The organism is Curtobacterium sp. NPDC086286 (assembly GCF_044746255.1).
GTDB lineage: Bacteria > Actinomycetota > Actinomycetes > Actinomycetales > Microbacteriaceae > Curtobacterium.
In genome coordinates this window covers 446,734-504,404 of sequence record NZ_JBIVBW010000001.1, presented here as the reverse complement: position 1 = coordinate 504,404, position 57,671 = coordinate 446,734, and the positions used below count along the sequence as shown (strand labels likewise).

Genomic DNA, 57,671 nt, shown 5'->3' with positions numbered 1-57,671 from the left:
CGAGGGGCCCCAGCTCGACGAGCGGGATCGCCCCGGCGTCGACCACCACGGGGACCCCGTCGTCCGAGGCGTGCCGGAACCCCTCCGCCGTCACGTCGTCCAGGTCGTCGAGCGAGCCCGCCGAGATCCCGGAGCCGACGAGCCACGCCTGCACCCGTCCGACCCCGGCGACGACCTCGGGACGCCGCGCGAGCACGTGGTCCGACGCGCGGGACGGTCCGGCGTACCGGACCATCCCGACGCCGGTGTGCACGGCGGCGTCGACGCCCAGCACGGCGGCACCCGGGTACTGGTCGGAGCCGGTCGCGACGCCGAGGACACCCCGCCGGTACTTGGTGGAGTCGCCGTGCGGGGCGGTGGTCCAGGCGGCGGCGTCGGTCGGGGCGAAGGGGACGAAGTCGTTCACGAGACGCCACGTTACGGTGGAGCGCATGAGCCTGTTCCTGCCCGGTCGTGTGGTGGTCTTCGACTACGGCGAGGTGATCAGCCGGACGCCGCACGCGTCGCGGGACGCCCTCGTCGCGGCGACCGGGGTGCCGGCGGACGAGCTCTTCCCCGTCTACCAGGAGCTCCGGCACGACCTGGACCGCGGCGACCTCTCCGTCGTGGACTACTGGCGGTCGATCGCCGAGCGCACCGGCCGGACGTGGCGCATCACCGACATCCACCGGTTCTGGGCGATCGACTTCACCGGCTGGTTCGAGGTCGAGCCGGAGACCCTCGCGATCGTCGAGGAGCTGCACGACGCCGGCACCCGGGTCGCCCTGCTGTCGAACGCCGGGTTCGACTTCGGTGACCCGTACCGCCGGTCCCCGATGGGCTCCCTGTTCGAGACCGTCGTGGTGAGCGCCGAGGAGCACGTCCTGAAGCCGGACGCCTCGATCTACCTGGACACGTGCGCGCGCCTGGGAATCGACACCGCGCAGATGGTGTTCGTCGACAACAGGGCCGAGAACGCCGCCGGCGCGGAAGCGATCGGGGCGGTCGGCCACCACTACACGTCGCCCGCCGGACTCCGCGCGTTCCTGCAGGAGCTCGCGACCGGGGCGACCGCCGAGAAGGAGCCCGCGTGACGCACGCCCTGTTCGAACCGATCACCATCCGCGACCTGACCGTCCGCAACCGCATCTGGGTCTCCCCGATGTGCCAGTACTCGGTCGAGGCGCAGGACGGCGTGCCGACGCCGTGGCACCTCGTGCACCTCGGCGGCTTCGCCAAGGGCGGTGCCGGCGCGGTCGTGGTCGAGGCCACGGGCGTCGTGCCGGAGGGGCGGATCAGCCCGCAGGACCTCGGGCTGTGGAACGACGAGCAGCGCGACGCGTTCCGCCCGATCGTCGACTTCATCCACTCGCAGGGCGCCGCCGCGGGCGTCCAGCTCGCGCACGCCGGCCGCAAGGCGTCGACGTTCCGCCCGTGGGAGTCGACGCACGGCTCCGTGCCGGCGGACCAGGGCGGCTGGAACACCGTGGCACCGTCCGCGGTCGCCTTCGACGGGTACGCCGAGCCGCGCGAGCTCGCCACCGAGGACATCCGCGTGGTGGCCCTGGCGTTCGCCGCTGCCGCTCGACGCTCGGTCGAGGCCGGCTTCGACCTCGTCGAGATCCACGCCGCGCACGGCTACCTGCTGCACCAGTTCCTGTCGCCGTTGAGCAACCACCGGACCGACTCGTACGGCGGCTCACTCGAGAACCGCGCCCGCGCCCTGCTCGAGGTACTGGACGCCGTCCGTGCAGAGGTCGGCGCGGGCTTCCCGGTCGTCGTCCGCTTCTCGGCGACCGACTGGGTCGAAGGCGGCCTGACGCTCGAGGAGACCACGCAGGTCGCGCGCTGGGCCGCCGAGCACGGTGCCGACCTCGCCGACGTCTCGACCGGTGGCAACGTCGCGAGCGCCCCGATCCCGGTCGGCCCGGGTTACCAGGTGCCCTTCGCCGACGCGATCAAGCGCGACGCCGGCATCGGCACGATCGCGGTCGGCATGATCTCGGAGGCGTTCCAGGCCGAGCAGATCGTGGCGACCGGCCAGGCGGACGTCGTCATGGTGGGCCGCGAGTTCCTGCGCGACCCGGGCTTCCCGCTCCGCGCCGCCGTCGAGCTCGGCGTCTCCGTGGACTACGAGCCGCAGCAGTACCACCGCGCGCGTGTGACGGCGTAGGCCGTTCTGTACGTTCTCTCGGCTTGGCAGCGTGCCAGGCAGTACGATTGCCTCACTGTGGACGATCCCCCGAACAGTTCTTCGCCTCACTCATCCGCCGCTCACTCGGTGAGCTGCACTGCCTCGCGCCCTGCGGGAGGTGAATCATGAGTCCGATCGACATCGTCATGCTGATCGGCGGCATCCTGCTGACACTCGGCACCGGTGTCTTCGTCGCGTCCGAGTTCGCGCTGGTCAACCTCGACCGCGCCGACGTCGAGGCCCGGCGAGACCGCGGTGAGACCGGCCTCGCACCCGTCATCGGTGCGTTGAAGGTCACCTCGACGCACCTCTCCAGCGCGCAGCTCGGCATCACGCTGACGACCCTGCTCACCGGCTACCTGCTCGAGCCGTCGATCGCGAAGCTGCTCGAAGCGCCGTTCCTCGCGATGCGGCTGCCCGAGGCGATCGTCGAGACCGTCGGCTCGATCGTGGCGCTCGTCATCGCGACCCTGCTGTCGATGATCCTCGGCGAGCTCGTGCCGAAGAACTTCGCGCTCGCGCTCCCCCTGCAGACCGCGAAGCTCGTCGTGCCGCTGCAGATCGCGTTCACCACGGTGTTCAAGCCGGCCGTCGCGGTGCTGAACGGCACCGCCAACGCCGTGCTCCGGGCGATGGGCATCGAGCCGCAAGAGGAACTGTCCGGTGCGCGCAGCGCCGAGGAGCTCACCTCGCTGCTGCGTCGGTCCGCGTCCGAGGGCTCCCTCGAACAGGACACCGCGACGCTGCTCGAACGGACGATCTCGTTCTCCGAACTGAGCGCCAGCGACGTGATGACCCCGCGCCCCCGGCTCTCCACGATCCGCGTGTCCGAGTCCGCCGACGACGTCATCGCGCTCGCCCGGAAGACCGGGTTCAGCCGCTTCCCCGTCATCGAGGAGGACGCGGACGACGTCGTCGGCATCGTGCACGTGAAGCAGGCCGTCGCCGTGCCCCGCGAGAAGCGCCCCGAGGTCCCCGTCGGCGCCCTCATGACCGACGCCGAGCGCGTCCCCGAGACCATGCCCGGCGACACGCTGCTCGCCGAGGTCCGCGGTCGCGGCTACCAGATGGTGATCGTCGTCGACGAGTACGGCGGCACCGCGGGGGTCGTGACGCTCGAGGACCTCATCGAGGAGATCGTCGGCGAGGTGTCCGACGAGCACGACCGTGCACGGATCGACGTCGTCCGGTCGCGCAACTGGCTGACGTTCCCGGGGCTCCTCCGCCCGGACGAGCTCGAGGACCGCGCTGGTGTGAAGGTCCCCGAGGACGGCCCGTACGAGACCGTCGGCGGGTTCATCATGTCTACCCTCGGGCGGCTCCCGGCCGTCGGTGACGAGGTGCCGCTCGAGGACGGCGTGTTCCGCGTCGAACGCCTCGACGGGCGCCGCATCGACCGGATCCGCTGGACGCCCACGCCGCCGGAGACCCCGGCGACCGGCATCATCATCCCGGCCACGAAGGCCACGGCCTCGAAGGCCACTGCGAAGGGCGGCACCCGATGAGCTCCGACTGGTGGGGCATCTTCTGGCTCGTCGTCCTCCTGATGGGCAACGCCTACTTCGTCGCGGCCGAGTTCGCCGTCATCTCCGCACGCCGCTCCCAGATCGAGCCGCGCGCGGAAGAGGGCTCGCGCGCCGCACAGATGACGCTCTGGGCGATGGAGCACGCCACCCGCATGCTCGCCACCACCCAGCTCGGCATCACGGTGTGCTCGCTGCTCATCCTCAACGTCTCCGAGCCGGCGATCCACCACCTGCTCGAGGTCCCGCTGCACCTCACGGGCTGGAGCGTCGAGGTCATCGGCGTCGTGGCGTTCGTGTTCACGCTGCTGCTCGTGTCGTTCCTGCACGTGGTGTTCGGCGAGATGGTCCCGAAGAACATCTCGTTCTCGATGCCCGACCGTGCGGCGCTCCTCCTCGTGCCGACGCTCTGGTACCTCGGCCACGGCCTGCACTGGGTGGTCGTCGGCCTGAACGAGGTCGCGAACGCCGTGCTCCGGCTCTTCCGGGTCGAGCCGAAGGACGAAGCCGTGAGCGCGTTCACCGTCGAGGAGGTCCAGACCATCGTCGAGCAGTCCCGCCGCGAGGGCACCCTCACCGACGACGGCAAGCTCGCCCTGGCGTTCGAGTTCACCGAGAAGAAGGTCAAGGACGTCGCCGTGCCGATGGCCGAGCTCGTCACCCTCCCCGAGGACGCCACCCCGGGTGACGTCGAGCGGGCCGTGGCCCAGCGCGGGTTCTCGCGGTACGTGCTCGTGGCCGAGGACGGCTCCCCCACGGGCTACGTGCACGTGAAGGACGTCATCGACCTCCGACCGGACGAGTACGACGACCCGGTGCCGCCGAAGCGGATCCGGCAGCTCATCTCGCTGTACACGGAGATGGACCTCGAGGACGCCCTGGCGACCATGCGCGCCGCCGGTCGTCACGTGGCGCGGGCGTTCGACGCCGAGGGCCGGACGCTCGGTGTGCTCTTCCTCGAGGACATCCTCGAGGAGCTCGTGGGCACCGTCGAGGACGCGACCCGCCGGCGGTAGACGCGCGCACCTGCAGACAGGAGGCGCGGTGCCAGCCGGCACCGCGCCTCCCGTCCGCCCGTGGTCGCCACCCGAGACTCGGCTGGGCGGACAGTTTCGCGGCCTGTGTGCCACGAAACTGTCCGCGGCGCCGAGTCTCGCCGCCCCCGCGCGCGGCGCGACGCCGCGGCGGGGCGGGCGCTGCGCTACCAGCTGACGGGGAGCGGCTTGCCCTCCTCGTAGCCGGCGGCCGACTGGATGCCGACGAGCGCCCGCTCGGAGAACTCCGCGAGGGACGACGCCCCCGCGTACGTCGCCGAGCTGCGGACACCGGTGGTGATCATGTCGAGCAGGTCCTCGACGCTCGGCCGCTCCGGGTCGAGGTAGATCGTCGACGACGAGATCCCCTCGGCGAAGAGCGCCTTGCGGGCCCGCTCGTAGGGGTCGAGGCGCTCGAAGCGCTCCCGGACGGCCTTGGCACTGGCCATGCCCCAGCTCTCCTTGTACGCCTTGCCCGCGGCGTCGCGCCGGAGGACTCCGGGCGCCTCGAGCGTGCCCGCGAACCACGAGCCGATCATCACGGCGGACGCACCGGCGGCGAGGGCGAGCGCCACGTCGCGCGGGTACCGGACGCCGCCGTCGGCCCACACGTGCGCGCCGAGCGACCGGGCCGCGGCGGCGGTCTCGAGCACGGCGGAGAACTGCGGGCGACCGACGGCGGTCATCATGCGCGTGGTGCACATGGCGCCGGGTCCGACGCCGACCTTGATGATGGTCGCACCGGCCTCGACGAGGTGGGCGACCGCGTCGGCGGTGACGACGTTGCCTGCGACCAGCGGGATGTCGAGGCCGAGGGCGGCGACGGTGCGGAGGGCGCGGAGCATGCCCTCCTGGTGGCCGTGCGCGGTGTCGAGGACGAGCACGTCGACGCCGGCGGCCGCGAGCGCCTGCGCCTTCGCGGCGACGTCGCCGTTGATGCCGATCGCGGCGGCGACCCGCAGGCGTCCGGACGCGTCGACGGCGGGCCGGTAGATGTCCGAGCGGATCGCACTGGTCTGGCTGACCGTGCCGACGACCTTGCCGTGCCGCATGACCGGCGCGAAGTCGACCTCGGCCGCGGTCAGCACGTCGTACACGTGCCGGGGCGTGCCGGCGTCCTCGGCGTCGATCGCGGTGGAGGCGCCGTGCAGCAGGTCGCCGAGCGTGGCGTCGGGACCCGCGTCGCCGAGGCGCCCGGCGGGGACGCAGCCGAGGTACTCGCCGGCGGCGTCGCGGACGACCACGCCCCGTCCGGCGACGGGCAGGAGCTGCTCGAGGGCCTCGGCGACCGTGGTGTGCGCGCCCATGTCGTAGGCGGTGTCGAAGTCGACCGGCTGGTCCTTGACCCAGCGGATCGCGGCGTCGAGGTCCTGCAGGTGCATGTCCTGCGGCAGCACGCCCAGGCCGCCGCGTCGGGCGAGCGTGGCGGCGAGGCGCGGCCCGGTGACCGAGTTCATGTTGGCGCTGACGATCGGGATGGTCGCACCGGACCCGTCGTTCGCCGAGAGGTCCACGTCGAACCGGCTCGTCACCGCCGACCGGCTGGGGACGAGGAAGACGTCGGAGTAGGTCAGGTCGTGTGTCGGCCGCGTCTCGTAGAACCTCATGGGCCCCACTGTACGGCTCCCCAGGGTGGCCGGTCTGGGCGGCTCGGCACGCCTCCGGTGCGACACGCGCGACACCCGGTCGGGAGGCGCGACCCGCCTCCGCCTGACACCGAACGGTCATCTGCGAGCGGCTAGGCTTGGGACCTGTGCGAGGCAGGGTTGCCACGCACGACACACACGAGCATCTATCGACGGAGAGTGGGCGATCGGCTGTGTCGAGCCATCTGACCGGAACGGACGAGACCGCGGGCGAATTCGGGGCGAACGAGTGGCTCGTCGACGAGCTCTACGAGCAGTTCGTCGCCGACAAGGAGTCCGTCGACAAGTCCTGGTGGCCGGTCCTCGAGAGCTACCACCGCACCCAGGGTGGCGACGCGTCCGCACCGGCTCCGTCCCCCTCCGCCCCCGCTGCTCCGGCCGCCTCCGAGCAGCAGCAGTCCACGACCCAGCAGCCCGCGACCGGTGACGCACCCGGCGAGGCGAAGTCCGGGCCGATCCAGGCGAAGACCACGTCGCGCCAGCCCACGCCGCAGCCGATCCCGGCCGAGGCCAACGACGAGGCCGACGACCACGAGGAGACCCACGAGGACGTGGCGACCCCGCTCCGGGGCATGGCGAAGACGCTCGCCTCGAACATGGACGCCTCGCTCACGGTCCCGACCGCGACGAGCGTGCGGACGATCCCGGCGAAGCTGATGATCGACAACCGCATCGTCGTGAACAACCACCTGCGTCGGGCCCGCGGCGGCAAGATCTCGTTCACGCACCTCATCGGGTGGGCGATGGTGCAGGCACTCAAGGACTTCCCGAGTCAGAACGTCTTCTACGAGGAGCGCGACGGCAAGCCCTTCGTGGTCGCTCCCGCGCACGTCAACCTCGGCATCGCGATCGACGTCCCGAAGAAGGACGGCTCCCGCTCCCTGCTCGTCCCGAGCATCAAGCGCGCCGAGACCCTCACGTTCGGGCAGTTCCTCTCCGCCTACGAGGACCTCGTCAAGCGTGCACGCGACAACAAGCTCACGCCGGCCGACTTCCAGGGCACGACGATCTCGCTGACGAACCCGGGCGGCATCGGCACGGTCCACTCGGTGCCGCGCCTGACGAAGGGGCAGGGTGCCATCATCGGCGCCGGTGCCCTCGAGTACCCGGCGCAGTTCCAGGGCTCGGCGGCGAAGACCCTCGTCGAACTCGGCATCGGCAAGACCATCACGCTGACGAGCACCTACGACCACCGTGTCATCCAGGGTGCGGGGTCGGGCGAGTACCTCAAGAAGGTGCACGAGCGGCTCATCGGCGAGCACGGCTTCTACGAGGGCATCTTCGCGGCGCTCCGGATCCCGTACAAGCCGATCCAGTGGGCGAACGACATCAACGTCGACCTCGCGCACCGGGTGAACAAGACGGCGCGTGTGCAGGAGCTCATCAACAGCTTCCGTGTCCGCGGGCACCTCATGGCGGACATCGACCCGCTCGAGTACCGGCAGCGCACCCACCCCGACCTCGAGATCGAGAGCCACGGGCTGACCTTCTGGGACCTCGACCGCGAGTTCGTCACCGGTGGGCTCGCCGGCACGACGAACGCCCCGCTGCGCGACGTGCTCGGGATCCTCCGCGACGCCTACTGCCGCACGGTCGGCATCGAGTACATGCACATCCAGGACCCGGAACAGCGTCGCTGGGTGCAGGCCCACATCGAGGTCCCGTACTCGAAGCCGTCGAAGGACGACCAGCTCCGGGTCCTCGGCAAGCTCAACGAGGCCGAGGCGTTCGAGACCTTCCTGCAGACGAAGTACGTCGGCCAGAAGCGCTTCTCGCTCGAGGGCGGCGAGTCCACGATCGCGTTCCTCGACTCGCTCATCCAGCGCGCGGCGACCGCCGGCCTCGAAGAAGTCGCGATCGGCATGGCCCACCGCGGCCGGCTCAACGTGCTGACGAACATCGCCGGCAAGACCTACGGCCAGATCTTCCGCGAGTTCGAGGGGTCGTCGCTCCCCGGCGCCGTCTCGGGCCAGGGTTCAGGTGACGTGAAGTACCACGTCGGCACCGAGGGTGTGTTCCGCGCCAGCGACGGCACCGCCATCCCGGTGACGATCGCCGCGAACCCGTCCCACCTCGAGGCCGTCGACGGCGTGCTCGAGGGCATCGTCCGCGCGAAGCAGGACCGGCAGGCCCCCGGCACGTTCGGCGTCCTGCCCGTGTTGGTCCACGGAGACGCCGCGATGGCCGGTCAGGGCGTCGTGGTCGAGACCCTGCAGATGTCGCAGCTGCGCGGCTACCGCACCGGCGGCACCGTGCACCTCGTGATCAACAACCAGGTCGGGTTCACCACCCCGCCGGAGTCGGCCCGCAGCTCGGTGTACTCCACCGACGTCGCGAAGACGATCCAGGCGCCGATCTTCCACGTGAACGGGGACGACCCCGAGGCCGTCGCCCGCGTCGCCGAGCTCGCCTTCGCCTACCGCGAGGAGTTCCACCGCGACGTCGTCATCGACCTCATCTGCTACCGCCGCCGCGGACACAACGAGGGCGACGACCCGTCGATGACGCAGCCGCTCATGTACAACCTCATCGAGGCGAAGCGCTCCGTCCGCACCCTCTACACCGAGGCCCTCGTCGGCCGCGGCGACATCACGCAAGAGGAGTACGACGAGGCGCACCGCGACTTCCAGGACCGCCTGGAACGCGCCTTCGCCGAGACGCACGAGGCGCAGACCGGCACGATCCCGGTCATCACGGTCGACGACGACGGCGCCGTGCAGGGTCTCGAGCGACCGGCAGCGCAGCGCGACGACTCCGAGGTCGAGGTGCACGAGACCGCTGTGTCCGAGGAACTCGTCCGGGCCATCGGCGACGCGCACAGCAACCCGCCCGCGGGCTTCCAGGTGCACCCGAAGCTCCAGCAGCTCCTGTCCAAGCGCACCGACATGACCCGCAACGGCGGCGTCGACTGGGCGATGGCGGAGCTCATGGCCATCGGGTCGATCCTCGTCGAGGGCAAGCCGGTCCGGCTCGCCGGGCAGGACGCCCGCCGTGGCACCTTCGTGCAGCGCCAGGCCGTCTTCCACGACCGTGTGAACGGCCAGGAGTGGCTGCCCCTCGCGAACCTCACCGAGGACCAGGCCCGCCTGTACATCTACGACTCGCTGCTCAGCGAGTACGCGGCGATGGCGTTCGAGTACGGGTACTCGGTCGAGCGACCCGAGGCCCTCGTCCTGTGGGAGGCGCAGTTCGGCGACTTCGCGAACGGCGCCCAGACCGTCATCGACGAGTTCATCTCCTCCGCCGAGCAGAAGTGGGGACAGCGCTCGGGCCTCGTGCTCCTGCTCCCCCACGGCTACGAGGGCCAGGGACCGGACCACTCGTCGGCGCGCATCGAGCGGTACCTGCAGCTCTGCGCCGAGGACAACATGGTGGTGGCCCGGCCGTCGACCCCGGCGTCCTACTTCCACCTGCTGCGACGCCAGGCGTGGGAGCGGCCGCAGAAGCCGCTCATCGTGTTCTCCCCGAAGGCGATGCTGCGCCTCCGCCAGGCGACGAGCCCGGTGGACGCGTTCACGAGCGGCACCTTCTCGGAGGTCCTCGACGACGACCGCGTGACCGACAAGTCGGCGGTGCGCCGGGTGGTCCTGCACTCCGGCAAGGTGCACCACGACCTGCGTGCCGAGCTCGACAAGCGCGGTGCCACCGACGTCGCCCTCGTCCGGCTCGAGCAGCTCGCCCCGCTCCCCCTCGAGCAGATCCTCCAGGTGCTCGCGGGTTACCCGGGCGCCGACGTCGTGTGGGCGCAGGAAGAGCCGGAGAACCAGGGCGCCTGGCCGTTCGTGTGCATGAACCTGTCGCCGCACCTCGACGGTCGGCCGCTGTCGGTCGCCGCCCGTCCGGCGAGTGCCGCACCGGCCACGGGGTCTTCGAAGCGCTCCGCACAGGAAGCGACCGACGTCATCACGCGAGCGCTGGGCTGACGCCCGACGCCGGGGTGCGCTACGCGATCTTCGTGTAGCGCACCCCGGCGTCGTGGTACCCGCGCTTCTGGTAGAACCGGTGCGCGCTGTCCGTGGCCGCCGCACTGACGGCGCTGAGGCGACGTGCGCCCTGCTCGACCGCCCATGCTTCGAACGTGCCGATGAGCGCCGAACCGGTGCCGAGCCTCCTGGCCGACTCGTCGACCACCATCAGCAGCAGCTGCGCCGTCGGCTCGTCGCTCGCGTACGCCCACGTGACCTGCGCGCCGGCGACCGCGATCGCACGACCGTCGTCGTCCCGCACCACCCAGGTGCGGTGTCCGGCCTCGGGCGTGAGCCGTTCGAGGCGGGCGCGCATGGCGGCGTCGTCGACCTCGTGGCCGAGCAGTCGGACGAGGGCGGCGACGTCGGCGACGTCCGTGTCGGACCAGGTGGTGATCGACTCGACGGAGAGGGTCATGCCCGCGACACTACCGACAGCGCCGTGCGTGTGACGACGGCTGCCAGGACGTTCCCGCCGGGACGTTCAGTGGGTGGCCTGCTCCAGGCGGATGCGGGCGAGGATCTCGGTACGGAGTTCCTCGGGTGCCGTCTCCTTGCACGCACGACGGACCGTCTCGATGAGGACGACGCCGACGCGGTGCTCGGTCGTGCAGTCCTCGCAGTCGTCCATGTGCTCACGGATGTCCGCCGCGTCCTCGCGGCAGAGCTCCCCGTGCAGGAACTCCTCGAGCTCGGCCTTCGCCTTCGAGCAGTCGCAGCCGCTCATCGCGCTTCCTTCCCTTCGACGCGGCTCGACGCCGCGGCAACCTTCCGGCCTCGTCCGCGCATCGTCGCCGTCGACGCTGCGTCCGGGACGATGCCGGTCTCACGTGCGTGGTCGGCCAGGAGCCCGCGGAGGAGCCGGCGGCCACGGTGGAGGCGGCTCATGACCGTCCCCACGGGGGTCTTCATGATGTCGGCGATCTCCTGGTAGGAGAACCCCTCGACATCGGCGAAGTAGACGGCCATCCGGAAGTCCTCCGGGATGGCCTGCAGCGCGTCCTTCACGGCGGAGGACGGCAGGTGGTCGATGGCGTCGGCCTCGGCGGAGCGCGCCGAGATCGACTGCGTCACGCTCTCCGCGCCGCCGAGCTGCCAGTCCTCGAGCTCGTCGATCGTGCCCTGGTACGGGTTGCGCTGGTTCTTGCGGTACGTGTTGATGAACGTGTTCGTGAGGATGCGGTACAGCCAGGCCTTGAGGTTCGTGCCCTGCTTGAACTGGCGGAACGCGGCGAAGGCCTTGACGAAGGTCTCCTGCACGAGGTCGGACGCGTCGGCCGGGTTGCGGGTCATCCGCATCGCGGCGCCGTAGAGCTGGTCCATGAAGGGCAGCGCCTGGTCCTCGAAGAGGGAGCGGAGCTCGGCCTCGGAGACGGTCTTCGCGTCGACGACGTCGACCGCGGTGGCCTGGTCGTCGCTGGCCTCGTCCTCGCGGTCGCTGGCCTCGTCCTCGCGGTCGCTGGCCTCGTCCTCGCGGTCGCCGGCCTCGTCCTCGCGCAGTGCTGCTTCTTCGGACACCGCGTCGAGCTGCGCCTCGGTCTCCTCGACCAGGTCGTGCGGTGCTGCGTGCGGTTCGTCGGTCGTCATCGCCGTCGAGTCTAGGCCGACGGTGCTCCCGAGCGTCGTCGGCACGGCGGGCAGAGTCGTCCGCGGTCGTGCGAGTGTCGCTGTCGCCACTGATCCTCCCGGTGCGTTCAGTACCCTTGTGAACCGATGGCAGTCACGACGCATTCCCAGTCCCGGACCGAGCCCTGGATCGCCCCGCTCGCGCGGGGTCCGCTGCACGGCGACGTGTCGCTGCCCGGGTCGAAGTCGCTCACCAACCGCGAACTCGTCCTCGCCGCCCTCGCCGACGGTCCGTCGACCATCCGGCTGCCGCTGCACTCGCGCGACTCGGCGCTCATGGTCGAGGCGCTCCGGCAGCTCGGCGTCGGGATCGACGAGGTCCCGCCGGCGCCCGGTGCGACCCCGAACCCCTACGGCCCCGACCTCCGGATCACACCGGCGCCGATGCACGGCGACGTCCGGGTGGACTGCGGACTCGCCGGCACCGTGATGCGCTTCCTGCCGCCCCTCGCCGCCCTCGCGGTCGGGCCGGTCACGGTCGACGGCGACCCGTACGCCCGCAAGCGGCCGATGCACGCCATCATCCAGGCGCTCGTCGACCTCGGCGTGGACGTCACCGACGACGGCGGCGGCGCGATGCCGTTCTCGTTCACCGGCACCGGCTCGGTCCGCGGCGGATCGCTCTCGATCGACGCCTCCGCCTCGTCGCAGTTCGTCTCCGGGCTCCTGCTCTCCGCCCCGCGCTTCGACGAGGGCCTGCACCTCACGCACGTCGGCGAGCGCCTGCCGAGCATGCCGCACATCGAGATGACCGTCGCCGCCCTCCGTGCCCGCGGTGTCCGGGTGGACGAGCCCGCGGTCGGCGAGTGGGTCGTGCACCCCGGACCCATCGCCGCCCGCGACGTCACCATCGAACCCGACCTGTCGAACGCCGCGCCGTTCGCCGTGGCGGCGCTCGTCGCCGGCGGCACCGTCCGCATCCGCACCTGGCCGACCGCGACGACCCAGGTGGGCGCCGACCTCGAGCGGCTCCTCCCCCTGTGGGGCGCGACCGTCACGCGGGACGGCGACGACCTCGTCTTCGACGGCGGCGTCGGGGTCCGGGGTGGCGCCTCCCTCCCGGGTCTCGAACTCGACCTCAGCCGCGGCGGCGAGCTCGCGCCTGCCCTGGTCGCGTTGGCGGCCCTGGCCGACGGCCCGTCCGAGATCACCGGGATCGGCCACCTGCGTGGGCACGAGACGGACCGTCTCGCCGCGCTCGCGTCGGACGTCAACCGTTCGGGAGGCGCGGTGCACGAACTCGACGACGGCCTGCGCATCGAGCCTGCCGCGCTCCACGGCGGCGACTGGGCCGCGTACGACGACCACCGGATGGCGACGGCCGGCGCGGTCGTGGGTCTCGTCGTCGACGGCGTCGCCGTCGACGACATCGGCTCGACCGCGAAGACGCTGCCACAGTTCCCCGAGCTGTGGGCGGCCCTGGTCGCGACCGGGGCCATGGGGGTCTGACGCGATGAGCTGGTGGGACGACGTCGACGGTGACGACTCCGACGCGGACGAGCCGTACGGGCAGTACGACGAGTCGAGCGTCCGGGTCCGACCCAACCCGAAGGGCAACCGCCCCCGCACGAAGGTCCGTCCGACGTACGAGGACGCCCCCACGGGGTGGGTGACGAACGTCGACCGCGGGCGCTTCGGCGTGCTCGTCGGGGACCGGGTCATCACGGCCACGAAGGCCCGCGAGCTGGGGAAGAAGTCCGTCGTCACCGGCGACACGGTCCACCTCGCCGGCGACGTCTCCGGCGAACCGGGCTCCCTCGCGCGCATCGTGAAGGTCGCCGAGCGCACCACGCTGCTGCGCCGGAGCGCCGACGACACCGACGAGGTCGAGCGCGTCATCGTGGCGAACGCCGACCAGATGCTCATCGTCGTGGCCGCCGCCGACCCCGAGCCGCGCACCCGACTGATCGACCGGTACCTCGTGGCGGCGTTCGACGCCGGCCTCGACCCGATCCTCTGCATCACGAAGACCGACCTCGCCGATCCCACCGAGTTCCTCGCGCACTTCGCCTGCCTCGACCTGCGCATCGTGACGAGCCGCTCCGACGACGTGCCGTTCGACGCCCTGCACGAGGTCCTCGACGACAAGGTGACCGTGACCGTCGGGCACTCGGGCGTCGGGAAGTCGACGCTCGTGAACGCGCTGACCGGGTCCTCCCGGGCCACCGGGGTCGTCAACTCGGTGACCGGTCGGGGACGGCACACCTCGTCGTCGTCGATCGCGCTGCAGGTGCGGGACGGCGGGTGGATCATCGACACCCCGGGTGTCCGGTCGTTCGGGCTCGGACACGTCGACCCGGCGAACGTGTTCCGTGCCTTCGCCTCGCACGCCGTGCCCGTCCGCGAGCCGGTGGACGGGATCCCCCTCTCCCAGGCGCACGACTGGGAGATCGTCGACCGGGTGCAGGCCGGCGAGCTCGGGTCGACCGGGGTCGAGCGGCTCGACTCGTTCCGCGCGCTGCTGACCGGCATGGGCGCCGAGGACCCGGGCACGGAGTAGCGCGGGGCGCCGACGCGCCTCGCGCCTCGCGCAGTGTGCGAGGTTCCGCGCTCGGTGGGACGCCGGCGCCCTCCCACGGTGTGCGGAGGCTCGCACACTCCGGCGCCGGCACCGCACCGTGCGCGGCGGCACCCGGGTCGACAGGTGTGCACCGACGTTGTACAGTTGCCCTTCGTGTCTGAAGTTGCAAAGTACAACTTTGCGCCGACCCCCGCCGTCGACGCCCCGTCCTCCCCCATGACGACAACGACGTCGCACGTGCACACCACCTCCGCCCACACCCACTCGCACGCCGCGTCTCGGGCCTCCAGGGCCCCGCGTCAGCCGAATGGCCCGTCGACGCTCCGTCCGCAGGGCCTCGTTCGCACCCTGCTGAGCTTCGGCTCGCACATCCTCGTGCCCCTCTTCCTCGCGATCGGCATGGGTCTCGCCTACCTCGGCGCCTTCCACGCCCCGACGCCGCACGACCTCCCGGTCGGCATCGTCGGACAGGGTGCGGCGACCCAGGTGTTCGCGCAGACCGTCACGGACGAGTCGGACGGCGCACTCGTCACCCACGTCGTGTCCTCCACCGCCGAGGCGGAGCGCCAGGTCCGTGACCGCGACCTCGCCGCCGTCTACGCTCCGACCGCGACCGGCGCGACGCTCTACGTCTCGACCGCGGCGTCGGAGACCACAGCGAGCGCGGCCCAGAAGATCTTCATGCCGATCGCCTACCGGTCGCACCTGCCCTTCACGGTGCAGGACGTCGTGCCCTCCGGCGACGAGGACACCACCGGACAGGGCCTGTTCTTCCTGCTCGTCGCCCTGAGCGTCGGTGGCTACGCGTCCGCGATCGCGGTGGCCGCCTTCGCCACCCGGCTGCGACCGCTCTGGACCGCCGTCACCGGCCTCGCGACGGCCGGGGTGGTCGCGGGCATCGGCATCCTCATCGCCGGTCCGCTGTACGGCATCATCACGACGAACCGGTGGGAGATCTTCCTGTTCGCCTGGATGTACGACGCGATCATCGTCGCGCTCGGGGTCGGCCTCCACCCGCTGCTCGGCCGGTGGACGACGCCGATCCTCACGATGCTGTTCGTGATGCTCAACTTCACGTCGTCCGGTGGCATCTTCCAGCCGGCGTTCCAGCCGGGGTTCTTCGCCGGCCTCAACACGTTCTGGAGCGGCGCCGCCTGGCTGCAGGCAGCGCAGGACCTGCAGTACTTCCCGGGCGCCTCGCTCGGTCGGTCGTCGCTCGTGCTGGCGCTGTGGCTCGCCGCAGCCGTGCTGCTCTGCGTCGTCGTGCACGGTCTCGTCGCCCACCGGGCCCGCATCGCCCGCGAGCGCGAGGTCACCGCCCTCGAGGAGGAAGAGGTCGTGGCGGCGTAGCCCCCGCTACGCTGGCGACCGTGGACCTCAGCGCCGACCTGGACTTCGCCCGCTCCCTCGCCGACACCGCCGACGCGATCAGCCTCGAGCGGTTCCGCGCCGCCGACCTGCACGTGTCGAAGAAGGCCGACAGCACGCACGTCACCGACGCCGACCAGGCGGTCGAACGAGCGCTCCGCGAACGGCTCGGTGCCGAGCGTCCCGACGACGCCTTCCTCGGCGAGGAGACCACCGCCGACACCGGCGCCGAGGCCGTCAGCGAGGGCCACCGCCAGTGGGTGGTCGACCCCATCGACGGCACCGCGAACTACCTCCGCGGCGTCCCGGTCTGGGCCACCCTCATCGCGCTCGCGGTGGACGGGCGCCCGGTTCTCGGCGTCGTGAGCGCACCCGCCCTCGGCAAGCGCTGGTGGGCGGCCGAGGGGCTCGGCGCGCACTCCTTCGACGGTCCCCTGCACGTCTCCGGCGTCGATTCCCTGGCCGAGGCCAGCCTGAGCTACAACAGCATCCAGCAGTGGGACGACGACGACCGCCTGGACGCCCTCGTGACGCTCTCCCGGCAGGTCTGGCGCACCCGGGCCTACGGCGACATGTGGTCGTACATGCTCGTGGCCGAGGGCGTCCTCGACGTCGCGGGCGAGCCCGACCTCAAGCCGTGGGACATGGCGGCGCTCGTGCCGATCGTCGAGGAGGCCGGTGGCCGGTTCACCTCGCTCGACGGCGATCCCGGCCCCTGGCACGGCAGCGCCCTCGCGACGAACGGACTCGTGCACGACGCCGTGGTCGAGGTCATCCGCCGCTGACGGCCCCGGACGCCCGGCGCGTGCAACTGTTGCACGCGCCGCGGTGCGACATCGTCGACGTCGTACGACAGCGGCCTCGTCGCAGTCCCGCGCGCGCAACCGTTGCGGCCGCGCGGAAGCGACACCATCGACGTCGTACGACATCGGCGTTGTCGTTCCGAGTCGGCACGAACACTCGACCGGCAACCCACCCCGCGGGTCGGCCCTGCGGCGGACACCGCCTGTACCCCGGTTTCGTACCACGAATCGCCGCAGCCGATCCCGGAACGCCCCCCGAGGGGGGCACGTGGCCCCCCGGACTGGGGACACCGCGGGTGGACATCGGATTGCGGAGACCGGCCATCCGAGCCAGAACCTGAGTTATCTTGCTTTCAGGCGACAGGTCAGGTGCCGCTTCGGAGTCCCTAGCTCCGAACGGGATGCCAGACCGGTCGTGCTTCGTCCGAAGACCCTAACCCGAGGGGTGATACAGACGATGACTTCATCGTTCCCGAGCGGAACCGAGTGCACCCTCACTCGTCATCCGCATTCCGTTTCCGACAGCTCCGGCACGCGTTCTTCCCTGCGTGCCCCACGTCCGGCTCTGCGCGCGGTCACCCGCCGTGCCTCCGACCGGTCCCTCTCCTCCGTTGCATCCGCTTCCGGGCCCGGAGGCCGGTGAGTCATGGCACTCACCGGTCGCCGTCTCGAGGTCGACCGGATCGCGACCCTCGCTGTACTCCCTCGTGAGTCCGCGATGGTCGTCGTCGGCGACCCTGGTTCCGGACGCAGCAGCGTCCTCGACGCGGTGTCCAACCGCGTCTCCCTCCCCGTCGTACGCGTCGGAGTGAACGGGAGTGAGTCCCACTGGCCCCTGGCCGGCGTGACCTCGCTCTTCACCGCACTCGACGATCCCCGTGCGACGGCCCACATCGCGCACCTCCTCCAGGGGAGCGCACCCGTCGACCGGCAGACGCCGGGGCTGGCGGCGGCGCACGACTTCCTCGACGCCGTGCACGCCCTCACCCTGCCGCCGACGCTCGTGCTGATCGACGACCTCGACCGGATGGACGTGGAGAGCCAGGAGCTCATCGCGTTCCTCGCGTCGCGGCTCGCCGGCACCGCACTGCGCGTCGTCGCCACGGTCCGTACCGTGCCGCCGGCCGGACCGCTCGCGGCCCTGCCGACGCTCCGGATCGAACCGCTGCCCTCGGACGAAGCACTCGTGCTCGCCCGTGACATGGCTCCGGAAGAGGCGAACGAGGGTGTCCTCGCCGTCCTCGCCGAGGAGACCGGTGGCAACCCCGGCGCACTGCGCGAGCAGCTCGCCGTGCTCAGTCGCGAGCAGCTGAACGGCTCCGAGCCGCTCGTGCTGCCGCTCCGACCGACCCCGACCACCGAGGCCATCGCGGCCCTGGTGCTCGGTTCCGCAGCAGGACGCGATCTGGACGTCCTGGCGCGGTTGGCCCTCGTCCCCGTGGCGAAGACCACCGGTTGGGACCGCGACGAGCTCGACGACCTGGCACACGCCGGACTCACGACCGTCAAGGGTCAGACCGTCTCGGTCCGCGATCCCCTGGTCCGTTCCGCGCTGTACTGGCGGATGCCGGCACGGGACCGACGGGCCGCGCACACGGAACTCGCCGCGGCGAGCGCCGAGTCCGACCCGCGTGCGGCCGCGTGGCACCGCAGCTTCGTCGACGACGTCCCGGACGTGGTCGCGCTGCTCCGTGCAGCCCGCTCGTACGTCGTGGACGGCAACGCCCAGGCCGCGGTCGTGCTCACCGAGCGCGCTCTGCACATCGGTTCGGGGCACGAGGACGAGCACGCTGCGCTCCTCGGTGTCGCCGAGGCCCTGCTGGCGAACCGGCTGCTCGGCTTCGCCGCGCGGTACCTCGCCGCGATCCGGCCGTTCCGCTCCACGGCGGACGAGACCCGTCGGCTCCGTCTGTCGTACTCGGTGCAGTACCTCAGCGGCGACGCCGTGCACGCGGACGAGCTCCTCGTGCCGGTCGACCCCGAGAACGCCGCCGAGGCGGACGCACTCGGTGGGCTCCTCGCGATGGTCGCGTGCTTCCGGGCCGAGGCCTGGGAGCTCGACCACGCCAGGGACCTCCTCGCCCGGGCCGAGCCGCTCAAGCGGTCCGCGTCGCAGCACACCCTGGAGATCACGGAGACCGCGCACGAGCTCATCGCCGCGGTCGACGGGACCCTCCCGGCCGACACGGCGCTCCACGACGGACTCTCCACCACGACGCTGGTGGGCATGTCCGACCCGGCGCTGCTGCTCCTCGCCCACGCGTTGAGCATCGCCGAGCGGTACCGCAGCGCCCGCCGCGTGTTCGCCCTCGTCCTCGCCCGGGGACAGGAGGCCATGCCGGTCTGGACCGAGGCCGCCCGCTACCTGTCCGCCGAGAACGAGGTGCGCTCCGGGAACTTCCGGCAGGCGCTCCGCGCGATCGACGTGTGGGAAGCCGGATCGTCGGTGGTCGAGCGGCTCCGTGAGCCGTCCCGTGCCATCGCGCTCGCCTGGCGGCACTTCGCCGAGGGGCGCTCCCCCGAGGCACTCGAGGTCCTCGACCGGTGCCTCGCGCAGCGGTCCACGAACCGTCTGTGGGGTGCGACCGCCAAGCTGCACGCCCTGCGCGGTCGGGTCCTGCTGCTCGACGGTCGGCTCGACGAGGCCGCGGCCTCGCTCGAGGCGGCGGACGCCATCGGTCGCTCGCTGCGGAACCCGGCGGTGCTCCGGCACCTCGGCGACCTGGTGGAGGCGTACTCGCGCCTCGACCGGATCGACGACGCCCGGGCGATCGCCGCACGGCTCGCGGCGGACCACCACGCCCGCCCGTCGCGCTGGGGCGCCCTCGTCCTGGCGCGGAGCCTCGCGCTGGTCGCGGACGACACCACCCGTGACACCGCGCGTCGCCGTGCACTGGAGCTGTTCCAGCCGCACGACTCGCAGTTCGAACGTGCTCGGACCTTCGCGGCACTCGCTGCCGTGGGGACCCCGACGGAGCGTCCGCGCCTCGGTGCGGCCGCTGCGGCGGCGTACGAGGCGGCGGGGCTCCGTCGTCCGCTGGCCACCCCGGCCGCGACGGTCGCGATGCCGGTCTTCGGCGCGCCGACGTCGCTCCGGTCCGCGCCGGTGCTGTCCGCGCAGATGCCCGGGACGCCGCGCAGCGCGCCGGACGCCTCGGCGGTGCTCACCTCGCTCACCGCGGAGGAGCGCGCCGTCGTGCAGAAGGTGACGGAGGGGTACCGCAACCGCGAGATCGCCTCGTCGCTCTTCATGTCGCAGCGGACGGTGGAGCTGCGGCTGACGCAGATCTACCGCAAGGTGGGAGCGCGCTCGCGTTCGCACCTGGTCGCGCTGCTCACGTAGTCGAGACGCGACCCACCACCGGACGGGAGGCGCGGTGCCAGCTGGCACCGCGCCTCCCGTTCGTCGTCGGTGCGGGCCGTGGATGCGGGTTGCGGGACTCCGCACGCCCTGTCCTCCGAACGGGGGACCGCTCGCGGTGAACCGCAAGAGCGGGCGACGACCGTTGCCGTGTCACCGACCGGCGGGTGATGCTTCTCGTGCACCGACCGCCGTGCTCCTCCGGGAGCCCGCCCGTGGTACCCCGTCCGGTACCCGAACCGTCGGCCCACGAACGCCGTCGTCCGTCCTCGCCTGATCCGAGGACGGGCGGCGGCCCGGGCCGGCGGACCGGACGCACGGCAGACCCGACGGCGGTCGGTGCCGCAAGGCTCCTCCCTCCCCCACCCGAGCTGCTCCTCCCACCCGAAGGGAAACCAGATGTGCGGCATCATCGCGGCCCGCGTCACCGACGACGCGTCCCCCTACCTGCTCGACGGACTCGAACGACTCGAGTACCGCGGGTACGACTCGGCGGGCATCGCCGTCCGGACCGCCCACGGCGGCACCGAGACCATCCGGTCCGTGTCGCGCGTCGGTGACCTGCGCACGCTCGTCGCCGCACGCTCCGGCGACGCGCTGACGGGGGTCGGCATCGGGCACACCCGGTGGGCGACGCACGGCGTGGTCCGCGAGGCGAACGCGCACCCGCACGCCGACTGCTCCGGCCGGATCAGCATCGTGCACAACGGCATCGTCGAGAACGCCGACCGGCTCCGTGCGACGCTCGAGCGCCAGGGCCACGTGTTCTCGTCGGACGTCGACTCCGAGGTCATCGCGCACCTCGTCGAGCGGGCGCTCGCGGTGGACCCGGACCTCATGCTCGCGGTGCAGATCGCGACCGCGCAGCTCGAGGGCTCGTGGGCGATCGTGGTGCTCGACGCCCGGGACGGCCGCATGGTCGTCGCCGCCGAGCGCTCCCCCCTCGTCGTCGCACGGTCCGCCCGCGGCGACTTCGTGGCGAGCGACATCGGGGCGATCGCCGAGTGGTGCGAGACCTTCGTGGCGCTCCGCGACGGCGACGTCGTCGAACTCGGCGAGGCCTGGACGTGGTCGTCCTCCGGCGTCACGGTCCCCGTCCCCTTCCCGACGCCGTCCCCGTTCGCCGCGACCGCGCTCGACCTCGGCGACCACCCGGACCACATGGCGAAGGAGATCGAGGAGCAGCCCGAGGTCGTCGCCTCGATCCTCGACCGGGTCGCCCGCCGGGCCGCCGACGGCAGCATGTGGGTCGGCCTGGGGCTCCCCGGGTTCCACCGACTGGCGATCGTCGCGTGCGGCACCTCGCTCAACGCCGGGCAGGTGATCGCCACCGCGCTGCGCGGCATCGGCGGCGTGCCGACGGACATCGTCGTCGCGAGCGAAGCCGACCAGGCGGTGCTCGGCCCGGACACGCTCGTGGTCGCCATCAGCCAGTCCGGCGAGACCGCCGACGTCCTCCGCGCGCTCGACCGCTTCGAGGACCGGCACCCGGTGCTCGCCCTCACGAACAACGTGCACTCGTCCCTCGCCCGCCGGGCGGACGCCGTGCTCGACTGCCACGCCGGCCCGGAGATCGGTGTCGCCGCGACGAAGACGTTCACCGCGCAGGTCGTCGTCGGCGTCGCCGCGGTGATCTCCGCGCTCGTCGCCTCGGGTCGGATCGACGGCGAACGCGCGGCCGCGCTCGTCGGCGAGCTCTCCGACCTCCCCGCCCGCATCGACCACGCCGCCGCGATCGCCGCCGACCGCATCCCGCTGCTCGTCTCGAGCGTCAAGGACGCGACCGGCTTCCTCTTCCTCGGCCGCGGCGCCGGGCTGCCCTACGCGGCCGAGGGCGCGCTCAAGCTCAAGGAGCTCAGCTACCGCTGGGCCGAGGCCTACCCGGCCGGCGAGCTGAAGCACGGCCCGCTCGCCCTCGTCGACGAGGGCACCCCGGTCGTCGTCATCGACCACGGCGACCACCGACTGCAGGCGAACATCGCCGAGGTCCGTGCCCGCGGCGGGTTCGTCATCACGATCGGCGGCGAGGGGTCGGACATCCCCGCACTCGGCCGTCGCATCGTCGGCGACCTCGCCTGGGGTCGGGCGACCGCACCGTGGGGTCCGCTCGAGGCCGTCGTCCCGCTGCAGATGCTCGCCCGCGAACTCGCGCTCCAGCTGGGGTGCGACGTGGACAAGCCGAGGAACCTCGCCAAGTCGGTGACGGTCGAATAGCCAGGCACACGCGCTTCAACCGCCTGACGGTGTTCCTCGCCGTCCTCACGGCGCTCGCCATCGTCGCGACGGTCATCGTGATCGCCGCGACGCTGGTGCCGTCGTTGCTCCCCCAGGGTCTTGCCGGGTTCGTCACGGGCGGTGCTGCGATCCTGGTCCCTTGACCACCGCAGCCCCGCCCCTCGTCGTCGTCGCGCTCCTCGTGGGCGCGGTCCTGCCGTTCGTGCCGTTCGTCTGCCGGGTGGCGCGCATCGCCGCGACGATCGCGCACGAGGTCGGGCACGCCGTCGTCGTCGTGCCGTTCGGCGGACGCATCCAGCGCATCGAGCTGCACCCGGACGGCTCGGGCGAGGCCTGGGTCCAGCTCGGCCGGGTCCCCGGTGCGATCCGGTGGCTCGTGCGGATCGTGAACCTGTACGCCGGCTACAGCGCGCCGCTCTGGGCCGGCGTGCTGCTCGTGACCGGGGTGCTGCACGGGTCGAGGTGGGTGCCCGTCGTGGTCCTCGGCGTCGTCGGGCTCGTCGCGCTCGCGTTCGTGCGGAACTGGTTCGGGATCCTCGTGGTCCTCGGCTTCGACGCGCTCGCGCTCTGGGTCGCCCTGCGCCCGTCCGAGACCACCGTGCTCGTCGTCGCCGCGGTCGGGGCGTTCTTCGTCGTGGACGGGCTGCGCTCGGTGGTGCAGGTCGCCCGGTGGCTCGCGACCGGGGCCCGTGTGCAGACCGACTTCCACATCGCCGCGGCCGAGATGCGGGTGCCGGCGACGGTGTGGTTCGTGCTGTTCGTCGCCGTGAACGCCGCCGCGGTGTGGCTTGCGCGTGGTCCGCTGCTCGAGGTGTGGGCGACCGTCTCCGACGGGGTGCGCGCGCTGTTCTGACGCGTGCGGCGGGCGGCGGGCCGCGGGCTGCGGGCTGCGGGCTGCGGGCTGCGAGCTGCGGGCTGCGGGCTGCGGGCTGCGGGCTGACTCGCAACGACATCGTCGCTGTCGTACGACATCGACGTCGTCGCACCCCCGCGCGCGCAACAGTTGCGCACGCGCGGCAACGACGAGCCCGCTGTCGTACGACATCGACGTTGTCGCAACCCCGCGCGCGCGACAACGCTGCGAGGATGACGACGATGCACCTCGACGACGTGACCACCGCCCTCGCCGCGACGACCGCCCCGCACCGCGACCGCTTCCTCGCGTTCGTGCGGACCCACGGCGACGCGGCACTCCGACGCGACGGCGGCCCGGAGCACCTCACCGCGTCGTGCTTCGTGTTCTCGCCCGACCTCGGGAGCGTGCTGCTGTGCCTGCACCGCAAGGGCCGGTTCTGGGTGCAGTTCGGTGGGCACCTCGAACCGGGCGACCGCGACCTCGCCGAGGCCGCCCGTCGCGAAGCCCGCGAGGAGTCGGGCATCGCCGACCTCGACCTGCTCGACGCCTCCGTGGCCGACCTCGACCGTCACGACCTGCACGGGGGCTTCGCCTGCGCCGCGCACTGGGACGTCGGCTTCGTCGCCGTGGTCGATCCCGCTCGGGCGACCACCGTCAGCGACGAGAGCGACGACGTCCGGTGGTTCGCCCTCGACGCACTGCCCGACGGCCTCGCGCCCGGGCTGCCCGCACGCCTGGCCGCGGTGGTCGCCACGGTCGCGCACCGCGACTGACACCGGACTGGAGGCGCGGGTCGGCGCCGACCCGCGCCTCCAGTCCGGTGCGTGCGCACCTTCCGACGTGACACGCGTCGATCGACGGGTGCAGTGTCGCGATCGCCGCGCGAACTGCGCCGCGCCCGCCGCCCGCCGCGCTACTCCCAGGGGCGCTGCGCCAGCTCCGCCGGGTCGATGACCCGCCCACCGGCCACCACGAGGGACCGCGGCACGCGGCGCACCAGCGCGTCCATCGGGTTCTCCGCGTCGACCAGGACGACGTCCGCACGCGCACCGGCGACGATGTCGTGCTCCTCGTCGGTGACGAACCGTGCGCCGTCGCGCGACGCGATCTCGACCACCCGCACCAGGTCCTCGTCCCGCACCACCCCGCCGGCCCGCGCGTACTGCCACGCGATGCCGAGCAGGTCGCCGTCGCCGTAGGGGCTCCACAGGTCGCGGATACCGTCGGTGCCGAAGCCGAACCGCACCCCCGCGTCGTCGAACTCGTGCAGCGGCAGCTGCTTCATGCGCACCGGCGCGACCGTCGTCATCGTGACCCCGAGGCCCGCCATCCGGGCGAGCAGGTCGCGGCGCCGGACCGGGTCGACGTCGACGATCGCGAAGCCGTGCGCGACGTTGATCCTGCCGGGCGCGATGCCGAGCCGCTCGACGCGGTCGAGGATCAGGTCGAACGAGAACGCCCCGAGCTCGGCGGGCTCGTGCAGGTGGACGTCGATCCCGCACCCGGTGTCGGCGGCGATGTCGAACAGGCCGTCGAGGTGACCGACGGGGTCGCGGTCGATGAGCGACGGGTCGAGGCCGCCGATGTGGTCCGCTCCGCCCTCCGCCGCACGGCGCAGCAGGTCGAGCACGCCGGGGCGCCGGAGCACCCCGTCCTGCGGGAACGCCACGATCGACAGCTCGACCGCGTCGTCGAGCGCAGCACCCGCGGCGCGGACGGCCTCGATGCCCCGGAGTCCGACGCCGAGGTCGACGTCCACGTGGGTGCGCACCCGGGTGGTGCCGGTGCGGAGCGACTCCCGCAGGACCCTGGTCGCGACGGCCTCGCCCGGGATCCCGAGGGCGTCACGCCGGGCGCGCTCGTGGGCGATCCTGCCCTGGGTCCCGCCCTCGCCGCCGTACGACTCCCACGTGTGGCCCCACCAGCTCTTGTCGACGTGCGCGTGCGTGTTCACCAGCCCGGGGAGCGCGAGCTGCCCACGACCCTGCACCTCGGTCGCGCTGCCGGCCGGGACGGTGCCCGGGGGTGTGACCGCGGTGGTGCGGGAGCCGGTGACGACCACGTCGGCCCGTTCCCCTCCCCACGGTCGCACGTCGCGGATGATCAGGGTCGCGTCCTCGTCCACCATGCCCCCACCCTGCCAGTCCGACCGCACCGGGTGTGCGCGGGACCCGCCGTAACGGAACGCCGCAAACGGGAACCGCGGAGGGAAGCCTGCGAGAGTACCGGCACGACGACGGCAGGAGGTGTCCCGTGACGGACGAGGCGCACGGTTTCGCGACCGAGCAGGTGCACGGCGGGTTCCAGCCCGACCAGGGCCACGGAGCGAGGGTCCCCGCGATCCACATGTCCTCGGGCTTCCTGTTCGACGACTTCGACCAGGCCCGCGACCGCTTCGCCGGGACCGACGACGGCTACACCTACACGCGGCTCGGCAACCCCACGAACGCCGACGTCGAGCGCCGGGTCGCGCTGCTCGAGCGCGGCGTCGAGGCGATCCTGGTGGGCAGTGGGCAGGCCGCCGCCACCGTCGCGTTCCTCGGCATCCTGCAGGCCGGCGACCACGTCGTCGCGGCGCGCAGCATCTACGAGGGCACCAAGGGCCTGCTCGTGCAGAACCTCGGACGCCTCGGGATCGAGGTCGACTTCGTCGCGGACCAGCGCGACCTCGACGAGTGGGCGCGACTCGTCCGCCCGAACACGAAGGCCTTCTTCGCCGAGACGATCCCGAACCCGAAGAACGACGTCCTCGACATCACCGGCGTCGCCGACACCGCGCACCGTGCGGGTGTGCCGCTCATCGTCGACAACACCCTCGCGACGCCGTACCTCGTGCGTCCGGTCGACCACGGCGCCGACATCGTCGTCCACTCGGCGTCGAAGTTCCTCTCCGGCCACGGTGCCGGGCTCGGCGGCGTGGTCGTCGACGGCGGCACCTTCGACTGGTCGGCGTCCCCGGACCGCTGGGTGCACCTGACCAGCCCGGAACGGTCGCTCGGCGGCGAGAGCTACTTCGAGCGCTACGGCAGCCGCGCGTTCGTCGTCTTCGCACGCGACGTCGTCGCCTCGCGCATCGGCCCGACGCCCTCCCCCTTCAACTCCTTCCTGCTCCGCCAGGGCATCGAGACGCTGTCGCTGCGCGTGGAACGCCACAGCGCGAACGCGCTGGCTGTCGCGTCCTTCCTGGAGCAGCAGCCGGAGGTGACGAGCGTCGACTACGCGGGTCTCGCCTCCAGCCCGTTCCACGACCTCGCCCAGCGCTACCTGCCGCGCGGTGCCGGGTCCGTCTTCGCGTTCACGCTGGACGGCGGCGAAGCCGCGGCGCGGACCTTCATCGACAGCGTCCAGCTGTTCAGCCGGATGACCCACCTCGGTGACGTCCGCTCGCTGATCCTGCACCCCGCCACCACGACGCACGCCGGCAAGACGCCCCAGGAGCGCGCCGACCAGGGCATCGACGACGGCCTCATCCGCCTGTCGGTCGGCATCGAGGACGTCGCGGACCTGGTCCGCGACCTGTCGCGCGGGTTCGCCGCGTTGCGCGGCGCGAGGGCGGGCCAGGAGGCGCGGGTCGACTCCGACTCGGAGCTCGCCTCCCTCGAACACGCCGTTCCCGGCAACCACGTCATCGCGGAGGAACTCTAGGCAATGGCCGGACTGCAGCACTTCGGGTACTTCTTCTCGCGCGGGTTCGGCCCGCAGGCGTGGGGCCGGTCCGACTGGGACTGGGGGCACGACTGGACGAAGCCCGACCTGTACCAGCAGTCCGTCCGCGCCCTCGAGCAGGCCGGCATGGACCTCGTCATCGCTGAGGACGCCATCTCGCTCGGCAACCCGTCGACGCTCGACCTGCGGATCCGGCAGGCGTACGGCGGCCCGAAGCACGACCCGCTCCTGCTCGCGCCGTACCTGTTCGCCGCGACCTCGCACATCGGGTTCGCCCCGACCGTGAACGCCGGGTTCACCCCGCCGTACCTCGCCGCACGGCAGTTCGCGACGCTCGCGCACCTCTCCGGCGACCGCTTCGGCGTCAACGTCGTGACGGACACCGGGAGCGCTCGGCACGCCGGGATCGCTCCGCTCCCGCACGACGCCGCGTACGACCGCGCCGAGGAGTGGTTGCAGCTGGTGCGGCGGCTCTGGCACTCGTGGGGCTCCGGGTACGTCGGGGACCGCTCCGACTGGCACTTCGCCGACGGCGACGCCCTCGATGCGTTCCACCACGAGGGCGCGTACTTCACCGCGGACGGCCCGCTCAACGCCCTCCCGCTCGACTCCGACCCGATCGTGGTCTCCCCCGGCGGCTCCGGCCGGGGGCTCGGGTTCGCCGGAACGCACTCGGACGTGCAGCTCGCGCTCGCACCGCTGTCCGCGGCGGCCGTGCGGGACTACCGCGCGCGGGTGCTCTCCGCCGCGGCCGACGCCGGACGCACCGCGAACGCGCTGCGGATCCTGTTCGTGCTCAAGCCCGAGATCGTGTCGTCGGCGGCCGAGGCGGACCGCGTCGTCGCCGCCTCCCGGCACCCGTCCGACGACGACCTCCGCACCGCGGCGATCGCGTGGTCGAGCGACTCCGAGACGGACCTGCTCGCGCTCGACCTCGATGCGCCGATACCGGCGGGGACGTTCGGCGACCACGTCTCGGCCGGCACCATCCGCGGCCTCGTCGGCGACACCCCCGACGCACCGCTGCGCACGCTCCTCGAACGCAAGGCCCGGAAGGGTCGGGTGTCCTCGCGCGAGGGCTTCGTCGGGACCGCCGACGAGTTCGCGGACTTCATCGAGGAGCTCGGCGCGGACGCCGACAACGACGGCATCATCTTCTCGGGCGACCTGCACCCGGCGCAGGTCTACCGGATGCTCGGCGACCTCGTGCCGGTGCTCCGGCGCCGTGGGCTCCTGCGACGGGAGTACGGCGCCGGAGGCATCCGGGAGAACCTGTTCGACTTCTGAGACCGCGCGCCCCGTGGCGCGGGTCCTAGTGGTGGACGGGCTCCACGACGCCGCTCTCCTCGACGTCGCGGACGTCCTCGGCGGTGCGGAGGATCTCGTCGCGGTCGGACGCCGAGTTGATCGCCCAGTAGTAGATCACCAGGGAGAACACCGCCACCACGACGATGTCGATCCACAGCGGGAACACCGGGTGCGTCAGCGGACCGAAGTCGCTGAGGAACACGATGAGCCCCATGCCGATCAGGTACGGCAGCAGCCACTGGGCCGCCTTCCAGTCCCAGCGCGGGCGGACGCTCGAGGCGCCGCGGAACACGTTGTTCAGGATGATCACCACGGCACCGATGAGGATCGCGACCCCGAGCTTCCAGTCGGTGTCCCACCCGGTCCAGAGGATGATGAGGTTCGCGACGACGAACGCGATCGGTGAGAGCAGCGTCGCGGCCGGCATCCGGTAGGGGCGCTCGACCTCGGGGATCCGCTTCCGGAACGCGCCGAGGGCCAACGGTGCACCCGCGTACATCAGGACGGACGCACTCGTGATGAGGCTGACCAGCCCCTGCCACGACGGGAACGGTGCGAAGCACGCGCACCCGACGACGAACGCCACGATGAGGCCGACCCAGGGAACGCCCTGCTTCGTCGTCCACTCGAAGGCCTTCGGGAAGTACCCGTTGCGGCTGAGCCCGTACGAGATGCGGCTCGTGGCCGTCACGTAGATGAGGCCGGTGCCGGCGGGCGAGATGATCGCGTCGATGAAGATGACCACGGCGAGCCAGGTGATGCCGGCCGCCATCGCGATGTCGGCGAACGGTCCGGTGTACTTCGTGAAGTCCGCGGTCGCCCACGAGCCCTGGATCGCGTCGGAGCGCAGGACGCCGAGGAACACGATCTGGAGCAGCAGGTAGATCACGAGCCCGATGAGCACCGAGCCGATGACGGCGCGCGGGATGTCGCGCTTCGGGTTCTTGGCCTCGCCGGCGAGCTGGTCCGCCTGCTCGAAGCCGAGGAACGCGAAGATGATGCCCGACGTCGACACCGCGGCGAGGATGCCCTTCGCACCTTCGGGCATGAAGCCGTCCGCCGCGGTGAAGTTCGAGCCGTGGAACCCGCTGAACGCCAGGACGATGATGACCAGCAAGGGGATGGCGACCTTCCACCAGGTCGCCGCGGAGTTCGTGTTCGCGAGGATCTTCACGCTGAGCATGTTGATCACCGTGACGACGGCCATCAGGACGATCGCCACCGCGATCCCGGCGCCGGTCAGCAACTGCTGGGTCTCACCCTCGATGACCACGGTGTGCAGCCACGGGTGGGCGAACTGCCAGTGCTGCGCGTACTTGATCATCGCCTCGACCTCGATCGGGGCGACCGTCACGGACTGCAGCCACGAGAACCACCCGAAGGAGGCTCCGGCGATGCCGCCGAAGGCGATGTGGGGGAACCGCGCTGTTCCACCCGCGATCGGGAACATGCCGCCGAGCTCGGCGTGCACGAGTGCGAGGACGAGGATCGCCACGCCACCGATGAGCCACGAGATGATCGCGGCGGGCCCGGCGGTCTTCAGGGCCTCCTGCGAACCGAAGAGCCAGCCGGAGCCGATGATCGACCCCGTCGAGGCCCAGATGAGCCCGATGAAGCCGACGTTGCGCTTGAGGCCGGAGTCCGGCAGCGCCTGTGTCGTTGTAGCCACTGTTGCTCCTGTCGATGAGCGCCGCCCCTCGGACGGGGGCTGCGCTCATCGACTCTGGCACCGTGACAGCACTTTGGTCGGATTGTTTAACACAATGGAAACAAACGTGCTGTACAAGCCCTCAGGCTACTTCTTGTCGCGCTTCTTCTTGCTCTTCTTGTCCGACTTCTTCTTGTCGTCGTGCTTCTTGTCCGACTTCTTGTCCGACTTCTTCTTCGCGTCCTGCTTCTTGCCGGACTTCTTCTTGTCGGACTTCTGCTTGCCCTTCTTGTCCGGCTCGGGCTCGGGCGACTCCACCCCGTCGACGGGTTCGACCACCACCGCGCTCCCCGTGTCGGCGAGGACGTCGACCTCGTGCTCCTCGAGCGTCGGCGCGAGCGCGTCCTCCACCCGCTCGACGACGATCGACGCACCGTCCTCGGCGAGCCGGACGAGCGCCTGGGCTGCCCGGACGCGGGTCGTCGTCTTCCGGGCGAGCACGTCGGCTCGGGCACCCTCGAGGAAGGCACGGAGCGACCGTTCGACCACCGAACGACCCCGCGGCGCCGAACGGTCGAGGCGGTCGAGCTCGCCGGCCACACCGGACACGTCGTCCTCGACGTGCTCGTGCCGCACGGACTCGATGAGCGCGGCGATCGCGGCAGCCCCACGCTCGACGGCTGCGGACCGCTGGTCGAGCACGACGAGCATCTCGATCACCGAGCCGTACGTCACCGTCTCGAGGCGGACCGGCTCGGCTCCACGCCCGCGGATGACCAGCCGGGCGTCCGGCGTCGGCAGCCACGCGGCCAGCGCAGCGACGGTCGCGACCGAGGCCACCGCCCGCTCGTAGTCGGCGAGCACCACTCGCTCCTGCTCTCGCAGTCGGACTCGGATCGCGATCTCCTGCACCACGTGGACCTCCCGTTCGTGGGCACGGGCGTGTTCCCGCGCCTGCTGCGGATCGTAGTCCTCGGAGGTGGCGGGACAGCGAACGCCCCGGCATCGTCCGGGGACGGTGTCGGGGCGTTCGGTGTGGCAGTGCGTGACAGCGGTGCGGCGTCCGGCGAATGGTGGAGATGGGGGGAATCGAACCCCCGTCCATCGCTGCAATTCGACGTCTTCTACGGGCGTATCCGGATGGTTCGTTCTGCTCGGCCCCGTCCTTTGCTACCGGCTTCTAGGACGACGGGCCCAGTCTCAGTGCAAGTCCCGCACGGCCCTGAGGCGCAACCGTGCAGCAAGTCCTCTGGATGACGCCGGAACTCAGGTTAGAAGACGATCACCTGGCCGACGGACTTCATGTGCTGGGCTGCTTACGCAGCGAGAGCGAAGTCAGTGCGCTTGGAATTGGCACTTGTTGTTTTCCACGGATCGTTGACGAGATGACCGTGGGTCCTCGGCCCGCTTCCCGTCGGCACACAGGCAATGTCGAAACCGATCATCCCCATGCGGGCCGGACGTGCGAACCGCTGTCGCGCTCTTGAGTTGCCAATGCTCCGATCGGAGCAGTCCCTCAGTCTAGCCGACCGAGCTGCACCGGCGCTACTCGCCGACGCGGTTCCGGGTGCGCATGGCCCGCTCGGCCTCGCGCTTGTCCGTCTTCTCGCGCAGGGCCTGGCGCTTGTCGAACTCCCGCTTGCCCTTCGCGACCGCGATCTCCACCTTGGCCCGGCCGTCGTGGAAGTAGATCTGCAGCGGCACGAGGGTGTAGCCGCCCTGCGCCGTCTTGTGCGAGATCTTCACGATCTGCTGCTTGTGGAGGAGCAGCTTCCGCTTGCGCCGGGGAGCGTGGTTGTTCCACGTGCCCTCGGTGTACTCGGGGATGTGCACGGCGTCGAGCCAGGCTTCGCCGCCGTCGATGAAGGCGTACCCGTCGACGAGCGAGGCGCGCCCTTCGCGGAGGGACTTCACCTCGGTGCCGGACAACACCATGCCGGCCTCGTACGTGTCCTCGATCAGGTAGTCGTGACGCGCGCGACGGTTCGTCGCCACGATCTTCTCGCCGCGTTCCTTCGCCATGCGTGTCTCCTTCCGTGCGGGCGCTGCGGATGCGCAGCCCTACAGACTACCCAACGCGCGGCACCCACCGCACCTTCCCGGCGCGCCGCCCGCGCCGGACCGGTGTCGGCCGCCGCCGAGACTCGGCCACGCGGACACTTTCGCGGCACCGGAGGCACGAAAGTGTCCGCGGGCCCGAGACTCGGCCAGCACGACCGCCGGCGCGTCAGACCTTCAGGTAGCGGCGGATCGCGACGAAGGCGGACAGTCCCGCCAGCACGATGCCGATCACGATCACCGACGGCACCACGACGGCCGCGTCCCCCATGCCGATGAACGCCGTGCCCGAGAACCGCTGCGCGAGGTAGTTCCGCACGAAGAACCAGACCACCGCAGTGATCGCGCCACCGGCCAGGACGGCCCCGATGGCAGCGGCGATCACCCCCTCGAGCACGAAGGGTGTCTGGATGAACCGGTTCGACGCCCCCACCAGGCGCATGATGCCGAGCTCTCGCCGTCGACTGAACGCGGACAACCGGATGGTCGTCGCGATGAGCAGCACGGCGGCGACGAGCATGAGCGCCGCGATGCCGATCGCCGTGTACGACGAGGCGTTGAGCAGGTTGAAGATCGGTTGCAGGTACCCGCGCTGGTCGACCACGCTCTGCACGCCGGCGACCTTCGACAGGCTCTCGACGAGGACGTCCGCCTGCGACGGGTTCTTCAGGTTCACCCAGAACGTCTCGTTGAGGTACTCGGGCTTGACGAACTCCGTCGCCGGCGAGTCCTTGAACTGCTGCTTGAACCGGTCGTACGCCTGGTCCTGGTCCTCGTAGTACGTCTTCTCGATGTACGGCTTGAGGGTCGACGAGTCGAGCTGCTCCTGGACCTGCTTGCGCTGGTCGTCGGTGGCCTTGGCCCCCGTGCAGTTGCCCGTGGTGTCGGTGTCGGTGCAGAGGTAGACCGCGACCTGCGCCCGGTCGTACCAGTACCCCTTCATCTGGTTGATCTGCATCTGGAGCAGGATCGCGGTGCCGACGAAGGTGAGCGAGATGAAGGTCACGAGGACGACGGACACGACCATGGACGCGTTGCGCCGCAGGCCCGAGCCGACCTCGGACATGACGAGCCCGAGCCTCATCGGATGATCCCCGGGATGGTCTGGATGCCGGTGGTGTTCGAGACGCCCGCGCGCTGGATCGGCACGGCCTGGGTCTGGTAGCCGCCGGACTGCTCGTCGCGCAGGATCGTCCCGTTCGAGAGCTCGATGACGCGGCGCTGCATCTGGTTGACGATGCTGGCGTCGTGGGTCGCCATGAGCACGGTGGTGCCTCCCTGGTTGATGCGTTCGAGGAGCGCCATGATGCCGGCCGAGGTCGTCGGGTCGAGGTTGCCGGTGGGCTCGTCGGCGAGGAGGATCGCCGGCTTGTTGACGACCGCACGGGCGATCGCCACGCGCTGCTGCTCACCACCGGAGAGTTCGTGCGGCATGCGGGTCGCCTTGCCGGCGAGGCCCACGAGCTTCAGCACGTCGGTGACGGCCTCGCTGATGAAGCCCTTGCTCTTGCCGATCACCTGCAGCGAGAACGCGACGTTGTCGAACACGTTCTTGTTCGGCAGGAGCCGGAAGTCCTGGAAGACCACGCCGAGGTTGCGGCGGAAGTACGGGACCTTGCGCGACGACAGGGCGCCGAGCCGCTGCCCGAGCACGTGGATCTGCCCGCGCGACGGCTTCTCCTCCTTCAGCACGAGGCGGAGGAAGCTGGACTTGCCGGACCCGGACGCGCCCACGAGGAAGACGAACTCCCCCTTGAGGATCTCGAGGGAGATGGCGTCGAGGGCGGGGCTCGGGTTGCCCGAGTACACCTTGGTGACCTGGTCGAATTTGATCATGACCGGATCAGGGTAGGTCGCGTCGCCCGGAAATCAACCGAGGCGCGCGGCTCAGGAATCGTCGGATTGTTTGCGCCAGCGGATGCCCGCGTTGATGAACCCGTCGAGGTCACCGTCGAACACGGCTGAGGGGTTGTTCACCTCGTGCTCGCTCCGCAGGTCCTTGACCATCTGGTACGGCGCCAGCACGTACGAGCGGATCTGGTCGCCCCAGCTCGCCGTGATGTTGCCGGCCAGTTCCTTCTTCTTCGCGTTCTCCTCTTCCTTCTTGAGGAGCAGGAGGCGCGACTGCAGCACGCGCATGGCGGCGGCACGGTTCTGGATCTGCGACTTCTCGTTCTGCATCGAGACGACGGTGCCGGTCGGGATGTGGGTCAGGCGGACCGCGGAGTCCGTCGTGTTGACCGACTGCCCACCGGGGCCCGACGAGCGGAACACGTCGACGCGGATGTCGTTCTCGGGGATGTCGATCGACTCGGTCTCCGGCATGAGCGGGATGACCTCGACCGCGGCGAACGACGTCTGCCGCTTGCCCGCGGCGCCGAAGGGCGACATCCGGACGAGGCGGTGCGTGCCGGCCTCGACCGACAGGGTGCCGAAGGCGTGGGGGGCGTCGACCTCGAACGTGGCGGACTTGATGCCCGCTTCTTCCGCGTAGGACGTGTCCATCACGGTGGTCTTGTAGCCGTGCTGCTCCGAGTAGCGGAGGTACATGCGCAGCAGCATCTCGGCGAAGTCCGCGGCGTCGACACCACCGGCACCGGCACGGATCGTGATGACCGCGGGTCGGTCGTCGTACTCGCCGTCGAGGAGCGTCTGCACCTCGAGGTCGCCCATCGTCTTCTGGATCGCCTTGAGCTCGGCGGCAGCTTCGTCGGCGGAGTCCTGGTCGTCGGCCTCGTTCGCCATCTCGACCAACACCTCGAGGTCGTCGATGCGGCGCTCGGTGTCGGTGATCTTCTTCAGCTCCGACTGCCGGTGCGAGAGCGCGCTCGTCACCTGCTGCGCGTGCTCGACGTCGTCCCAGAGGTCCTGGGCCCCGGCCTGCTCGCTGAGGTCGGCGATCTCACGCTGCAGGCGGTCGACGTCGACCACCGAGCGGATGTTGCCGAAGGTCTCGCGGAGGGCGGAGAGCTGCTCGGTGAAGTCCAGTTCGACCATGATCACCGATCCTACCGGTGCTTCCCAGCCCGGGAGGCGCGGCTCGGCCCCGGTGGACCGGTCAGCGTCCCAGGAGCGGTTCCCTCGACGCCATCCCCGCGGCTCCGGCGCGCGCCACCGCGTCCGGCAGCGCGGCGAGGAACGCGTCGACGTCGGCGTCGGTCGTGGTGTGCCCGAGCGTGATCCGGAGCGCACCGCGGGCGTCCTGCTCCGACAGCCCCATGGAGAGCAGGACGTGCGAGGCCTCGGGCACGCCGGCCTGGCACGCCGAGCCGGTCGACACCGCGACCCCGGCGGCGTCGAGCAGGAAGAGCAGCGAGTCCCCCTCGCAGCCCGGGAACGTGAAGTGCGCGTTGCCGGGGAGCCGGTCGACCGGGTCCCCCATCAGCACCGCGGTGGGCACCGCTGCCCGGACCCCGGCGACGAGCCGGTCCCGCAGTGCCCGGACGTCCGCGTGCGGCATGGAGGCCGCGACCCCGAAGGCCGCCGCTGCCGGGGCGTCCTGCGTCCCGCTCCGCACCTGGCGCTGCTGCCCGCCGCCGTGGATGAGCGGCTCGACGGTCGCACGACGGCCGAGCACGAGCGCGCCGATGCCGACCGGGCCGCCGATCTTGTGCGCCGACACGCTCAACGCGTCGAGCCCGGAGGCGGCGAACGACACCGGTACCTGGCCGTACGCGGCGACCGCGTCGCTGTGGACGGGCACGCCCGCGGCGTGCGCGAGCTCGACGATGCGTGACACCGGCGCGATCGTGCCGACCTCGTTGTTCGCCCACAGGAACGTGACCAGGGCGACGTCCGAGGCGTCGGCGAGCCGCGCCTCCAGGGCAACCAGGTCGACGCGACCCTGTGCGTCCAACGGGACCACGTCGACGACCGCGCCCTCGTGGCGCTCGAGCCACTCGACCGTGTCGACGGTCGCGTGGTGCTCCCCGCCGGGGACGACGATGCGCGGGCGCGGACGGTCCTGCTGCCGCGCCCAGAACATGCCCTTCACGGCGAGGTTGATGCTCTCGGTGCCGCCGGAGGTGAAGACGACCTCGACCGGGTCGGCGTCGAGCGAGGCAGCGACGGCGGCGCGGCCGTCCTCGAGCAGCATCTTCGCCTGCTGCCCCGCGCTGTGGATCGACGACGGGTTGCCGACGGTGCCGAGCGCGGCGGTGAACGCGGCGAGCGCCTCCGGCAGGATCGGCGTCGTCGCGGCGTGGTCGAGGTAGACCGGCATCTGCACCCCCTGAACGAGCGTTTCCAGGATACTCGTCGGTCCTCGTACCCTTGGTGCCATGCACGAGACGGCGATCGACGAGACCCCGGGGTTCCTCCTGACCGCCGACGTCCCGCGGTTCTCGGTGCGGTCGGCGACGGCGACGGCCGTGTCGGTCGTGGTCGACGGCCGCGGTACGTTCCCGCTGACGCGGTCCGGCGACGTCTGGACGGGTGCCGTGCCGGGAGTCGAACCCGGGGACACGTACCACCTGCTCGTGGACGGTCCCGCCGGTCCGCGCGACGCGTTCGACGCGGAGCGTCCGCTGCTCGACCCGTACGCCCGTGGGATCGTGCGCGGCACCGGACCACGCTGGACGGGTGTCGTGGTCGACGACGCGTTCGACTGGGGCGGGGTGGTCAAGCCGACGACGCCGCTCGACCGGGTCGTCGTCTACGAGGCGAACGTCCGGACCCTGACCGCGACGAACCCCGCCGTCCCGGAGGACCTCCGCGGCACGTACGCCGGCGTCGCCCACGAGAGCACCATCGCGCACCTGCACCGGATCGGCGTGACCACGCTCGAGCTGCTGCCCGTGCACGCCTTCGACACCGAACGGTGGCTGCGGGACGCCGGACGCGAGAACGCCTGGGGCTACAACACGCTCGGGTTCTTCGCGCCGCACGCGGCCCACGCCTCCCGCGGTGCACGGGCCGAGGGTGCCTCCGCGGTGCTGCGCGAGTTCAAGGGCATGGTCCGACTCCTGCACGCCGCCGGGATCCAGGTCGTCCTCGACGTCGTCTACAACCACACCGCAGAAGAGGGCATCGGCGGCCCGACGACCTCGCTCCGGGGCATCGACGGGGCGAACCGCTACCGGTGGACCGCCGACGGCGCCTCGTACTACGACACCACCGGCTGCGGGAACACCCTCGACACCTCGGTCGAGGCCACGGCCGACCTCATCGTCGACAGCCTGCGCTACTGGGCGCGCGAGGTGCAGGTCGACGGGTTCCGGTTCGACCTCATGGCGGCGCTCGGCCGCGACGCCGACCACGTGTTCGACCCGTCGCACCCGCTGCTCGAGCGGATCCGGAACCACCCGGACCTGCAGGACACCCTGGTCATCGCCGAACCGTGGGACGTCGGACCGGACGGGTGGAAGACGGGCTCGTTCGGCGCGCGGACGAGCGAGTGGAACGACGGCTTCCGGAACACCGTGCGGCAGTTCTGGCTCACCGACATCGCCGAGGAGCGACGCCACGGCGCCCCCGCCACCGGCATCGGCGCGCTCGCCGGGGCCCTGACGGGCTCGCGCCACCTCTTCGACACGGCACGCGGGCCGCTCGCCGGCATCAACTTCGTCACCGCCCACGACGGCTTCACCCTGCTCGACCTGGTGTCGTACGACGGCAAGCACAACGAGGCGAACGGCGAGGAGAACCGCGACGGCTCGAACGACAACCGCTCGTTCAACCACGGCATCGAGGGCGACACCGCCGACCGCGGCGTGCGGGCGGCGCGGGGCCGGTCGATGCGGAACCTCGTCGCGACGCTCATGCTCTCCGCGGGCGTGCCGATGCTCACCGCCGGCGACGAGCGGAGCCGGACGCAGCACGGCAACAACAACGCCTACGTCGTGTCCGAGGACCTCACCCCGGTCGACTGGTCGGACGACGAGGACGCCGAGGCCATGACCGAGGCCGTCTCCGCACTCGCACGGCTCCGCGCCGCGCACCCCGCGCTCCGGCCGACCCGGTTCGGCGTCGAGGGACAGGAGACCCCCGGCGCGTCCCGGATGTCCTGGTACGGGCCCGACGGCCACCCGATGACGGCCGAGGGGTGGGACCAGCCGATCCACCGCGCGCTGCAGTACTTCGTCGAGTCGACGCCGGAGCACGAGCCGTTCGACCGCGTCCTCGTGGTGGTGCACGGCAGCGGGCGCACGCGGGACATGACGCTGCCCGTGCGCGAGGACGTGCTCGGGTACCGGCTCGCCTGGTCCAGCGAGAAGCACCGCGACCACGAGCGGCTCCGGCCCGCGGGTCAGGTCTTCACGGCGTACGGGCCGGGCATCCACGTGTTCGAGATCGCCTGACGGCGGCCCGTCCAGGAGGCGCGGGTCGGCTCCGGCACGACGGTCGCGCGGTGCTCCTCCACAGCGCCACGGCGCGCCCGGGTCTCCACGGACGGCACGTTCCGGGGAACGCGGAGGCGCTCGCCGGGTAGCGTCGGCTCCGTGGCCACTGCAGACCGACCCCGCCGACCGAAGATCGGGCGCATCCCGATCACCGAGCTCGCCCCCACGACGCCCAACGGGTTCCCCGGCAAGGCGTTCGACGGCGAGGTGATCACGTTCGGTGCGACCGTCTTCCGCGAAGGGCACGGTGTCATCGGCGCCGACCTCGTCCTCGAACGACCGGACGGCGGCACCAGGACCGTCCCGATGGCGCTCGTCGCCCCGGGCACCGACCGCTACGAAGCGACCGTCCAGGTCGACCACACCGGTGTGTGGACGTGGCACGTCGAGTCCTACGCCGACGACTGGTCGTCCTGGCTGCACGGTGCCCGCCTGAAGATCGCCGCGGGCGTCGACACCGAGGCCACCCTGCTCGACGGGGCGGCGCTCCTCGACCGACTCGCCGACGAGACCGACTCCCCCGCCGCCACGCGTGCTGCGGCGCGCATCCGCGACACCGACCTCGACCCGGCCGAACGACTCGCCGCCGTCGACGACCCGCGCATCACGGGCGAGGTCGAAGAAGCGCCGCTCACCTCGCTCCGGACGCACTCGCCCACGCAGCTGCTCGACGTCGAGCGCACCCGCGCCGGTGTCGGCGCATGGTACGAATTCTTCCCCCGCAGCGAAGGCGCGAAGAAGAACCCCGACGGCTCGTGGAAGAGCGGCGACTTCCGCACCGCGGCACGGCGGCTCCCGGGCGTCGCGCGCATGGGCTTCGACGTGGTGTACCTCCCGCCGATCCACCCCATCGGCACGACCGCGCGCAAGGGTCCGAACAACACGCTCACCCCCGGCCCGCACGATCCCGGCAGCCCGTGGGCCATCGGCGGCCCCGACGGCGGGCACGACGCCATCCACCCGGACCTCGGCACCGAGGACGACTTCCGCGACTTCGTCGAGACGGCGAAGAACACCGGGATGGAGGTCGCGCTCGACTTCGCCCTGCAGTGTTCGCCCGACCACCCCTGGGTCACCGAGCACCCCGAGTGGTTCACGGTGCGCGCGGACGGCTCCATCGCCACGGCCGAGAACCCGCCGAAGCGCTACCAGGACATCTACCCGATCCAGTTCGACACCGACCCCGAGGGGCTCGTCGCCGAGGTCCTGCGGGTCCTGCGCCACTGGATCGCGCTCGGCATCCGCATCTTCCGCGTGGACAACCCGCACACCAAGCCGCTCTGGTTCTGGGAGCGGGTCATCCGCGAGATCCGCGACGAGCACCCCGACACCGTGTTCCTCGCCGAGGCGTTCACGCGCCCGGCGATGATGCGCGCCCTCGCCGAGGTCGGGTTCCAGCAGTCGTACTCGTACTTCACGTGGCGGAACTCGAAGGACGAGATCGCCGACTACTTCGACGAGCTCTCGCACGAGACGAGCGCGTACCTGCGTCCGAACCTGTTCGTGAACACGCCCGACATCCTCACCGAGTACCTGCAGTTCGGCGGCCGCGCCGGGTACAAGATCCGTGCGGCGCTCGCGGCCACCGGTGCGCCGACGTGGGGCATGTACTCCGGGTACGAGCTGTTCGAGGACGTCGCACGCCCCGGCTCGGAAGAGAACATCGACAACGAGAAGTACGAGTACAAGCCGCGTGACTTCGCCCTGGCCGAGGCCGAGGGCGCGAGCCTGGCGCCGTACGTGACGATGCTCAACCGCTTCCGGCAGGCGCACCCGGCGCTCCGCCAGCTCCGGAACCTGCACGTGCACGACGCCGAGGACCCGGCGATCGTCGTGTACTCCAAGCACCTGCCCGGACGGTTCATCCGCTCCGGGCGCGACGACACCGTGATCGTCGTCGCGAACGTCGACCCCCACTCGGCCCGTGAGACCACGGTCCACCTCGACCTCGCCGCCCTCGGCCTCGACCCGGAGCAGGCGTTCGACGTCCGCGACGTCGTCACCGGCCAGCGCTGGGTCTGGGGATCGTCGAACTACGTCCGCCTGGACGCGTTCCAGGAACCCGTGCACCTGCTCGTCGTGGAGGGACCCCACCGATGACCGACACCCACCCCGAGGACGACGCACCGACGGCAGCGCCGAACGACCGGGGGCAGGGGCCGAGCGTTCCGCCGGTGCCGCCGCCTCCGCCGCCCGTGCTGCCCCGCCGCATGCCGGCCGACACCCCGCGCCCGACGCACCCGGCACAGCACGTCGCACCGGAGCCGCCGGCAGCCGGAGGACCGCGTCCGTCCGCCTCCCCGGAGCCTGCGACCCCCCGCTACGAGCCGCGTGTCTCGGCGCCCGGCGAGGACCTGCCCGGTGCACCCCCGGCCCGACGGGAAGCGCCGGACCGCGACGTCGCCGAGTCGGCCACGCTCGCGGGACACGCGTCCGACGCGGCCCATCCGCGGCACGTCACGGTCGAGGCGGTCGAGTCCGTCGAGCGGTCCGCGGCCGCCGGTGACGGCACAGGAGGCGCGACCGGCGTCACGACGTCGGCCGACGCGGGCGACACGGACGGCCCCGGCGACGGGGCGGACGCGCCCACCAGCGAAGGCGGCAGCCCGCTCGCCGCGACGAGCGAGGCGGGGTCGACCCGCGCCTCCCGTCCGACCGACACCGCGCCGGAGACGACCGGCCCGCGTCCCGCCCCCGTCGAGGAGTGGCTCCGCCAGCAGGTCGCCGAGGCCCGCTGGTCCCAGCCCCACGACGTCCTCGGACCGCACCCCGTCGACGGCGGCACGAGCGTCCGGGTGGTCCGCCACCTCGCGACCGCCGTGCGGATCGTCCGACCGGACGGCGACGACGTCGAGCTCACGCACGAGGGCGACGGCCTCTGGGCCGGCGCGACCCCCGGCGAGCTCGGACGGTACCGGGTCGAGGCCGACTACGACCCGGACCCGTCGACCGACAGCGACGACATCACCTGGACGACCGACGACGCGTACCGGTTCCCCCCGACGATCGGCGAGCTCGACCTGCACCTCTTCGGCGAGGGCCGTGACGAGCAGCTGTGGCACCACCTCGGCGCGCACGTCACCACGGTCGACGGCGTGGACGGCGTCTCGTTCACGCTCTGGGCCCCGCGGGCGACCGCAGCCCGGGTGATCGGTGACTTCGAGGGCTGGGAAGGCCGCACCACCGCGATGCGTCGCCTGACCGACCTCGGTGTCTGGGAGCTGTTCTGGCCCGGCGCCCTCGTCGGTCAGCGGTACAAGTTCCAGCTCCTCACCGACTCCGGCTGGGTGGAGCGGGCCGACCCGTTCGCCCGGCGGACCGAGGTCCCGCCGCTGACCGCCTCCGTGATCGACGAGTCGCACCACGAGTGGTCCGACGGCGACGCGCAGTGGATGGAGCACCGGGCACGGACGACCACGCACGACCGTCCGATGAGCGTCTACGAGGTCCACCTCGGTTCGTGGCGTCCGGGGCTGTCCTACCCCGAGGTCGCCGACCAGCTCATCGGCCACGTCCAGTACACGGGCTTCACCCACGTGCAGTTCCTGCCGCTCGCCGAACACCCCTTCGGCGGATCGTGGGGCTACCAGGTCACGGGCTACTACGCCCCGACGGCCCGGTTCGGCTCCCCCGACGACCTCCGGTACCTCGTCGACCGCCTGCACTCCGCCGGCATCGGCGTGATCATGGACTGGGTCCCCGGGCACTTCCCGAAGGACGAGTGGGCCCTGGCGAAGTTCGACGGCTACGCGCTGTTCGAGCACCCGGACCCCCGTCGTGGCGAGCAGCTCGACTGGGGCACGTACGTGTTCGACTTCGGGCAGCCGCAGGTCCGCAACTTCCTCGTCGCGAACGCGCTCTACTGGCTCGAGGAGTTCCACATCGACGGGCTCCGCGTGGACGCCGTCGCCTCGATGCTCTACCTCGACTACTCGCGCACCGAGTGGCTGCCGAACATCCACGGCGGACGCGAGAACCTCGAGGCGATCTCCTTCCTGCAGGAGACGAACGCCACCGCGTACAAGCGCTACCCGGGCATCGTGATGATCGCCGAGGAGAGCACCTCGTGGCCGGGCGTCACGCAGCCGACCAGCGCGGGCGGTCTCGGGTTCGGCCAGAAGTGGAACATGGGCTGGATGCACGACACCCTGCAGTACATCGAGCGCGACCCGGCGTACCGCAGCTACCACCACGACGAGATCACCTTCTCGTTCGTGTACGCGTTCAGCGAGCAGTTCACCCTGCCGATCAGCCACGACGAGGTCGTGCACGGCAAGGGATCGCTCTACGGCAAGATGCCCGGCGACGAGTGGCAGAAGCTCGCGAACGTGCGGGCATACCTCGCGTTCATGTGGGCGCACCCCGGCAAGCAGCTGCTCTTCATGGGGCAGGAGTTCGCCCAGCCCAGCGAGTGGTCCGAGGCGCGCGGGCTGGACTGGTGGCTCCTCGACGACCCGGGGCACCGCGGTATGCAGGACCTCGTGTCCTCGCTCAACCGGGTGTACCGCGAGACGCCGGCGCTCTGGACGCACGACGCCACGGCCGACGGCTTCGAGTGGATCGAGGGTGGCGACGCACCGCACTCGACGCTCGGGTTCCTGCGGAAGGACGGCGACGACCGGCTCGCGGTGTTCGTGAACTTCTCCGGCGTGCCGGTCGAGCGACGCTTCGGGTTGCCGGCGGCCGGTGCCTGGCACGAGGTCCTCAACACCGATGCCGCGGAGTACGGCGGGTCGGGCGTGGGCAACCTCGGCGTGGTCACGGCCGAGGACACCCCGTGGGCGGGGCGTCCGGCGTCCGCGCACCTCGTGGTGCCGCCGCTCGGCGCGGTCTGGCTGAAGCTGGCGCGCTAGCCCCGCGCACACGACGGACAGGAGGCGCGGTGCCGGCTGGCACCGCGCCTCCCGTCCGTCGTGCGGTCGCGTCCCGATCGCGACCACGACCGCGGCGCAGAACCACGGTGTGGAACCACGAAACCGACGTCGAACCAGGGTGCGACCGTGGTTCGACGTCGGTTTCGTGGTTCGACGCCTGCGCCGGCGCGCCTGGCGCGCCTGGCGCGCCAGGCGCGCCCCACGCCGACGCGTTGGCGCTCAGTACAGCGCGCTCGCCAGACGCCGGCGCGCGGCGACCACGCGCGGGTCCTCGGTGCCGATCAGCTCGAAGTACTCGACGAGCCGCACGCGGAGCGCCTCGCGCTCGTCCCCGAACACCGTCGGGACGAGGTCGAGCAGCCGGCCGAACGCGTCGTCGACGTGCCCGCCCGAGATGTCGAGGTCGGCGACCGCGAGCTGCGCCTGCACGTCGGAGGTCCCGGCGGCCGCAGCAGCCCGGATGTCGTCGGCGGTGCGGCCGTTCAGCCGGTCGAGCAGCGACACCTGTGCGAGCCCGGCGACGGCCATCTGGTCGTGCGGGTCCTGCGCGATCGCGGTCTTGTACTCGTGGATCGCGGTGGCGTAGTCGCCCTGCTCGATCGCGTCGTACGCGGCCTGGTGGTGCGGCGGCAGCGGCTCCGGCTCGGGCTCGCCCTGCTCGACGGCGTCGGCCGCGGCCGCTCCGTCGACCGTGACGCGGCCGGAGACACCGTTCTCGGCGGCTGCTGCGAGGACCTGCTCGTAGACATCGCGGACCTGCGCCTCGGGCAGCGCACCGACGAAGAGCCCGAGGGGGCGTCCGCCGATGAGCGCGGCCACGGTCGGGATCGACTGCGCCTGGAACGCCTGCACGAGCTGCGGGTTCGTGTCGGCGTCGACCTTGGCGAGCAGCACACGGCCGTCGTACTCGGCGGTGAGCTGCTCGAGGATCGGCGAGAGCTGCTTGCACGGCCCGCACCACTCGGCCCAGATGTCGACGATCACGGGGACGATCGTGGAGAGCTGCAGGACGTCCTGGAAGGTCTGGTCGGTCACGTCGAGGACGAGCGACGGGACGGTCAGGTCGGCACCGGTCTCGCTGCCGGGAGCACCGGCGGCGACGCCGGACCCGGGGCCGCCGGCAGCGGCCCCGCCGGGCTGGGGCGGCCGCTGGGCGCGGTCCACCAGGGACGACAGGTCGACGGCTCCGCGGAGACCGGACGGGGTCGGGGGGACGTTGGTCATTGCACCTCACTCGCTGCTGTCAGGCCCTGCGTGAACCCGAGCAGGACCACTTTGTCATCGGTGCCCACCGGGGGCACGTAGAAGAGCAGCTGCACGCCGTAGGTCGCGCTGATGCCCTTCGTGCTGGAGTCGACACCGGAAAGCGCCTTCACAGCACCCTCGGTGTTCACCTCGGCGCCGGCCGCGGTCGGCGTGACCTTCTCGACCTCGTTCAGGTCGGCGGACACGAGCGCTCCGGCACCGTCCGTCGCGATCGCCACGGCGCTGTCGTCGGGGACCTCGGACGAGTACTCGATCTTCGCGGTGTCCGGCAGCGACTCGGACTTCTTGTCCTTGTAGGCCTTGCCGATGGTCGACCGGAGGCCGTCGCCGTCCGCCTGGAACAGCGACGCGTACGAGCTGTCCTTGTCCTTCGAGAGGATGTCGCCGTACGCCTTCGCGATCTCGTCGGGTGCGATGGCGAGCAGCTTCGTGTTCGACGCGAGCAGGGCGGCACCGATCGACGTGGGCGCGAGGCTCGGGATCTTCGCCGCGGCCTCGAGCGAGACGTCGTAGGCGACCTTGTAGTCGTCGCGGGCGGAGTCCTGCACGAGCGTCAACGCCTGCGGGGCCGACTTCGCGTCGCAGTCCTCGGCGACGACCGCGAACACGGTGCGCGGCCACGAGTCGGTCTGCTGCGGCAGCGCCACGCACACCTGCTCCCCCGAGATCGTCGGCGGGGCGTCGACGTCCGAGTCCTTGCCGCGGATCGTGTAGTTCGCCGCGCGCAGGTCGAGGGCCGCACCGGTGAAGCGCTGCTCGGCGAGCTTCGCGTCGCGAGCGTCGTCGGCACGCTTCGCCACGTACGCGACCCGCTGGACGATCCGGGTGATCTGCTGCTTCGTGGCGGCGGTCGGCTCGGTCTGCGCAGCCGTCCCGGTCGCCGTCGCGGTGGGCGTCGGGCTGGCCGCGGACGCCCCCTGCGGCCAGTAGTCGGACGAACAGCCGGCGAGACCGAGGGCCCCGACGAGCAGGACCGGGATCGCCACGAACGCCCGGCGCCCGCGACGACCGCGGACCGGTACCTGGGCGCCGGCGGCCGCGGCACGGCGCGAAGCACGCACGCGCGGCGGACGGGAGCCCCCGCTGCGGCGGCGGGGTCCACGGCCACGACGCTGGTGCACGAACGCCCAGACGAGCAGGACGATGCCGCCGACGAGGAACACGCCACCGGCGACGAGGAGCGGACCGACCGACGGCGTCGCGGTGTCACGCGGCCACGTGACCGAGACGTCGCTCGGTGCCGCGGTCGTGCCGTCGCCGACGATGATCACGCTGACGTCCTCGGGCAGACGGACGGTGAACTGTCCGGCGCTGTCGTACTCCTGGTACCAGAGGTCGCTTCCCGCGGGGTCCGGCACGGTGGACTCGGAGCCGGTCGTGCGGCCGACGAGCTTCGCCTGCTCGGCGTCGAACCGCATCGTCGTGTGCTTCGCGTCGCCGATCCAGGCGTCGACGTCGCTCGTCTTGCCGTAGGCCGCGAACACCTTGCCCGAGCCGGAGACGTTGATGCGCTGGTAGCCGGGGTTGGCGTTGAGCGTCGAGCCCGGGATCACGGTGACCGGGGCGGAGCTCTTCGAGGACGATGCCGCGACGAGCGACGACGGTGGCTCGAACACGGTCCGCTGGCCGACCGCGAGGGCGACGAGCAGCAGCCCGATGACGAAACTGACGATCGCCAGGACGAATCGCACGGATCTTCTCCCTACCGCGCCGGGGTGGGGGTGTCGGCGCGCGAATCAGCGCTCCAGGATAGCGAGGGAGTCTGGACGGCGCATCCCCCACCGCTGTCCGCGGTCACAGCCCACCGTCTCCGCACGCCACTACAATCGTGCCGGGCCTTCCCTGCGCCCTCCGCCGAGCACCCAGGAGCGAACACGTGGCGAACGACGAGGCAGAGTTCGGGACCGAGCTGCGCGGGTACCGCCGCGAAGACGTGGACCGCTCGCTGAACGATCTGCGCCGCGAGCTCATCAAGTCGAACAACGACCGGGCCGACGCCGCGAAGGAGATCCGCCTCCTGCAGGCGCGCGTCTCCGAGCTGCAGGGCGAGCTCGACGAGGCCGGCACCCCCACGTACAGCGGACTCGGCACCCGTCTCGAGTCGACCCTCCGCGTCGCCGAGGAACAGTCCACGCGGCTCATCAGCCAGGCCGACATCGACGCGCAGCGGCTCCGTGCCTCGAGCCGTGCCGAGGCCGACCGCACCCTGCGCGAGGCGCAGGACGAAGCCCGCGACACGCTCGAGGACGCCCGCACCCGGTCGACGAACGAGCTCACCCGTGCCCGCGCCGAGTCGGCCGACACCGTCGAACGCGCCCGCGCCGAGGCCGGGCTCCTGACGCAGGATGCCCGCAACGAGGCCGCCGCCATCCGCGGTGCCGCCGTGACCGAGGCGGCCGAGGTCCGCTCGGTCGCGATCCGCGAGACGAACGCGCTGCGCGCCCAGGTCGAGCACGAGGTCGCCGAGCTCCGCGAGATCACCCAGCGCGAGTCCGCCGAGGCCCGTCGCGCCGCCGCCGACCTCGACCGCGAGACCGAGCACCGCCGCAGCGTGTTCGAGGCCGACCACGCCCGCCGTGTCGAGGACCTCGACCGCGACGAGACCACCCGCCGCGACGCCCTCGAGCGCGAGATCGCCGAGGGTCGCGCCGCCTGGCACCGTGAACGCGACGACGAGCAGCAGGCCCACGCGCTCGAGCTCGAGACCGGGCGCGCCGACCTCGCCGCCGAGGTCGACCGCCGTCGCGCCGAGCTCGACACCGAGCTCGGCGACCGCCGCCGTGTCCTCGACGAGGAACTCGCGGCCGCCCGCGCAGAGTGGGACCGCGAACTCGCCTCGGCCCGCGCCGCGCTCGAACAGGAGATCGAGGCGGCACGAGCCCAGCTCCGCGTCGACGAGGAGCAGACCCGCACCGAGAACGCCCGGCTGGTGCAGGAGACCGCGGACCGCATCGCCCGCGAACTCGACGAGCATGCGACGCGCATCGAGCGGGAGCGCGCCGAGGCCGAGGCGACCGCGGAACGCGCCGCCCGCGAGCACGAGAACGAACTCGACGCCCGCCGCGAACGCGAGCACGCCGAGGTCGACACCGAGATCGCCGACCGCCGCACCGCCGAGCTCGGCACGCTCGAGGCCGAGCGCACGGCACTCCGGCAGGAGATCGACACGGCCCGTGCCGACCTCACCCGCGAGCGCGACGAGGTCCGTGCCGAGATCGCCCGCGAACGCGACGAGGCCCGCACGACCCTCGAGTCAGAACTCGCCGCCCGACGTGACGACGCCGAGCAGGACTACCTGCAGAAGCACCACGACACCGTCACCGAGACGCAGAAGTACCTCGACGAGGCGAACCTGCAGCTCGCCGAGGCGACGCGCCGCGCGACCGAGGCACGCGAACGGGCCGAGCGCCTCCAGCAGGAGGCCGACGACCTCGAGCGCTCCAGCACCTCGGACGCGCAGGAGCACGCGCGCACGATCGTCGCGGACGCCCAGGACCGCGTGCACAAGATGATCGCCGACGCCGAGGAGCGCACCGCCGGCATCATCGCCGAGTCCGAGGACCGCCTCGCGGCCATCCGGACCGAGCGCGATGCCGTCGCCGGCTACCTCGAGAACCTCCGCGGGGTCCTGACCAACGCGACCGGCCTGCTCGGCACGGCACCGTCGGTCGACGCCGCCGAGCCGGCGGAGCTCGTCATCGAGCCCGACGACGAGTCGGTCACCGACGACGCGACGGTCACCGACGACGAGGACGCGACCACGCGCTGAGCGTCGGCCGGTCCAGGAGGCGCGACCCGCGCCTCCTGGACCGGCCCGCGTCGTCGACGCGACGCGTCCCCCGCGACCCGGCCCGTCCGTCAGTCGGTGACGTGCGTCGGCAGCGGTGCGCTGCCCGGCACGACGAGGTCCGCGATCGCGTCGAGCACGATCCGGACGTACTTCTCCCCCACCCAGAGGTGCTTCGCCCCCTCGACCGGGACGACACGGACGTTCGGCGCGATGGCGAACCGACGTGCCGCCTCCTCCGGCTGCAGGAAGTCGTCGTGCTCGGGGACGAGGGCCACGACGGGGACGGACACCTCCGCCCAACGGGCGAGTTCGTCGTCGGTGGTGCGGTGCAGCGGCGGCGAGAGCAGGACGACACCGGCGACCCGGCCGGCCTCGACGTGCTCGAGCGCGTGCTTGAGGATCACCTCGGTGCCGAACGACCACCCGACGAGCCACGGTGTCGGCAGACCGCGGTCGGCGACGTCCGTGACGGCGGCGCGCAGGTCGAACCCCTCGGAGACGCCGTCGCCGAAGACGCCCTCGGACGTACCGCGCGGGGACGTCACCGAACGGAAGTTGAACCGGAGCACCGCGATGTCCGCGAGGGCCGGGAGCCGGGCCGCCGCCTTCTTCAGCACGTGCGAGTCCATGAAGCCGTGCGCGGTCGGCAGCGGGTGCAGCGTGACGATCGTGCCGCGAGCAGCGTGCTCCAGCGGCTCGGCGAGCTCTCCGACCAGGGTGAGGTGGTCGTCCGTGACGAGCTCGATGTCGGTGCGTCGGGCCGGCAGCTCGGTGTTCGACCGGATCTCGGTGGTCATGCGATGCTCCAGCAGTGGTTGTGCCAGTGGCGGCGGGACGCCAGGTCGGCCTCGTCTCCGAGGACCCCGTCTGCACGCCAGACGACGACGTGCGCCACGCCGGGCAGCACCGTGCCGCCGCAGCCCGGGCAGATGTACTCCTTCTGCGCCGAGGCGGCGGAGATGGGCTGCACGAGGTACTCACGGCCGCGACGCACCTCGGTGCGCTTCCACGAGCTCATCATCCGGTCGAGACCGGTCGGCTCGTCGTCCTGCTCGGGACCGCGGCCCCGAGGGCGTCGCGGCCGGTTGCTCCGCGGCACCTGCGTTCAGCCGATCAGTACCAGTTGTTCGCGACGCTGTGGCCCCAGGCACCGCACGGCGTGCCGTAGACGCCGGAGATGTAGTTGAGGCCCCAGGTGATCTGCGTCGCCGGGTTCGTCTGCCAGTCAGCGCCGGCCGTGGCCATCTTGCTGCCGGGGAGCGCCTGCGGGATGCCGTAGGCACCGCTCGGGTTGTACGCGTTCACGCGCCAGCCCGACTCCTTGTTCCAGAGCGAGACGAGGCAGTTGTACTGGTCGGTCCCCCAGCCGCGCGCGGCCACCATCTCCTGCGCGATGGCCTGGGCGCTGCCCGGGTCCGGCGTCGCAGCGGTCGCCGCGAGGGTGTTCGAGGCGCTCACCGAGGCGGTCTCGTCCGTGGCGGTGTCCGCGTCGGCATCCGTGGTCTCGGTCTCGGTCTTCGGCTTCTCGACGACCTTGGGCTTCGGGAGCGTCACGCCGTACGCGTCGCGGGAGACGTCGAACGCGGCGTAGGTGCCGTGCGCCGTGTACTCCTGCGGGGCCGCCGGCGCCTTGACGAGCACCGGAGCGGAGACCGCTGCCTGGGCCACGTCGGGCTGCAGCGGGTTGAACAGCGAGCCGACGACGATGCCGGACACCGCGAAGAAGGACAGCACCGGCACTGCAGCGCGCTTGCGCACGAAGGTGTTCATGCTCTGCGGGGACGACGACGGCTTCGCGGCTGCGGCGACGGCGCGGGCACGACGCTGCTTGACGATGCGGGGGTCGGCAGGGGTGGCGGGCACCGCGTGGGCGACCGACGCCTGCGCGTCCGTCGTGTCCGACACGCGGTTCGCCGCGACCGACTTGGGGGCGACGGCCGGAGCGGTCGGCACCGATGCCGTGACTACCGTCGGGTTCGCCGGGAGGACCGAGTTCTCCGCCGTGCGGGTTCGGTTCAGTGCCGCGCGGCGCTCACCGGCGGCCGTGAGGCCGAGGTGCTCGCGGGTATCGCGGTCGGAGCTGATGTCTGCCGTGTGCCTGCCCATGAGTTCGACCAGGATAACGGAACGATCACGGAAAGCGAAGCACCCGCCACCAGCGCGTCGTCAGCGGACAGCGAGCATGACCTCGACGACGGCGTCGAGCAGCGCGTCGACCTGCGCTTCGCGGTAGCCGCCGTGCTTGGGTCGGAAGACGATCGAGCGGACCTCGGTCAGGCTGAGCGGCTTGCCGTCGCGGAAGTAGCCCTCGAGCCGCTTCGCGAAGGCGTCGACGTCCTTCGGGTGGTACCCGGTGCCGAGGAAGCTGACGCGACCGAACCGCTGCCCGTCCGGACGCTCGAGACGCGCCACGACGTCGGAGGCCTTCGACCGGGCTTCGGCGTACCAGGCCTTCTGCCCGATGTCCGCGATCTCCCGCTCGCGCTCGCGAGCCGCGAAGGCGTCCTCGAGCCGTTCGAGTGCGGCGTCGACGTGTGCGGTGGAGTAACCGCCCTTGCGCATCGAGAAGGCGGTGGCCCGGATCTTCGCGGCCTCGATCGCCGGAGCGGTGTCGTTCGCCGTGTAGGCGCGGCGGGCGTCCTCGAGGAAGCGCTCGACCTCGTCGACGTCGTATCCGAGGGCGGAGCGGTCTGCGTTCGGGAAGGTGGTGGCCACGGCGACATTCTGCCAGGACCGGACCATGGTGTGACCTGGACGCGCTGGGGCGTGGGCCAGGGGTCCGTTCAGTGGTTGACGACGAGGTACAGCACGTAGGCGACGGCGGCGGACGGCAGGATGCTGTCGATGCGGTCGAGGAGTCCACCGTGCCCGGGCAGGAACGACGAGATGTCCTTGATGCCGAGGTCGCGCTTGATCATCGACTCGGTGAGGTCGCCGAGCGTGGCGGATCCGGAGATGAGCACGCCGAGGATGATGCCCGTCCACCAGGGCAGCCCGAGCATGAGCCACGAGACGAGGATGCCGACGATGATGCTGGCGGCGACCGAGCCGGCGAAGCCCTCCCACGTCTTCTTCGGGCTGATCCGCGGCGCCATCGGGTGCTTGCCGAGGTTGAGCCCGGTGGCGTACGCGCCGGTGTCGACCGCGACGACCACGAGGATGAAGCCGATCACCCAGAGCTGTCCGCTGGGCTGTGCCGCCAGCAGCACGACGCAGGCGCCGAGGAGCGTGATGTAGGCCTGCACGAACAAGCCGTTCGTGAGGTCCCGCACCACGTTCCCCGCGGCCGGCTTCGGACGCGCGATCGCGACCTCGACCAGGCGCCAGAGGCTGATGAACACGATGCCGCCGAGGAGCGTGAACAGCGCCGGGATCTGACCGCCGATGAACGCCGCCGGCACGATCGCCACACTGACGATGACGCTCGGGATGCGCGGCACGTCGCGCCCGGCGAACCGCATGGCGCTCGCGAGCTCGTAGACGCCGACGCCGAGCAGGAACGCCCCGACGACCATGAACGACGGCTTCCAGATGAGCAACGAGCCGAGCATCACGACCGCGAACGCCAGGGCGATCCCGATCGCGGCCGGCAGGTTGCGTCCGGTGCGCGCCGTCAGCGCCTCGTTGCGGGCGCCGAAGTCGGCCTTCCGCTGCCGGAGCTGCGCCTCGAAGTCGGTGCGTGCGGCTCGTGCGCGCGCGTCGAAGTCCTGACGCAGCCCCTTGGCGGAACGCTTCTCTGCTGTGGGGCGGTCACCGCCCTGGTCCGGACGGTGCATCAGACCTCGAGGAGTTCGGCTTCCTTCTTCTTCAGCGAGTCGTCGATCTGGTCGACGTGCTTCTTCGTCAGGGCTTCGAGGTCCTTGTCGCCACGGGAGATCTCGTCGTCGGAGATCTCGCCCTTGAGCGCGTCGAGGTCGTCCTTGGCCTTGCGGCGGATGTTGCGGATGACGACCTTGTGGTCCTCGCCCTTGCTCCGGACGAGCTTGACGAACTCCTTGCGTCGGTCCTGCGTGAGCTCCGGGATCGTCACGCGGACGATGTCACCGTCGTTCGTCGGGCTGGCGCCGAGGTTCGGGAACGTCGCGATCGCGCGCTCGATCTCCTTGAGCGCCGTCTTGTCGTACGGCGTCACGATGAGCGTGCGGGCCTCGGGGGTCTGCAGCGACGCGAGCTGCGCGAGCGGCGTCGGCGTGCCGTAGTACTCGACCGGGATCTTCTGGAAGAGCGCCGCGTTGATGCGGCCGGTGCGGACGGTCGAGAAGTCGTCCTTGGCGACCTCGACCGCCTTCGCCATCTTCTCGGTGGCTTCGGTCAGGACATCACTGATCACGGTGTTACTCCTTCGGTACTGGCGTCGAGTCTAGTCAGCGGACGGGGTCAGTTGCTGACCACCGTGCCGATGCGCTCGCCCCGGATCGCGGCGGCGACGTTGCCGTCGCCCTCCATGCCGAAGACGTGCATCGGCATGCCGTTGTCCATGCAGAGTGAGAACGCGGTGGCGTCGACGACCTTGAGACCCTTCAGGAGCGCGTCCTGGTAGGTGACGTGATGGAGCTTCTCCGCCGTGGCGTCCTTCTTCGGGTCCGCCGTGTAGACGCCGTCGACGCCGTTCTTGGCGACGAGGACCTCTTGTGCGTCGATCTCGAGGGCACGCTGCGCGGCGACCGTGTCGGTCGAGAAGTAGGGCAGGCCCGCCCCGGCACCGAAGATGACGATGCGCCCCTTCTCGAGGTGCCGCTCGGCGCGCCGCGGGATGTACGGCTCGGCGACCTGGGTCATGCTGATCGCCGACTGCACCCGCGTGGCGGCTCCGGCCTGCTCGAGGAAGTCCTGCAGCGCGAGGGCGTTCATGACCGTCCCGAGCATGCCCATGTAGTCGGCCCGCCCGCGGTCCATGCCCCGCTGGGAGAGCTCGGCGCCGCGGAAGAAGTTCCCGCCGCCGACGACGATCGCGACCTCGACCTCCTGCGCGGCGACCGCGATCTCCTTCGCGATCGTGCTGATGACGTCCGGGTTCACACCGAGCGAACCGGCACCGAACGCCTCCCCCGACAGCTTCAGCAGGACCCGGCGGCGTCCGGTCTTCTCGTTCGTCATGTGGTCGCACCCTTCGTCGAATGTCTCGTGGGAATCTACCCGGCCGCAGCCGGTCCGGCGGAGGCGGGTCGCGCCTCCAGTCGGTGCTCGCGCGTGTCGGCGCGCGAAAACGGGGCCCGGAACCTGGTGGTTCCGAGCCCCGTCACGGGTTCGTTACGCGCCGACCTTGACGCGGGCGAAGCCCTGGATCGTGATGCCGGCGTTCTCGGCGGCCTTCGCGACGGACAGCTTGTTGTCCTTCGCGTAGTCCTGGTCGAGGAGCGCGACCTGCTTGCGGTAGGCGTTGAGGCGACCCTCGACGATCTTCGGCAGGGCGGCCTCGGGCTTGCCCTCCTCGCGCGTGATCGCCTCGACGGTCGCGCGCTCCTTCTCGATCGCCTCGGCCGGGATCTCGTCCCGCGTGAGGTAGGTCGGGTTCGCGAACGCGACGTGCTGCGCGATGGAACGGGCCTCGGCCGCGTCGGAGCCCGAGTAGGCGATGACGACGGCGATCTGCGGCGGGAGGTCCTGGCTGGTCTTGTGCAGGTAGACCTCGAACGCGTCGCCCTCGACACGGGTGACCGTGCGGAGCGCGAGCTTCTCACCGAGGGCGGCAGCGGCCTCGTCGATGACCTCGGCGACCGTCTTGCCGTCCAGCGGCGCAGCGTTGCCGGCCTCGACGTCGGCGGCACCGGCGGCGGCGACCGCGGCGACGACCTTGTCGGCGAGGGTGGTGAACTTCTCGTTCTTCGCGACGAAGTCGGTCTCGCTCGCGAGCTCGACGACGGTCGCGGCGCCACCGTCGGTCGACGCGACGACGACACCCTCGGAGGTCGCACGGTCGTCGCGCTTGGCGACGGCCTTCGCGCCCTTGATGCGGAGCAGCTCGACGGCCTTGTCGTAGTCGCCGTCGGCCTCGACGAGCGCGTTCTTCGCGTCCATCATGCCGGCCCCGAGGTCCTCGCGGAGCTTCTTCACGTCAGCAAGGCTGTAGTTGGCCATTGACTGGAGTCCTTTCTGGACTGAGCGTTTGTGGAGAGTGGAGCAGGGGCGCCGGACCGATCGACCCGACGCCCCCGATGGTCACTCGGCGGGGGTGGTCTCCGCAGCGGCCTCGGCCTCGGCCGTCGGCTCTGCGTTCTTCGCGTCGTCGGCGATCGGCTCGCCGATCTCCTTCGCGGCGACCTGCGCGTCAGCGTCGTTCTCTTCGACCGGGGTCTCGGCCTCGGCAGCGGCGGGCGTCGCGGTCGCAGCCGCCGGCGCGGCGGTCTCGCCACCGAGGAGCTCCTGCTCCCACTCGGCGAGGGGCTCGGCCGCAGCCTCGTCGTCGCCACCGTTGTGGCGGGTCTTCAGGCCCTCGGCCGCGGCGTCGGCGACGATGCGGGTGAGGAGACCGACGGAGCGGATCGCGTCGTCGTTGCCCGGGATCGGGTACGTGATCTCGTCGGGGTCGCAGTTGGTGTCGAGGATGCCGATGATCGGGATACCGAGCTTCTGCGCCTCGTCGACGGCGAGGTGCTCCTTCTTGGTGTCGACGATCCAGAGCGCGCTCGGGGTCCGCGTGAGGTTGCGGATACCACCGAGGGTCTTGTGGAGCTTGTCCAGCTCGCGCTTCTTGATGAGGAGCTCCTTCTTGGTGAAGCCCTTCGTCGTGTCGTCGAAGTCGATCTCCTCGAGCTCCTTCATGCGCGCGAGGCGCTTGGAGACCGTCTGGAAGTTCGTGAGCAGACCGCCGAGCCAACGCTGGTTGACGTACGGCTGGCCGACGCGGGTCGCCTGCTCGGCGATGGAGCCCTGGGCCTGCTTCTTGGTGCCCACGAAGAGGATCGTGCCACCGTGCGCGACCGTCTCCTTGACGAAGTCGTACGCGCGGTCGATGAAGGCCAGCGACTGCTGCAGGTCGATGATGTGGATGCCGGAGCGCTCGGCGAGGATGAATCGCTTCACCTTCGGGTTCCACCGACGGGTCTGGTGTCCGAAGTGGACGCCGCTGTCGAGCAGCTGGCGGATGGTGACGACGGCCATGTGCCGTCCTCCTTCTGTCTTCTCGGCGCGCAGCCGTGCTCTCGCACGTCGCTGCGGACCTGTTGCGGTTGTGTCGATCACGACCGTCGGTCGTGGTCCCTGGTGCCCTGGCACGCGACCGCCCGCTCGTGAGAGCGAGACCGATGGTCGGGTGCCGCGCCGGTGACGGCGCTGTGGACACGCGAAGTCAGCGCGCCGGAGCGCACTGCTGATCAGATGCTAGCAGACGGTGGACGCACAGGAGGCGGGGGGGGGGGGGGGGCCCCCCCCCCCCCCCCCGGGGGGGGGGGGGGGGGGGCGGGGGGGGCGGGGGGGGGGGCGGGGCCCCCCCCGGGGGGCGGGCCCCCCCCCGCCGGCGGGGGCGCGGGGGGGGCGGGGGGGGGGGCGGGGGCGGGCGGGGGCCCGCGGGGGGGGGGGGGGGGGCGCCCCCCCCCCCCCCCCCCGCGCCTCCTGTGCATGCGTCCGTCACCGCGCGGGCCGAGGTCGCACGTTCTGCCGTCCCTGCCTCGAGCGCGCGGCAGTTCGTGCGACCTCGGCGACCCACGTGCGGCGTGTTGCGCGACCTCGGCGGGCCCGTCAGGCGGCCGGGGACTCCATGGTGGCGACGGTGCCCGTCGCACCCGGGTGCTCGTAGTGCGCACGCACCAGGATCGGACGGTGGTCGGAGATGCCCGCGGGCAGGGTCTCCACGCCGGCGATGTGCAGCCCCACGCTCGTGGCGAAGTCGAAGTGCCCCGTGAACTTGCGGTAGCGCAGGTACGTCGGCTGGTCGGAGAGCGACAGCGCGAACCCGTGCTGCTCGATCTTCCGGCGCAGGTTCGTCTGGAACCAGGGGTAGTTGAAGTCGCCGACCATGATCGCCGGGGCGTCGTTCGAGAGCTCGCGGACGAACTGGTGCGCTGCCTCGATCTGCTTGCGGCGCAGCGAGTTCGTGGCGGTGAGGGGTGAGGCGTGGAAGGACGCGACGATGACCTCGGCGTCGACCTCCTTGTCGCGCAGGTGCATGGCGATCAGGCGCTCGTGCGCGGGCGCGAGGACCCGGTCGTGCAGCGACTTCTGCAGGGAGTGGATGCTGAAGTCCTCGACCTCGAACCGGTCGTCGCGCTTGTAGATCGCGAGGCCGAGCCGGTTCGCCTTGGTCGACGCGGCGAGGGAGAGGCCGGCGATCGAGGGGGCGAGGTCGTTGCTGTCGCACTCCTGCACGCAGATGACGTCGGCCTGGGACGCTTCAGCCAGGGAGGCGAGCTCGCCGTTCGCGGTGTGCTCGCGGAGGTTGTAGCTGACGACGCGCAACCCGGTCGGTTCCACGGCCGTCTCGGCTGTGATCGTCCCCTGCTGCTCTGGCGCGGCCATGCTGCCTTCCTGTTCCGGGCGTTTCCGGTCGCCCTGCCGCGGCAACCGTACTCGGCGTTCGCGGACTGTTGCTGAGACTGTAGCGCGGCCTCGGTTTCGTGCGTGTGACCGCGGGGAAAACGGACGATGCGCGCTCAGGCCCGGACGCGACGGGCGGGGCGGACGGTCTCGCCGGCTGTACGGCTCATCAGGACGCCCTCGATGCAGGCGACGACGAGCAGGGCGGCGATCACCCAGAACGCGGCGTCGTACGGACCGGATCCGCCGAGGCCCGAGGCGGCCCGGATGACCACGGCGCCGACCGCGACACCGAACCCGGCGGCGGTCTGCTGCAGGGTCGACGAGAGCGTGTTCGCCGGGGTCATGTCCGCCTGCTCGACGTCGGCGAACGCGATGGTGTTGTAGGCCGTGAAGCCCACCGACCGCGCCGCACCACTGACGACGAGGAGCACGGCGAGGAGCCAGAACGGGGTGTCCTCGGTCATGAACACCATCGCGACGACGCTCAGCGCCGCGACCGCGCTCGACACGATGATCACCGGCCGGTACCCGAACCAGCGCAGGAACGGCGTCGTCATGGGCTTGATGCCGAGGTTGCCCACGAAGACCCACAGCACGGCGGACCCGGCGAGCACGGCGCTCCACCCCCACGCGTCCTGGAACAGCAGCGGCAGGACGAACGGCACGGCGGAGACGGCCAGGCGGAACAGGCTGCCGCCGGCGTGCGACACCCGGAAGGTCTCGAGCCGGAACGAGTCGAGCCCCATGATCGGGTGCGGCGCCCGACGGAAGTGCCAGATCGCCAGCCAGCAGCCGACCGCCCCGACGACGCCGGAGAGCACGACCGCCAGCACGGGCACGCGGTCCAGGGCGAGCAGGGACGCCATGACCACGAGCGACCCGAGGCCGAAGCAGGCGAGCAGCGACCCGAACCAGTCGAACGGCACCCGCTCGGACGCCCGCTCCTGCGGCACGAGGACGAGCGCGGCGACGAACGCGATGACCCCGAGCGGGATGTTGATGAGGAAGATCCAGTGCCACGTCAGGGTGTCGACGAGCACGCCGCCCACGAACGGCGCGATGATCGGCGCGGCGAGGGCGGGCCAGGTCAGGATCGCGATGGCCGTGACGAGCTGCTCGCGTCCGGCGCTCCGC

At 71.4% G+C, this 57,671-nt stretch carries 46 protein-coding genes and 1 other RNA gene (2 of these 47 only partly in view); 20 read left to right on the top strand and 27 right to left on the bottom strand.

Going from position 1 to position 57,671, the window contains the following annotated elements; all coding sequences use genetic code 11:
• Positions 1-433, bottom strand: the 5' end (the start) of a protein-coding gene (locus ACIPKM_RS02430; protein ID WP_139201994.1) for an ADP/ATP-dependent (S)-NAD(P)H-hydrate dehydratase. Its footprint begins 455 nt before the window's first position; only the first 433 of its 888 coding nucleotides appear in the window; it begins with the start codon at positions 431-433; the stop codon falls past the left edge of the window.
• Between ACIPKM_RS02430 and ACIPKM_RS02425 the strand changes: the two genes are divergently transcribed.
• The 4 genes from ACIPKM_RS02425 (at position 432) to ACIPKM_RS02410 (ending at position 4,712) form a co-directional block, all read left to right on the top strand.
• Positions 432-1,073, top strand: a complete 642-nt coding sequence (locus ACIPKM_RS02425) for an HAD family phosphatase (protein WP_071296342.1) — start codon at positions 432-434, stop codon at positions 1,071-1,073. The genes ACIPKM_RS02430 and ACIPKM_RS02425 overlap by 2 nt on opposite strands.
• Positions 1,070-2,152: an NADH:flavin oxidoreductase/NADH oxidase gene (locus ACIPKM_RS02420; protein WP_070416365.1), complete on the top strand. Its 1,083-nt coding sequence runs from the start codon at positions 1,070-1,072 to the stop codon at positions 2,150-2,152. Before ACIPKM_RS02425 ends, ACIPKM_RS02420 begins: the two co-directional genes overlap by 4 nt.
• A gap of 146 nt (positions 2,153-2,298) precedes the next feature.
• Entirely contained in the window at positions 2,299-3,678 is a 1,380-nt protein-coding gene (locus ACIPKM_RS02415) for a hemolysin family protein (protein ID WP_071296177.1), read from the top strand.
• On the top strand, positions 3,675-4,712 hold the full coding sequence (locus tag ACIPKM_RS02410; RefSeq protein WP_402736090.1) for a hemolysin family protein: 1,038 nt from the start codon (positions 3,675-3,677) through the stop codon (positions 4,710-4,712). The genes ACIPKM_RS02415 and ACIPKM_RS02410 overlap by 4 nt, the downstream gene beginning before the upstream one ends.
• A 185-nt stretch (positions 4,713-4,897) precedes the next feature.
• Here ACIPKM_RS02410 and ACIPKM_RS02405 read toward each other — a convergent pair whose 3' ends face one another.
• The gene (locus ACIPKM_RS02405) at positions 4,898-6,337 is read right to left on the bottom strand and encodes a GuaB1 family IMP dehydrogenase-related protein (RefSeq protein WP_070416368.1); all 1,440 of its coding nucleotides are present in this window, start codon (positions 6,335-6,337) and stop codon (positions 4,898-4,900) included.
• A 212-nt stretch (positions 6,338-6,549) separates the two neighbouring features.
• On the opposite strand from ACIPKM_RS02405, the gene ACIPKM_RS02400 reads away from it, so the two are divergent.
• Positions 6,550-10,299: a multifunctional oxoglutarate decarboxylase/oxoglutarate dehydrogenase thiamine pyrophosphate-binding subunit/dihydrolipoyllysine-residue succinyltransferase subunit gene (locus ACIPKM_RS02400; RefSeq protein WP_175475879.1), complete on the top strand. Its 3,750-nt coding sequence runs from the start codon at positions 6,550-6,552 to the stop codon at positions 10,297-10,299.
• 19 nt (positions 10,300-10,318) lie between these two features.
• On the opposite strand, the gene ACIPKM_RS02395 is transcribed toward ACIPKM_RS02400, so the two are convergent.
• The 3 genes from ACIPKM_RS02395 to ACIPKM_RS02385 all read right to left on the bottom strand — a co-directional run bounded on the left by ACIPKM_RS02395 (position 10,319) and on the right by ACIPKM_RS02385 (position 11,928).
• Positions 10,319-10,759: a GNAT family N-acetyltransferase gene (locus ACIPKM_RS02395; RefSeq protein ID WP_070416369.1), complete on the bottom strand. Its 441-nt coding sequence runs from the start codon at positions 10,757-10,759 to the stop codon at positions 10,319-10,321.
• 66 nt (positions 10,760-10,825) lie between these two features.
• The gene (locus ACIPKM_RS02390; protein WP_070416370.1) at positions 10,826-11,068 is read right to left on the bottom strand and encodes a zf-HC2 domain-containing protein; all 243 of its coding nucleotides are present in this window, start codon (positions 11,066-11,068) and stop codon (positions 10,826-10,828) included.
• A complete protein-coding gene (locus tag ACIPKM_RS02385) occupies positions 11,065-11,928 on the bottom strand; it encodes a sigma-70 family RNA polymerase sigma factor (RefSeq protein ID WP_071296341.1) in 864 nt (287 codons plus the stop codon). The genes ACIPKM_RS02390 and ACIPKM_RS02385 overlap by 4 nt, the downstream gene beginning before the upstream one ends.
• Before the next feature lie 126 nt (positions 11,929-12,054).
• Between ACIPKM_RS02385 and aroA the strand changes: the two genes are divergently transcribed.
• The 9 genes from aroA (at position 12,055) to ACIPKM_RS02340 (ending at position 23,884) form a co-directional block, all read left to right on the top strand.
• Entirely contained in the window at positions 12,055-13,416 is a 1,362-nt protein-coding gene (aroA, locus tag ACIPKM_RS02380; RefSeq protein ID WP_071296176.1) for a 3-phosphoshikimate 1-carboxyvinyltransferase, read from the top strand.
• A 4-nt stretch (positions 13,417-13,420) separates the two neighbouring features.
• A complete protein-coding gene (gene rsgA / locus ACIPKM_RS02375) occupies positions 13,421-14,467 on the top strand; it encodes a ribosome small subunit-dependent GTPase A (RefSeq protein ID WP_071296175.1) in 1,047 nt (348 codons plus the stop codon).
• 258 nt (positions 14,468-14,725) lie between these two features.
• Complete coding sequence (locus ACIPKM_RS02370) at positions 14,726-15,838, top strand: hypothetical protein (RefSeq protein ID WP_402736089.1); 1,113 nt, start codon at positions 14,726-14,728, stop codon at positions 15,836-15,838.
• Positions 15,839-15,858: 20 nt separating this feature from the next.
• Entirely contained in the window at positions 15,859-16,641 is a 783-nt protein-coding gene (locus ACIPKM_RS02365) for an inositol monophosphatase family protein (protein ID WP_083403456.1), read from the top strand.
• 664 nt (positions 16,642-17,305) lie between these two features.
• Positions 17,306-20,002 (top strand): LuxR family transcriptional regulator, encoded by a 2,697-nt coding sequence (locus ACIPKM_RS02360; RefSeq protein ID WP_071296174.1) that lies wholly within the window; start codon positions 17,306-17,308, stop codon positions 20,000-20,002.
• Positions 20,003-20,419: 417 nt separating this feature from the next.
• Positions 20,420-22,234, top strand: a complete 1,815-nt coding sequence (glmS, locus tag ACIPKM_RS02355; protein WP_071296173.1) for a glutamine--fructose-6-phosphate transaminase (isomerizing) — start codon at positions 20,420-20,422, stop codon at positions 22,232-22,234.
• Between the two features lie 29 nt (positions 22,235-22,263).
• Positions 22,264-22,398, top strand: a complete 135-nt coding sequence (locus tag ACIPKM_RS02350) for a hypothetical protein (protein WP_302847773.1) — start codon at positions 22,264-22,266, stop codon at positions 22,396-22,398.
• The gene (locus ACIPKM_RS02345; protein ID WP_071296172.1) at positions 22,395-23,108 is read left to right on the top strand and encodes a M50 family metallopeptidase; all 714 of its coding nucleotides are present in this window, start codon (positions 22,395-22,397) and stop codon (positions 23,106-23,108) included. The genes ACIPKM_RS02350 and ACIPKM_RS02345 overlap by 4 nt, the downstream gene beginning before the upstream one ends.
• A 233-nt stretch (positions 23,109-23,341) precedes the next feature.
• Positions 23,342-23,884 carry an NUDIX domain-containing protein gene (locus ACIPKM_RS02340; RefSeq protein ID WP_254790912.1) on the top strand — a complete coding sequence of 181 codons (543 nt, stop codon included), beginning with the start codon at positions 23,342-23,344 and terminating at the stop codon, positions 23,882-23,884.
• A gap of 140 nt (positions 23,885-24,024) precedes the next feature.
• On the opposite strand, the gene ACIPKM_RS02335 is transcribed toward ACIPKM_RS02340, so the two are convergent.
• Entirely contained in the window at positions 24,025-25,239 is a 1,215-nt protein-coding gene (locus tag ACIPKM_RS02335) for an amidohydrolase family protein (RefSeq protein WP_071296171.1), read from the bottom strand.
• A gap of 125 nt (positions 25,240-25,364) precedes the next feature.
• On the opposite strand from ACIPKM_RS02335, the gene ACIPKM_RS02330 reads away from it, so the two are divergent.
• Positions 25,365-26,756: an O-acetylhomoserine aminocarboxypropyltransferase/cysteine synthase family protein gene (locus tag ACIPKM_RS02330; protein ID WP_071296170.1), complete on the top strand. Its 1,392-nt coding sequence runs from the start codon at positions 25,365-25,367 to the stop codon at positions 26,754-26,756.
• A gap of 3 nt (positions 26,757-26,759) precedes the next feature.
• A complete protein-coding gene (locus ACIPKM_RS02325) occupies positions 26,760-28,064 on the top strand; it encodes an LLM class flavin-dependent oxidoreductase (RefSeq protein WP_071296169.1) in 1,305 nt (434 codons plus the stop codon).
• A gap of 25 nt (positions 28,065-28,089) precedes the next feature.
• Here ACIPKM_RS02325 and ACIPKM_RS02320 read toward each other — a convergent pair whose 3' ends face one another.
• The 8 genes from ACIPKM_RS02320 to ACIPKM_RS02285 all read right to left on the bottom strand — a co-directional run bounded on the left by ACIPKM_RS02320 (position 28,090) and on the right by ACIPKM_RS02285 (position 36,013).
• Positions 28,090-29,754 carry an APC family permease gene (locus ACIPKM_RS02320; protein WP_070416379.1) on the bottom strand — a complete coding sequence of 555 codons (1,665 nt, stop codon included), beginning with the start codon at positions 29,752-29,754 and terminating at the stop codon, positions 28,090-28,092.
• 126 nt (positions 29,755-29,880) lie between these two features.
• The gene (locus tag ACIPKM_RS02315; RefSeq protein ID WP_402736088.1) at positions 29,881-30,648 is read right to left on the bottom strand and encodes a hypothetical protein; all 768 of its coding nucleotides are present in this window, start codon (positions 30,646-30,648) and stop codon (positions 29,881-29,883) included.
• A gap of 156 nt (positions 30,649-30,804) precedes the next feature.
• Positions 30,805-31,182, bottom strand: a transfer-messenger RNA (tmRNA) gene (gene ssrA, locus ACIPKM_RS02310).
• A 96-nt stretch (positions 31,183-31,278) separates the two neighbouring features.
• A complete protein-coding gene (smpB, locus tag ACIPKM_RS02305; protein WP_022907777.1) occupies positions 31,279-31,755 on the bottom strand; it encodes an SsrA-binding protein SmpB in 477 nt (158 codons plus the stop codon).
• A gap of 205 nt (positions 31,756-31,960) precedes the next feature.
• Complete coding sequence (ftsX, locus tag ACIPKM_RS02300; RefSeq protein WP_070416381.1) at positions 31,961-32,875, bottom strand: permease-like cell division protein FtsX; 915 nt, start codon at positions 32,873-32,875, stop codon at positions 31,961-31,963.
• Positions 32,872-33,627, bottom strand: coding sequence for a cell division ATP-binding protein FtsE (gene ftsE, locus ACIPKM_RS02295; RefSeq protein WP_070416382.1), 756 nt, complete (start codon positions 33,625-33,627; stop codon positions 32,872-32,874). Before ftsE ends, ftsX begins: the two co-directional genes overlap by 4 nt.
• Positions 33,628-33,678: 51 nt before the next feature.
• Positions 33,679-34,788: a peptide chain release factor 2 gene (gene prfB, locus ACIPKM_RS02290; RefSeq protein WP_070419094.1), complete on the bottom strand. Its 1,110-nt coding sequence runs from the start codon at positions 34,786-34,788 to the stop codon at positions 33,679-33,681.
• Between the two features lie 61 nt (positions 34,789-34,849).
• The gene (locus tag ACIPKM_RS02285) at positions 34,850-36,013 is read right to left on the bottom strand and encodes a cysteine desulfurase family protein (RefSeq protein WP_071302200.1); all 1,164 of its coding nucleotides are present in this window, start codon (positions 36,011-36,013) and stop codon (positions 34,850-34,852) included.
• Positions 36,014-36,071: 58 nt separating this feature from the next.
• On the opposite strand from ACIPKM_RS02285, the gene ACIPKM_RS02280 reads away from it, so the two are divergent.
• The 3 genes from ACIPKM_RS02280 (at position 36,072) to glgB (ending at position 42,985) form a co-directional block, all read left to right on the top strand.
• Positions 36,072-38,090 carry a glycogen debranching protein gene (locus ACIPKM_RS02280; RefSeq protein WP_402736087.1) on the top strand — a complete coding sequence of 673 codons (2,019 nt, stop codon included), beginning with the start codon at positions 36,072-36,074 and terminating at the stop codon, positions 38,088-38,090.
• Between the two features lie 141 nt (positions 38,091-38,231).
• A complete protein-coding gene (locus tag ACIPKM_RS02275) occupies positions 38,232-40,232 on the top strand; it encodes an alpha-1,4-glucan--maltose-1-phosphate maltosyltransferase (protein WP_261647054.1) in 2,001 nt (666 codons plus the stop codon).
• A complete protein-coding gene (glgB, locus tag ACIPKM_RS02270; protein WP_402736086.1) occupies positions 40,229-42,985 on the top strand; it encodes a 1,4-alpha-glucan branching protein GlgB in 2,757 nt (918 codons plus the stop codon). The genes ACIPKM_RS02275 and glgB overlap by 4 nt, the downstream gene beginning before the upstream one ends.
• Positions 42,986-43,225: 240 nt before the next feature.
• On the opposite strand, the gene ACIPKM_RS02265 is transcribed toward glgB, so the two are convergent.
• Together ACIPKM_RS02265 and ACIPKM_RS02260 are read right to left on the bottom strand one after the other, a co-directional pair.
• The gene (locus tag ACIPKM_RS02265; RefSeq protein WP_402736085.1) at positions 43,226-44,230 is read right to left on the bottom strand and encodes a tetratricopeptide repeat protein; all 1,005 of its coding nucleotides are present in this window, start codon (positions 44,228-44,230) and stop codon (positions 43,226-43,228) included.
• The gene (locus ACIPKM_RS02260) at positions 44,227-45,963 is read right to left on the bottom strand and encodes a hypothetical protein (RefSeq protein WP_402736084.1); all 1,737 of its coding nucleotides are present in this window, start codon (positions 45,961-45,963) and stop codon (positions 44,227-44,229) included. The genes ACIPKM_RS02265 and ACIPKM_RS02260 overlap by 4 nt, the downstream gene beginning before the upstream one ends.
• Before the next feature lie 185 nt (positions 45,964-46,148).
• On the opposite strand from ACIPKM_RS02260, the gene ACIPKM_RS02255 reads away from it, so the two are divergent.
• Positions 46,149-48,041 (top strand): hypothetical protein, encoded by a 1,893-nt coding sequence (locus ACIPKM_RS02255; RefSeq protein WP_402736083.1) that lies wholly within the window; start codon positions 46,149-46,151, stop codon positions 48,039-48,041.
• Positions 48,042-48,130: 89 nt separating this feature from the next.
• On the opposite strand, the gene ACIPKM_RS02250 is transcribed toward ACIPKM_RS02255, so the two are convergent.
• From ACIPKM_RS02250 to ACIPKM_RS02200, 11 genes are all read right to left on the bottom strand, one after another.
• A complete protein-coding gene (locus ACIPKM_RS02250; RefSeq protein WP_402736082.1) occupies positions 48,131-48,859 on the bottom strand; it encodes an alpha/beta hydrolase in 729 nt (242 codons plus the stop codon).
• Entirely contained in the window at positions 48,856-49,161 is a 306-nt protein-coding gene (locus ACIPKM_RS02245; RefSeq protein ID WP_070416388.1) for a hypothetical protein, read from the bottom strand. The genes ACIPKM_RS02250 and ACIPKM_RS02245 overlap by 4 nt, the downstream gene beginning before the upstream one ends.
• Before the next feature lie 14 nt (positions 49,162-49,175).
• Positions 49,176-49,832 (bottom strand): transglycosylase SLT domain-containing protein, encoded by a 657-nt coding sequence (locus tag ACIPKM_RS02240; RefSeq protein WP_374475066.1) that lies wholly within the window; start codon positions 49,830-49,832, stop codon positions 49,176-49,178.
• Positions 49,833-50,228: 396 nt separating this feature from the next.
• Positions 50,229-50,777, bottom strand: a complete 549-nt coding sequence (locus ACIPKM_RS02235; RefSeq protein WP_070419098.1) for a DivIVA domain-containing protein — start codon at positions 50,775-50,777, stop codon at positions 50,229-50,231.
• Between the two features lie 68 nt (positions 50,778-50,845).
• Positions 50,846-51,838: a phosphatidate cytidylyltransferase gene (locus ACIPKM_RS02230; RefSeq protein WP_175473642.1), complete on the bottom strand. Its 993-nt coding sequence runs from the start codon at positions 51,836-51,838 to the stop codon at positions 50,846-50,848.
• Entirely contained in the window at positions 51,838-52,392 is a 555-nt protein-coding gene (frr, locus tag ACIPKM_RS02225; protein ID WP_070416389.1) for a ribosome recycling factor, read from the bottom strand. The genes ACIPKM_RS02230 and frr overlap by 1 nt, the downstream gene beginning before the upstream one ends.
• Before the next feature lie 47 nt (positions 52,393-52,439).
• The gene (gene pyrH / locus ACIPKM_RS02220; protein WP_070416390.1) at positions 52,440-53,159 is read right to left on the bottom strand and encodes a UMP kinase; all 720 of its coding nucleotides are present in this window, start codon (positions 53,157-53,159) and stop codon (positions 52,440-52,442) included.
• A 153-nt stretch (positions 53,160-53,312) separates the two neighbouring features.
• The gene (gene tsf, locus ACIPKM_RS02215; RefSeq protein ID WP_309888856.1) at positions 53,313-54,140 is read right to left on the bottom strand and encodes a translation elongation factor Ts; all 828 of its coding nucleotides are present in this window, start codon (positions 54,138-54,140) and stop codon (positions 53,313-53,315) included.
• A gap of 81 nt (positions 54,141-54,221) precedes the next feature.
• Positions 54,222-55,163, bottom strand: coding sequence for a 30S ribosomal protein S2 (gene rpsB / locus ACIPKM_RS02210; protein WP_070416392.1), 942 nt, complete (start codon positions 55,161-55,163; stop codon positions 54,222-54,224).
• 576 nt (positions 55,164-55,739) lie between these two features.
• On the bottom strand, positions 55,740-56,516 hold the full coding sequence (locus ACIPKM_RS02205; RefSeq protein ID WP_402736081.1) for an endonuclease/exonuclease/phosphatase family protein: 777 nt from the start codon (positions 56,514-56,516) through the stop codon (positions 55,740-55,742).
• Between the two features lie 134 nt (positions 56,517-56,650).
• Positions 56,651-57,671, bottom strand: the 3' portion of a protein-coding gene (locus ACIPKM_RS02200) for an MFS transporter (protein ID WP_071302674.1). It continues 383 nt past the right edge of the window; the window shows 1,021 of its 1,404 coding nt (coding positions 384-1,404); its start codon lies beyond the right edge, outside the window — the gene reads right to left on this strand; the stop codon is at positions 56,651-56,653.

Bases quoted from the DNA above. Each gene is read 5' to 3' on its own strand.
- ACIPKM_RS02425 (WP_071296342.1), top strand. From the start codon at position 432: ATGAGCCTGTTCCTGCCCGGTCGTGTGGTGGTCTTCGACTACGGCGAG.
- ACIPKM_RS02415 (WP_071296177.1), top strand. From the start codon at position 2,299: ATGAGTCCGATCGACATCGTCATGCTGATCGGCGGCATCCTGCTGACA.
- ACIPKM_RS02410 (WP_402736090.1), top strand. From the start codon at position 3,675: ATGAGCTCCGACTGGTGGGGCATCTTCTGGCTCGTCGTCCTCCTGATG.
- ACIPKM_RS02405 (WP_070416368.1), bottom strand. From the start codon at position 6,337: ATGAGGTTCTACGAGACGCGGCCGACACACGACCTGACCTACTCCGAC.
- ACIPKM_RS02395 (WP_070416369.1), bottom strand. From the start codon at position 10,759: ATGACCCTCTCCGTCGAGTCGATCACCACCTGGTCCGACACGGACGTC.
- ACIPKM_RS02390 (WP_070416370.1), bottom strand. From the start codon at position 11,068: ATGAGCGGCTGCGACTGCTCGAAGGCGAAGGCCGAGCTCGAGGAGTTC.
- ACIPKM_RS02385 (WP_071296341.1), bottom strand. From the start codon at position 11,928: ATGACGACCGACGAACCGCACGCAGCACCGCACGACCTGGTCGAGGAG.
- aroA (WP_071296176.1), top strand. From the start codon at position 12,055: ATGGCAGTCACGACGCATTCCCAGTCCCGGACCGAGCCCTGGATCGCC.
- rsgA (WP_071296175.1), top strand. From the start codon at position 13,421: ATGAGCTGGTGGGACGACGTCGACGGTGACGACTCCGACGCGGACGAG.
- ACIPKM_RS02360 (WP_071296174.1), top strand. From the start codon at position 17,306: ATGGCACTCACCGGTCGCCGTCTCGAGGTCGACCGGATCGCGACCCTC.
- glmS (WP_071296173.1), top strand. From the start codon at position 20,420: ATGTGCGGCATCATCGCGGCCCGCGTCACCGACGACGCGTCCCCCTAC.
- ACIPKM_RS02340 (WP_254790912.1), top strand. From the start codon at position 23,342: ATGACGACGATGCACCTCGACGACGTGACCACCGCCCTCGCCGCGACG.
- ACIPKM_RS02335 (WP_071296171.1), bottom strand. From the start codon at position 25,239: ATGGTGGACGAGGACGCGACCCTGATCATCCGCGACGTGCGACCGTGG.
- ACIPKM_RS02325 (WP_071296169.1), top strand. From the start codon at position 26,760: ATGGCCGGACTGCAGCACTTCGGGTACTTCTTCTCGCGCGGGTTCGGC.
- smpB (WP_022907777.1), bottom strand. From the start codon at position 31,755: ATGGCGAAGGAACGCGGCGAGAAGATCGTGGCGACGAACCGTCGCGCG.
- ftsX (WP_070416381.1), bottom strand. From the start codon at position 32,875: ATGAGGCTCGGGCTCGTCATGTCCGAGGTCGGCTCGGGCCTGCGGCGC.
- ftsE (WP_070416382.1), bottom strand. From the start codon at position 33,627: ATGATCAAATTCGACCAGGTCACCAAGGTGTACTCGGGCAACCCGAGC.
- prfB (WP_070419094.1), bottom strand. From the start codon at position 34,788: ATGGTCGAACTGGACTTCACCGAGCAGCTCTCCGCCCTCCGCGAGACC.
- ACIPKM_RS02285 (WP_071302200.1), bottom strand. From the start codon at position 36,013: ATGCCGGTCTACCTCGACCACGCCGCGACGACGCCGATCCTGCCGGAG.
- ACIPKM_RS02280 (WP_402736087.1), top strand. From the start codon at position 36,072: ATGCACGAGACGGCGATCGACGAGACCCCGGGGTTCCTCCTGACCGCC.
- glgB (WP_402736086.1), top strand. From the start codon at position 40,229: ATGACCGACACCCACCCCGAGGACGACGCACCGACGGCAGCGCCGAAC.
- ACIPKM_RS02265 (WP_402736085.1), bottom strand. From the start codon at position 44,230: ATGACCAACGTCCCCCCGACCCCGTCCGGTCTCCGCGGAGCCGTCGAC.
- ACIPKM_RS02250 (WP_402736082.1), bottom strand. From the start codon at position 48,859: ATGACCACCGAGATCCGGTCGAACACCGAGCTGCCGGCCCGACGCACC.
- ACIPKM_RS02240 (WP_374475066.1), bottom strand. From the start codon at position 49,832: ATGAACACCTTCGTGCGCAAGCGCGCTGCAGTGCCGGTGCTGTCCTTC.
- ACIPKM_RS02230 (WP_175473642.1), bottom strand. From the start codon at position 51,838: ATGCACCGTCCGGACCAGGGCGGTGACCGCCCCACAGCAGAGAAGCGT.
- pyrH (WP_070416390.1), bottom strand. From the start codon at position 53,159: ATGACGAACGAGAAGACCGGACGCCGCCGGGTCCTGCTGAAGCTGTCG.
- tsf (WP_309888856.1), bottom strand. From the start codon at position 54,140: ATGGCCAACTACAGCCTTGCTGACGTGAAGAAGCTCCGCGAGGACCTC.
- rpsB (WP_070416392.1), bottom strand. From the start codon at position 55,163: ATGGCCGTCGTCACCATCCGCCAGCTGCTCGACAGCGGCGTCCACTTC.
- ACIPKM_RS02205 (WP_402736081.1), bottom strand. From the start codon at position 56,516: ATGGCCGCGCCAGAGCAGCAGGGGACGATCACAGCCGAGACGGCCGTG.